Source organism: Rhizobium sp. BR 250, from assembly GCF_047445855.1.
Lineage (GTDB): Bacteria > Pseudomonadota > Alphaproteobacteria > Rhizobiales > Rhizobiaceae > Agrobacterium > Agrobacterium tumefaciens_I.
On the sequence record NZ_JARWKW010000012.1, the window covers coordinates 115,344 to 173,014 of the forward strand.

Consider the following 57,671-nt stretch of genomic DNA (forward strand, 5'->3'; position numbering starts at 1 on the left):
GTACAGCCCGCTGAAAACAAGCAAAGTCAACGGCATCAGCGGGGCATAAATGATCACCGGTTGCGTCGGGCCGAAGGCCATCGAAGCGAAATTCGCCAGAATGGTGACGGTCAGCAGAATGCCCAGCCATCGATGGCCCTGCCTTATCCAGTTTCGCGAGATCAAAGTTGCCCCCAAGAAAAAGCATCCATGATGGAATGTGACACATCGGCGCTTCAACGGGCCTGAACGAGCTTCCAGCCATTGCCGGAAGGGTCGCGGAAGCTCGCATCCACCGAGCCGTAGCGGGCGATGGGTTCCTGGGTGAATTCGACGCCGCGCCTGTGCATGGCGTCAAAGGCTTTCTGGCAATCCTCGACCACCAGAACCAGCGGCGGCATCGCGCCCTTGGCCACGGCTTCGTTCAGGTTTTGCGCCGTCGCCTCGTCAACGGTCGGGGCCTGCGGCTGAAACAGGCCCAGCTGGAAGTCAGGCTGGTCCGGGTGCTGGACGGTCAACCAGCGATAATCGCCATTGCGTGCGTCCGTATGCACTCGAAAGCCAACTTTCTCGACATAGAATTGCAACGCTTCGTCCTGGTCATGAACATAAAGCCCGACGACTTGAACACCATTTTTCATGAGCTATCTCCCTTTTGCTCGTCGTGCCTACCGCTTTTCGTCTCCCGGCGCTTCTCCGAAACTGCCATTTTGAGATGGGGGCGATGGGCGGCGCTGACGAAGCAATGGGGAACATGTTCAAGATCACCCGGCGAAACCCGCATTCGCCGCCGCAATTCACTCGGATTTTCCCCGGTCACATCACGGAAAACGCGGCCAAATGTGCCGATGCTGTTCCAGCCGGTCTGCAAGGCGATGTCGATGATAGGAAGATCCGTGTCACGCAACAGCGCCACGGCGCGCTCGACCCGGCGGGTCAGCAGATAACGGTGTGGGGGTATGCCGAAGGCATCGCGAAACGATCTTGCGAAATGGGCCTGCGAGGCGCCGCTGACGCTCGCAAGGCGTGAAACAGGCCACGCCTCATGCGGTGCCGAGTCCATATGGTCCTTGGCGCGCAGAAGGCGTCGCAGCAGTTTCAGGTCTCTGTTTGCAGAGTTTTTTTCGTTTCCGGACCGGCGCATGCGCCAATCATTGAATGAACCGGACGTTCCTGGCAAGGCTCAGCGCCGGTGCCAAAAACCGCAGTCCGACCCGTCACCGACCCGCGCCGGAAACTCAGATCACCGGATAAAGCGACCAGAAGAACAGTTCATATTCCTGATCGCGGTCGTCATCGTTCGACTCGTCATCCGGTCTGCGCGGAGTCTTGTCCTGAAAATCGGTCTCCACCCGCTCGTTTATGACGGGCATTCTTCGGCCGATGCCAAAGAGGTCAAAGGAGAGCATGTTGAACCCTGCTACCATGGCCGTTTCCCTTCTTCACGCGAGTTAACAGTGCGTTAAGTTTCGCGCCTTGCCATGATTTCGTCAAGATTGGCCGGGGAATTTGTCTACTATTTTTAACAACAATGTTGTGACTGACATTCCACCGCTGACGAATTTCGCGCAATGAACGTTTATTGGCATCGTCAAGCGCCGTTCGCAGCGGTGTCGGAATAGGTTTTTTCGGCGGCTTCCAGCGCGGAATCGGTATCTGCGGCATGGCCGAGGCTTTTCAGGGCGCTCGAGAGGGCGGCGATATTGGCTTTCACCGCATGCGGGTTTGCACGGCGGCCAGTGTGATTGAGCCTTATCAGCCGCTCCGCGCCGGGGCCGACCCCGCCGGAAATATCCGCGCCCTGCTGCCTGGAGGCAGCGGCGAGAAACGCCCTAGCTTCGACCCTATCCGGCAGGATCGCCGTGGAAACCAGCGCTGAAGCATGTGCCTCCTCCACCCATGTCGGGATGCCAAGCGCCCTGATGGCGTTGCGGGTGGCGGCCGCCGCCCGTTCGTGGCGTTCGTTTGCGGATGTGAGACCTTCCGCCTCTATCCGGTCGAGCGCTGCCTCCAGCGCGTAGAATTCCAGCGGTGCCGGCGTTCCGGGCAGCGCGCCGCGACCGGCATCGAGCCAGAGCTTCTTCTGGTCCATGAGCGAGAGCATGGAGTTTGCCGGGGCCTGACCATGCGAAAGAAGCGCCCATGCCCTCTCGCTGACGGAAATGGCGGAGATTCCGGCCGGGCCGGCCAGCGCCTTTTGGGGGCCGATGACGGCGATATCGACGCTCAGCCGGTCGACCTCGAAGGCATGGCCGCCGATGGAGGCTACGGCATCGACGAGGGTGACGACACCCCTTTCCCGGGCGAGCGCTGCAATGGCGGGCAGGGGGTTGAGAATACCGCTTGCCGATTCCGCATGGACGATGGCGAGAAGATCGAAGTCCGGACCCTCGTCCAGTGCTCGCTCGACTTCCTGAAGCGTGATGGGTTTTGCCGGGCTGGCGGTCAGGTTGCGCACCGTCGCGCCGCCCCGTTCCAGCCAGCCGCCGAACCATGCGCCATAGGGGCTGGTGACGATGTTGAGCGCTTTTAGGCCCGGCCGCGCAAGGCTGGTGGCCGCCGCCTCAAGTGCCAGCACGGCTTCCGCCTGTATCAGCAGCACGTCGTTCTCCGTGCCCATCAGTGCGGCCAGCCGGTCGGCCAGCACGGCGTAGCGCTCTGCGGGAAAAGCGGGCGGGTCGAGCAGCAATGCGTAATCCGGGGTGGGCATGTCTTATCCTTGCGTGGTGACGGTCAGCCGCGGCGCGGCCTCGATCAGGGTTCTGGCGGTCGAGGATTGTGGTGCGGCAACGATATTTGCGGTCCTGCCGATTTCGACGATCCGCCCCGCCTCCATGATGGCGACGCGGTGGCAGACGGTGCGGATGACCGCGAGATCATGGGAAACGAAAATACAGGAAACCGCCGTTTCCCGCTGTATTTCCACCAGCAGTTCGAGGATTTGCCGGCGCACCGAAACGTCGAGCGCCGATACGGCTTCATCCAGAATGAGAAGCGACGGTTTGAGCGCGATGGCGCGTGCGATCGCGACACGTTGCCTCTGGCCGCCGGAAAGCTCGAAGACCGAACGGCCGGCATAGGCGGCGGGCAGGCCGACGCGGTCGAGAAGGCGGCGGATTTCCGCTGCGCATTCGCGTCTTTCGACAATGCGATGGATGCGCAGCGGCTCGCTTATGGCGTCCTCGACACTGGCACGCGGATTGAACGCGCCATGCGTATCCTGAAACACCATCTGCATCTGCCGCCGTGCCGCGCGCAACTCAGTGCCGTCAAGCGCCAGCCAGTCGCGGCCATCGAAATGGACGGTTCCCGCATCGGCTGGGATCAGCCGCATCAGAACGCGCGCCAGCGTCGATTTCCCGCAGCCGGAGGGGCCGGCAAGGCCCAGCGTTTCGCCGGGCTGAAGCGAAAAGGAGATTTCGGAAAGCGCCGAAACCGTTCTTGCGCCGGTGCGATAGGTCTTCGACAGTCCGTCAACGTTCAGAAGGGCTTCGTTCATGACGCGGCCTCGCTGATGAGCGGTGGCGTGGAGAGATCGAGATAATCGGCAAGCAGCGCGCGCGTATACTCATGGGCGGGCGCGGAAAGCACACTCCGCGTCGGTCCGTGCTCCACCAGCTGTCCAGCGCGCAGAACCGCGATCTCGTCGGCAAGGCTGGAGGCAAGGCCGATATCATGGGTAATGAAGACCAGCGTTCTGTTTCCCTCGCGCACCAGATTATCCAGCAGCGCGGCGATGGCTGCCTGGGTCACCGTGTCCAGCGCGCTCGTCGCCTCGTCGGCGATCAGGATCGTGGGGTTGGCGGCAATGGCGGCGGCAATCGCCACGCGCTGCCTTTGCCCGCCGGAAAGCTGATGCGGATAGGCGGCAAGCAGATGGGAAGGATGCGACAGCCGCACCCGTTCCAGAAGGTCGCGGGCAAGATCACGCGCCTGCCTCCAGGAAAGGCCGAGATGCCGTACGGCACCTTCCGCCACCTGTTCGCCGATCGTCAGGACCGGGTTCAGCGTCGCGCCGGTGTCCTGAAAGATCGTGCCGATATCGCGCCCTGGCATTGGCCTGCCGGCGAAGATGCCGCTGTCGCGGCTCCAGGAGATATCGCCTGAAACCCGCGCGCTTCCGGGAAGAAGCCCGGCGATTGCCTTGCCGAGCGTGGATTTTCCCGAGCCGCTTTCACCGATGATCGCCAGTCTCTGCCCCTGCCGGATCGTCAGCGAAATATCCCGCAGCGCCGGCGCTTCGCTTGCCGCATAGCGAACGTGGAGATCGTCGATCCGGCAAAGGGCCTTGCCGCTCATTGCGTTTGCCTCCTCGTTGCCATCGCCCGATTGACGCCTTCGCCGAGAAGATAGACGCCGAGAACCGTGACCAGCAGGCCGATACCGGGAATGACGGATAAAAACGCCGCAGAACGCAGGACATTGCGTCCTTCCGCGATCATCGAACCCCAGGTGACGATATTCGGATCACCAAGCCCGAGGAAGGACAATGCGGCTTCGGTGAGGATGGCGGCAGCGACGATGATGGCGGCGAGCGCCAGAACAGGCGGCAGCGCATTGGGCAATATTTGCCGGAACGCGATTTCCAGCGGATGCATGCCGATGGCGCGGGCGGATTGCACATAGTCGCGCTCGCGAATGCTCAAGACCTGCGCCCGCATCAGCCGCGCCGGATCCGCCCATGCGCCAAGCGCAATGGCGAGGATGACGATGGGCATGGAGGGGCCGATGGTGCTGACGAAGGCGAGCGCGAGCAGGAAATTCGGCACGATCTGGAAGGCGTCGGTGACGCGCATCAGCGCCTCGTCCACGAGGCCACCGGCAAATCCGGCAATCGTGCCGATGACGGTGCCGATCATCAGCGCGGCGGCGGCAGCACCCATGCCGACGAGCAAGGATGCCTGCGCGCCATGGGCAAGTTCTGCCAGCACGTCGCGGCCCAGCCGGTCAGTGCCGAGCGGCAGGGCCGCATTCGTAAAGGGTGCAATCAGCGGCTCGCCGACGATGGCGAGCGGGTCGCCCGGAAAAACAAGGGGAGCGGCAAACGCCGTTGCTGCAAGCAGCGCCAGAATGATGACGCCCGCAGTACCTTCGAAACTGCGCAGGAGCCGGAAAAATAAACTCATGCCTCTTGCTCCCCGCTGCCGATGCGCGGATCGAGCACGGCATAGAGAATGTCGACGGCGAGATTGACGAGGATGACGAAGACGGCGCTGGTCAGGATGATGCCCATCAAAAGCGGTGTGTCGCGGCCGCTGACGGCCTCCTGCGCCAGCCGGCCGAAACCGGGAATGGCAAAGACACTTTCAATCACCACGCTGCCGCCCAGCATGGTTGCGGCCTGCAGGCCGAGCACGGTGACGAGCGGCAGCGCGGCATTGCGGGCGACATGGCGCAGCACGATCCGTCGTTTCGAAAGCCCCTTGGCCTTGGCGAAAAGCACGAAATCCAGCGGCCAGATCGCCGCCATAGCGGTGCGCATGACGCGCAGGAAAAGCGCCATATAGATCAGCCCGAGACTGGCGACGGGCAGCACGAGATGGCGGGCAACATCCAGCGCCCTTGCAAATCCCTGCTTGCCCGATGCTATGGTTTCGATGCCGGAGGTGGGCAGCCACTTCAGTTGTACGGCAAAGACGATGGCGAGAACGAGGCCGAGCCAGAAGCCCGGCGTAGCATAAAGCGTGAGCGACAGCGTGGAGAGCACACGGTCCGTCAGCCCGCCGGGGCGCGCGCCGGCGATGATGCCGAGCGCGGTGCCGAGGATGAAGGCGAGCGCCGTGGCGCTGCCCATCAGGAGAAGCGTGTTCGGCAGCCGCTCGAGGATCAGCCCCAGCACCGGCCGGTCGAAGGCGAGTGACCAGCCAAGATCGAGCCGTAGCACCGAGCTGGCATAGAGCCAGAAACGGGCAAACATCGAACCGTTCAGGCCATATTGCTCGCGCAACACATCCCTGAGCCCGGCATCGCCGCCGCCGATGGAGACCAGATAGGCATCCACGGCGTCTCCAGATGCATTTTCAAGCAGCACGAAGGTGAAGATGAGAACGATCAGCAGCACCGGAATGGCGCTGACTGCCCTTCGCTTCAGCAATGTCGCTGCGCGTTTCACGACGTGTCCTCAGGTGTCGACCGCCGTATCCGCCCAGTTGGAAACGGCCCAGCGGGGATTGCTGGCGACATGTTTGACCGTATCGCGCGCCACCGTGATGAAGCCCCATTCGGCGACATTGATCAGCGGCAGATCGGCGGCGACCTGTTTCTGGAAATCCCTGTAGAGCGCCGTGCGCGCCGCCGTGTCCACCGTCACTGCCGCCTTGTCGATCAAGTCGTCCAGCGCCTTGTTTTCGTAACCGCCCTGATTGGAGAAGCCGACACCGGCCGGAATACCGGAACGCACGAGAATGGTGGTGGAAATCGCCGGATCGCCGCGGAAGACCGGCGGCGCGATGGCAAGATCGAAGGCATGATCGGTATAAACGGCCTTCTGGTGCGCGGCGGAGTCATTATTGACCAGCTCGGCTTCGATGCCGATCTGCTGAAGCGCCTGACGAAGATAGGAACCGAACTGCTTGGTTTCGTTGAAATAGGGCGCCGGCAGAAGCTTCAGCGAAAAACGCGTTGCGTTCGCGCCGCGCGGATAACCCGCCTCGTCCAGCAGGGCGTTGGCCTTGGCCACATCGAAATCATAGGTCTCGACATCGTCGGTGTAAAATTCCGGCGCGTTCTTCGGCACCGGACCGGTGGATGCCGTGGCATAACCGAGGAAAACCTTGTCGATGACGAATTTTTTGTCGATGGCGTGGGCGATGGCTTTTCTCACCTTGAGATCGGCCAGTTCCTTGCGGCGATGGTTGATTTCCACGACGAGCTGATAGGTCAGCGCCTCGTAACCATCGGCAATCACCTTGATGCCCGGAACCTTGGAGATACGGTCAAGATCGGCCAGCGGCACGGCGGAAAAGGCGGCCAGCTGGATTTCCTCCGCTTCGAGCGCGGAGGCCGCGCCCGCCCGGTCCGGCAATACACGATAGATGATCTCTTCGAGCTGCGGCTCATCCTTCTTCCAGTAATTCGCATAGCGGGTCAGGCGATAATATTCACCGGGCTTATATTCGGCAAAGACGAAAGGCCCGGTGCCGACCGGTTTGGTATTGGCCGGATTGGTGGCGATATCGGTGCCTTCATAAAGATGTTTCGGCACGACGCTGGTGACGACCGGCAGCGCATTGCGGATGAGCTGGAACGGCGTGGGCTTGGAAAAGCGGAAGATGGCCGTGTGGTCATCAGGCGTTTCCACCTTTTCGAGATTGGCGAAGACCAGCCGGCCGAGATTTTGCAGTGGTTTCCAGACGGAAAGCGCCGAAAAGGCCACATCTGCCGAGGTGAATGGCTTGCCGTCATGCCAGGTCACGCCTTCGCGCAGCTTGAATGTGGCGCTCAAGCCGTCATCCGATCCCTGCCATTCGGTGGCAAGCCGTGGCTCCAGCCCGTCCTTGCCATTGAAGGAGGCTTCCGCCAGCGGCTCGATGATCTTGCTTGCGATGTAAAACACGCCGTTGGAGGCGACGATGGCCGGATTGAGGTTCTTCGGTTCCGAATCGGCTGCGACGATCAACCGTCCGCCCGGTGCCGCCTGCTGGGCGGCCGCGATGCCCGCCAGTCCCGTGGTTGCGGCAAGAGCGAGCGTGGTCTTGAGAAGCGAACGGCGGGACAAGTGGACAGGCGACATGAATTCACTCCGGAAACGAGGGTGGGCGGGCCTTTCCGCGGGGCCGCGGCCTGCCCGATCTTAAGACTGCAACCTCGGCAGTGTCCACGTTAAATCACTGGCTTTACAGCAATGTTTTTACGTTGCGGGGCTGTTTGGAGAAACAGTATGCTTTACGCACAATCACCTCGCAGATTGCCGACAGCCATCCACGGCACGTGGCACCATCCTCTGCCTGTCCCGGGGAGAGCCAATCATGTATCGTAAAATCAATACGTTGCAGATGCTCTGGACAGGCTCGAGCATGACGGAGGAAGGTTTTCGGGCGTTGTCCTCAGGCTCGCGATCGGTTGGACCGCTTTCTTTCGGCGCACCGGTAAATATTCCGTCTCGAAAAATGGAATTAATAAAATAAAACAATTGCTTGATTTGATATCGCGCCGTTCGGTCGCAGGAAAATATGCCCCGGCGCCACGGTTTGGAAAGGGGTAATTAACCTTTATTTTCTATTTCAAAGGGACCGAAATATGTACGTTTATGATGAGTGTGCACGCTGCCATGAGCTTCTCCCGATCCAGATTCCAGAATTCGTCCAATAGCGTAGGGGAGGGGAGCGAGAAGGCTCGTCATGCCGGCGGCCACACCGCTGCCGGCCAGCAGACGGCGGCGATGAAGGCGGGTGTCGCACCCCGGCCGAATGCCGATATCAGCGCAGCCGACGCCATTGAAGGCCGCGCTGAGATGCCCGGTTGGCAGAATGCTTTCGTACTCGGTCCGAATGTCCGTTTCACCCGCACGCCGGAAAGCGCCTTTGCCCGCCGCATGCCGGTTGAGACGCCCCACATACCGGAAGAGGACATCACCACGGTCGCTCTGCCTGAAACGGCGGAGCCGGAGGCGATGATGCAGCAGCAGACTGTGCCGCAGGACGCCGTTTCCGTCTCCCAGCCAGCGGTGAAGCCGGCGGAGCAGCGCGTAGCGCCGCCGCGCATGCCATTTCTGCCGCAGCCGCCGGATGCGCGGGGTGCACGGGCACTGACCTATAAATTGCGGCTGGAGCTTGCCCGCAAGCAGGCGGAAGAGGCCGCCGCCGCTGCACAAATGCCGGCGCGGGCGGAAACTGCGATTGCCGTGGAGGCAGCTCCCCATCAGGTGTATTCGCCGGTTCAACCGCAAACCATCGTGCCGCTTGTTGATGCGGTTCAGGCCGTCATACCGCAGGCGACCATTCCCGCTTTCGCCGCCCATCTGCCGGATGAGCTGTTCTGGGAAGTGATGACGCTCGATCTGCCTGAAAGCGCTGGCGAAGGCGTGTCGGAGTCCGCGCGCGCCGTGCCTGCAAATTCCGTCGTTACCGCGCCTGTGGCTGTCGCGCCGGTTGCCCCCACGCAGCTCGCAGCCCCTGCCATCGTGCTTTCGGCCGAGCCGCCGGTCGTCACCGTGCCGGGCGGTTCCGCGATCAGGCTTTATCGTGAGATCGGTGTGCGTCATGCCGTTCTTCCTGCCGCCATGACGGTTCCCGAACAGGAAGTCGTGCCGCAGCCCGTGGCGGAAACGCCTGTGGTTGCCGAACTGCAGCAACCTGTGGAACAGGTTCAACCGGTGGAGAGAATTGCGGCCGAGCCGCGTTTCACCGCCCGCGCCCCCATTCAGGCCTCGCAGCCGATGTTCCGCGAAGCGCCCGTCTTTGCGGACGGGGAATATGAGTATCCCTCCATTGATCTTCTGCAGGAAGCCCGTGTCCAGCAGACCACGACCATGACGCCCGAAGCGCTGGAACAGAGTGCCGGGCTTCTCGAAAGCGTGCTGGAAGATTTCGGCATCAAGGGCGAAATCATCGATGTCCGTCCCGGTCCGGTGGTGACGCTTTACGAATTCGAACCTGCCCCCGGTGTGAAGTCTTCGCGCGTCATTGGTCTTTCGGATGATATCGCTCGCTCCATGTCGGCGCTGTCGGCGCGTGTCGCTGTCGTGCCCGGCCGCAATGTCATCGGCATCGAGCTGCCGAACCCGGTGCGCGAAACGGTCTATCTGCGCGAACTGATCGAAGCGACGGATTACAGCGAAACCCGCCAGAAACTCGCGCTCTGCCTCGGCAAGACCATCGGCGGCGAACCGGTTATCGCCGAACTGGCAAAGATGCCGCATCTGCTCGTCGCCGGCACCACCGGTTCCGGTAAGTCGGTCGCCATCAATACCATGATCCTGTCGCTGCTCTATCGTCTGAAGCCGGAAGAGTGCCGCCTCATCATGGTCGATCCGAAGATGCTCGAGCTTTCGGTCTATGACGGCATCCCGCATCTTCTGACGCCTGTGGTCACCGATCCGAAAAAGGCGGTCATGGCGCTGAAATGGGCCGTGCGCGAAATGGAAGACCGTTATCGCAAGATGTCGCGTCTCGGCGTGCGCAATATCGACGGTTATAATGCAAGGGCGGCAGCAGCCCGCGCCAAGGGCGAGACCGTATTCTGCAACGTGCAGACCGGCTTTGATCGCGCCACTGGCGAAGCGGTCTACGAGCAGGAGGAAATGGACCTCACGGCGATGCCTTACATCGTCGTCATCGTCGACGAGATGGCCGACCTGATGATGGTCGCCGGCAAGGAGATCGAAGGGGCGATCCAGCGTCTGGCGCAGATGGCGCGCGCCGCCGGCATCCACCTCATCATGGCTACCCAGCGTCCCTCGGTCGATGTCATCACCGGCACGATCAAGGCGAATTTCCCGACCCGCATCTCCTTCCAGGTGACCTCGAAGATCGACAGCCGTACCATCCTCGGCGAACAGGGCGCAGAGCATCTGCTCGGCCAGGGCGACATGCTGCACATGATGGGCGGCGGCCGCATCGCCCGTGTCCACGGCCCCTTCGTTTCCGATGAGGAAGTGGAAAAGGTTGTGGCGCATCTGAAGACGCAGGGTCGTCCGGAATATCTCGGCACCGTGACGGAAGACGCCGACGAGGGCGAAGAAGAGGCGGAAGAGGAAGCCGCCGTCTTCGACAAGACCGCCATGGGCGAGGATGACAGTGACGATCTTTATGAAAAGGCCGTCAAGGTGGTGATGCGCGACAAGAAGTGCTCCACCTCCTATATCCAGCGCCGCCTGTCCGTTGGTTATAACCGCGCTGCCTCGCTGGTCGAGCGCATGGAGCAGGAAGGCATCGTCGGTCCGGCCAACCATGTCGGCAAGCGCGCCATCATCGCCGGCGAGCGTGGTGCATACGACACCATGGCTGCGGACGATTGATCGTCGCATTGGCTTAAGGATGTTCGGAGTAACTAAGCTTCGAACATAGGGGCGCCGCCAGATGAATGGCGACATTTGCCAAATACGCCTCCGTGATCCTCGGGCTTACCCCGGGGATCTGCGATCGGCTGACGGTGTTGACGTGTTCGCAAGAACGCCCCGCATCTCGGAAATCTTCCCCCAAGCCCGGAATGACGGATGTGAGCGCGTGCCGTATCCCGTTGCGTTTATCCGGGTTTTTCGCACGAACTCCATTGCAAAAACGCGCCCCGTGACTAGCCTGTGCCACACGGATTCTGGAATTGGGAGGATTTCCCCCTCATGTCACACAGCAATGAAAACATCACCGTTCTGGCAAGGCTTTCTGAGCTGGAGCGGTTTTGCCGCGCCGTTTTCCTGGCCGTCGGTACCGATGAGGAAACCGCCGAGGCGGCGACCCGGGCGATGATTCACGGCACAAGGCTCGGTGTAGACAGCCACGGCGTTCGCCTGCTCGCCCATTATGTCACCGCACTTGAAGGCGGGCGCCTCAATCGGCGGCCGCGGATCAACCGCGTGTCCGGCTTCGGCGCGGTGGAAACGCTCGATGCCGACCACGCCCATGGCGCCCGCGCCACCTATGCGGCCATGGAGAATGCCATGGCGCTTGCCGGGAAATTCGGTATCGGCGCGGTGGCGATCCGCAACTCCTCGCATTTCGGCCCCGCCGGTGCCTATGCGCTGGAAGCGGCCAGGCAGGGCTATATCGGCCTCGCCTTCTGCAATTCGGACAGTTTCGTGCGTCTGCATGATGGTGCCATGCGGTTCCATGGCACCAACCCCATCGCGGTCGGTGTGCCGGCGGTGGACGACATGCCCTGGCTTCTCGATATGGCCACCAGCGCCGTGCCCTATAATCGCGTCCTGCTTTACCGGAGCCTTGGCCAGCAACTGCCGCAGGGTGTTGCCTCGAATGGCGATGGCGTGGATACGCGCGATCCCAATGCCGTTGAGATGCTTGCCCCGGTCGGTGGCGAATTTGGTTTCAAGGGGGCGGCGCTGGCGGGCGTGGTCGAGATTTTCAGCGCGGTTCTCTCCGGCATGAAGCTCAGCTTCGATCTCGCCCCCATGGGCGGGCCGGATTTTTCGACGCCGCGCGGGCTCGGAGCCTTCGTCCTGGCGCTGAAGCCGGAGGCCTTCCTGGAACGCGACGTGTTCGATGAAGGGATGAAACGTTATCTCGAAGTGCTGCGGGGATCGCCGGCCCGGGACGATTGCAAGGTCATGGCGCCGGGCGACAGGGAATGGGCCGTGGCGGCAAAACGGGAGAGGGAAGGTGCGCCTGTCGATCCCGTTACACGGGCAGCCTTCTCGGAGCTTGCGGCGAAATTCTCGATCACGCCACCCGCCTATCATTAAGGCGGCCGGCGGCTGGCCGCCATCGCGAGATCAGGCGGGGCGCAGCAGCATGTTGGGGCGCGGATAGGGCGTTGCCGCCGCGCCCAGCCTTTCGGCGAGGACGGGACGGCCGATATAATAGCCCTGTGCGTAATCGATCTCCATCTGGCGCACGAGCCTCAATTGCTCCTCCGTCTCCACGCCTTCGATGAGGATCTTGTGGCCGCGATTGCGGATGAGGCGGATCATGTCCTGCAGCATTGCCCGGCCGCGCGGCGTGTTGCTGTCCTGCAGGAAGGAGCGGTCGATCTTGACGGTATCGAAATCCGTCATGCGCAGCCATGAAAGGCCGGCGAAACCGGTTCCGAAATCATCGAGCCAGATATTGATGCCAAGCGTCTTCAGGTCGTTCAGGCAACGCAGCACGTCGGAATGCATTTCCATGTCGACGCCTTCGGTGATTTCGAAGGCGAGCCGGTTGCCGGCAATGCCTGCCTCCACGAGGATGGCGGCCACCGAGGTGGAGAAACCGGGGTTTTTCAGCTGCATGGGCGAGACGTTGACGCTGACGACAGCCACCCGGTCATCGGCCAGCAGCTGCTTGCAGACGGTCTTGATGGTCCACAGGCCCAGTTCCATGATCGTGCCGGTGCGCTCGGCAATCGGAATGAAGATGCCGGGTGAAACAGGGCTGCCGTCCAGCAGGCGAAGCCGCATCAGCGCTTCAACACCCGCCGTCTCGTTGGTCGAGATGTTGAGGATCGGCTGATAGACGAGGGAGACGAGGTTTTCCGCAATGGCGATCTTCAGCAGCGCGGCAATGTTCTCCGTCTCGTCGCTGGTCTGCGGGTCGTCGGGATCGAACAGCTTCATGCAATTGCGGCCGTTGCCCTTGGCGATATAGAGCGCCCGGTCGGCTTCGTTGATGATCTTCTCCAGCTTGCCGTCCGGATTGGGGCGGGTGAAGGAGGCGCCGATGCTGACCGTGACGATGAAGGTGCCGTCCCGGCGCTGGTCATGGGCGAGCGACAGGTCTTCGACGGTGCGGCGGATCGTTTCGGCAAGCTCGCCCACCTGCTGCTTGGACTTGAACGGCGCCAGCACGATGAATTCCTCCCCGCCATAACGGCCGATGGAGGCACCGTGGTCGGTGATCGCATCCTGCAGGGCGTTGCCCACCGTCACCAGGCATTTGTCGCCTTCCTGATGGCCGTAGCGGTCGTTGTATTTCTTGAAGAAATCGACGTCGATCAGAAAGACGGCGAAACCCTCTTCCTTCCTGCTCCAGTTGTCCCACAGGAGGCGCAGATGATGGTCAATCGCGCGGCGGTTCTGCAGGCCGGTCAGGGAATCGGTGTTGGAAAGCCGCAGCAGCGCCTGGCCCCGCTCATCCGCCGCCTTCTGCTGGGCCTTGGCCTCCAGCCCGTTGACGAAGACGTGGTAGCGTTCGCGGTTCAGGTTCCAGTTCACGTAAGACGTGAAGACGAAACAGGATATGTAGAAGGTGCCGAAAGCGAACTTATAGAAGGCATCCTCGGGAAACTGCGTCGCCGCCAGAAAATAGGTGACGAGAATGATGCCCGAAGACACCAGCGACAGATGGAAGCGGAACGTGAAGAACAGGTTGGCGCCCATCATGAAGATCGCCCCGAAAACCATGTAATAGGACATGTTTTCGATATTGTCGGTCAGCAGCGAAGGCAAAAGCCAGCCGATATATCCCATGACGAGAGCGGTCGCGCAGGTAAGATCGAGCGCTGCGGTGCTGGCGCCCCTGCGCAGCTGGATTTCCAGTGTCAGCAGCGATGACAGGACGACCGAGAAGCGTGCGAGAATGGTATAAAAAGCGACGTCGGGTATCAGAATGATGTCGGTCGCGGCAAACAGCAGATAGATGACAACAGCGGTCCACAGGCCCCGCCGGATTGAACCACGGCGGCTGCGCTCACCTTCCTGCTGGTAAAGGGCAAGAAGTTCATCAGAAAACCGGGAATCCGGCTGCCGATAGTCTTGCTGTCCACTCACCTCTCCCAATGTGTGCTTCATGCACTTTCCCATAGTGTTGCGTATACTTAATCAAGTAACTGCTTATTCCACTTTTCCGTGTGCTCTCGCACCCGGCGCGGGTTCCTGTCGACCTCTTCCATTGCGAGCGGAAAGCACAGAGAGGAAGAACGCATCATACGTTCGCAACATTAAGTTTCACTAAATCGCGTAGCCGCTTTTCCTCTGCCCACGAGTGTGACCAAAAAAATACGCTAATTCACTAATGTATCCCTACACCGCTGAAAAATCGAAAGCGAGTGGCCATCCGCCTCCCAGAAACGTATAGTTAACAATGTGTTAATACTGGAGGCTGAAGTGAGGCGGGTAAAGAAGAGAATTCTGGACGGCGCAAGTTTGATCACCCCGGATACTGTCGCAAAAGAGATTTTTGCACGCAGAACGGAAACATTCGATGAGCAGTTCGCGGTTGCGAAAGCAGAAATCGCGCTCATTCTCGAATTGGCACAGCAGCAGTTCGACAATGGTGTTTCAGCACATGATGTAATACACAGAACGGCGGGCGCGCTGCATGCTCTGCGCGAAAAGCTCCACTCCAGCGTGTGGGCTGAACTGATCCCCCTGGTGCAGAATCACTCCGTGTCGCACTATTTTCTGGAGGATCCGTTCACGCGCTGGTCCTTCGAAAAGCCACGCGGTTATTCCGGCGACGCGCAACTGCTCGACTTCATCTACGGCCACAACAGCGTCGCCGAACTGGTGAACAGGGCCACGCCGCTTGGTGCGGCCCTTTACGATTATACGAAGGATGCCAGTTCGTCGGTCGCGGTGCGCGAGCGGCGGGATCTGCTGACGCGCTTCGTTGACGAGGCTGCGGTCCGGCATGGCGAGGAGACGGAAATCCTCACCATCGCCTCCGGCCATTTGCGCGAGGCGGATGCGTCCGTGGCGCTGAAAGAGGGCAGGATCAAGCGCTGGGTGGCGCTCGATCAGGATCCGCTCAGCGTCGGTTCCGTTGCCCGGGATTTCGCCGGCAGCGGCGTCGAGGCGATCGATGGGTCCGTGCGCGATATCGTCCTGCGCACACAGGAGCTCGGCACCTTCGATCTCATCTATGCGGCGGGCCTCTATGATTATCTGAACGACCGCGTGGCGATCAAGCTGACGCGGCGCTGCATGGAGATGCTGAAACCCGGCGGCATGTTCCTCTTCGCCAATTTCTCCGAAGATATCGTCGTCGACGGCTACATGGAAACCTTCATGAACTGGGCGCTGCTCCTGCGCTCCAAGGCGGACATGTGGCGGATCGTCAATGCCAGCGCCGATCCTTCCAGCATCGAGGCGGAAGTGTTTTTCGGCGAGAACCACAATATCGTCTACGCGACGATGCGGAAAAAGGGCTGAGACAGAAAGTTTCGCCTGATATTCGTTCACAGGGAGCGAGTGGGTGCCTCTTTCGCCTTCTCCCCGCCGGGGAGAGGGTCGCGGCAGCGGGATGAGGGGGCTCGCTCCCCGCATACCTCTGCCGTAGTCCCCCTCATCCGACCCTTCGGGCCACCTTTTCTCCGGCGGGAAGAAGAAATACGCTGGGATGTCGCGCCCGATGTCGTTGTCGTCGCGACTTCCCATCAGAACGCGTCTGCCTCTCCCCAATAACCATTTGATTAAACCCCGCCTCAGCCTTAAGAATCCGCGCCGAATGCGTTGCAGAATGGAATGGCTGAGATGAAGAGATATTATTCGGATATGGGCGGTCTGCCGGGACAGACGGAACTGCTGTCGAGCAAGGCGGTGTTCAAGACCGCCTATGCGGTCATCCCCAAGACCGTCATGTCCGATATCGTGACGAGCGTGCTGCCGCACTGGACCGGCACGCGGGCCTGGATCATCGCCCGGCCGATGACCGGTTTTTCCGAGACCTTCGCGCAATATATCGTTGAAGTGCAGCCGGGCGGCGGCAGTGAGCGGCCGGAGCCGGACGAAAGGGCGCAAGCGGCGATCTTCGTCGTGGAAGGCGAGATGACGGTGATATTCGAAGGCGCGCAGCATGCCCTGCGGGAAGGGTCCTTTGCTTTCCTGCCGGCCGGTGCGCGCTGGCAGGTCAGGAATTCCGGCAAGGCGCCCGTCAAGTTCCATTGGGTCCGCAAGGTGTTTCAGGCAGTCGATGGTCTGGAGCCGCCGCCGGCAATCTTCACGCATGAGGACGAGAACACCCTGTCACCCATGCCGGATACGGATGGCAAATGGGCGACGACCCGGTTCATCGATCCGGAAGACGTGCGTTACGACATGCATCTCAACATCGTTACCTTCGAGCCCGGCGCGACCATTCCCTTCATGGAAACCCATGTGATGGAACACGGTCTTTATGTGCTGGAAGGCAAGGCCGTCTACCGGCTCAACGAAGACTGGGTGGAAGTGCAGGCGGGCGATTTCATGTGGCTGCGCGCCTATTGCCCGCAGGCCTGTTATGCGGGCGGGCCCGGCCGGTTCCGTTACCTACTCTACAAGGATGTGAACCGGCACGTGAAGCTCTGGTAAGGGGCCTCCACGCTTCAAACCCGTGAATTATCGCGCAATCCGGCGGTTTGCGCGATAAATGCTTGCGTTAAATCGAATATCCCTAATAAATCCGGTTATGCGGACGGCTGTCGCCGTTCCGTACCATTCCGGCATCCGCCTGCAGCTACCCCGAAAAGAATGCCCGTATGAATGAGACGATCGACACCAATGTCTTCAATCTTGCACCCGTGGCGATGTGGATCGAGGATTTCAGCGATGTGAAAAACCAGTTCGATATCTGGCGGGCTGACGGTGTCGAGGATATCAGGGCCTTTCTTCTGGAGGATTTGTCGCGGGTGGCGACCTGTTCGCAGAAAATCCGCGTCATCCAGGTCAATGCCAAGACGCTGGAACTGTTCGAAGCGCGCGACCAGGCGCATCTCATTGACAATCTGCACCGGATTTTCCGCGACGACATGCTGGAAAGCCATGTGAACGAGCTTTCCGAACTCTGGGCGGGCAGGACGGAATTCACCAGCAACGCAGTGAATTATTCGCTCGGCGGCAGCCGGCTCGATATCCAGCTGCGCGGTGCGGTCATACCCGGCTATGAAGACACGCTCGGCCGGCTGCTTTTGACCACGGAGGATGTGACGGAGCGCGAAGAGGCCCGCCGCAAGGAGCTTCTCAACCGCCGTTATGCCGAGGGCATGTTCAAACATTCGCCGGTCTCCCTCTGGGTGGAGGATTTCAGCCGGGTGCGGCGACTGATCGAGGAGGTGAGGGATCGAGGCATCGTCGATTTTCGGGTGTTCATGGATGTGCATCCGGAATTCGTGCGGCAATGCATGAGCGAAATCCGGGTGATCGACGTCAACCGGGCGACGCTCGACCTGTTCTGCGCGCCGGATCGGCAAGTCCTGTTGCAGCGGCTTGGCGATATCTTCCGTGGCGAGATGGAAAAGCCGTTCCGGGAACAGCTGATCGAGCTTTGGAACAGCAATCTCACCCACCACCGCGAGGTGGTGAATTATGCGCTCGACGGTTCGGAACGGCACCTTCTCCTGCATTTTTCCGTCTTCCCCGGCCATGAGCGGGATTGGTCGCTGGTGCAGGTGGCGCTGACCGATATTACCGCGCGCAAGAAGGCCGAGGCCTATCTCGAATATCTCGGCAAGCACGATGTGCTGACCAAGCTGCATAACCGCGCCTTCTATTCGGACGAGCTGAACCGGCTGGAGCGCAGCGCGCTTCGTCCGGTTTCGGCCATCGTCATCGATCTCAATGGCCTGAAGGACGCTAATGACAGGCTCGGCCACGATGCCGGCGACGCGTTGCTGCGGCGGGTGGGCGAGGTGTTGAACGGCGTGGTGACCGCGCCGAACCATGCCGCGCGCATCGGCGGCGATGAATTCGCCATCCTTCTTCCCGGCGCCGACAGGCAGGTGGCCGCCGCCATGGTCGATACGGTTTATGAACTGCTGAAGATCAACAACCAGTTCTATTCCAGCGCGCCGCTCAGCCTGTCGCTGGGCGTGGCGACCAGCGAGGCCGGCGAGACGATGGAATCGCTGGTGCGCCGGGCCGACATGAACATGTACGAGCAGAAGAACGCCTATTATGCGGCTCTCCGCAACAGGTCAGCCGACAATAGCGATACGACGAAGAGCGGCCCGCAACCGGAAGCCACTTCGATGAAACGCCTGTCCTGAACCGGCAGGTGAAGGCAGCCAGGATGTTGGGCTGGCACCCGCCGCCTTGAGAACCAGTGCAATGCTGTTGCGTGCGATAAGCTCGAGCTCCGCCCGTGTGGTGCGCGCGCGTTGTGCAAGCTGTGCTGCAGGTCGCCAGCATGTCGGCAACGGCAGCAATATCGGTTTCGGCCGGCAATTATCTATTTCATCCCCTTTCGAATAGATCGCGACGAGCATCATTGAAATGGTCGTTAAGCGCCTTTGCGAGCGAAGGGGCGGCGAAGAACGCCTGGCTGCGGCGTTCGCTTCCTGATTTCTTTTCCCGGTCACAACGTCGTTTCCACCCCGTCGCACACCCCTTCACAAGCGCGTGAGTGCGCTTTTGCGCTGCAACAATTCCATTGCCAAGTTTTTACATACGTCTTAGTATGTATGTAAATGTGACCTATTTTGTGGATTCGGAGCGCAGTATGGCGAAGAGATTTGGGCAGATCGTAGCGGTGTTGTTGACTGGCATCGTTCTGGTCGGATGTAGCGATGAGCAGGCCGCTGCGCCCGGTGCACCGCCGCCCGGCGCGGTCAAGGTCGTGGCCGTGAAGCCGGAAGAACTGCCTATCACCAACGAATTGCCGGGACGCATCGCGCCGACGCGGCTTGCCGAAGTGCGGCCGCGCGTCTCGGGCATCATCGTCGAGCGGGTATTCGAGCAGGGCTCGCTGGTGAAGGAAGGCGATGTCTTGTACCGCATCGATCCCGCGCCGTTCCAGGTGCGTGTCGATAGCGCCGAAGGCACGTTGCGCCGGGCGCAGGCCGCCCAACTGCAGGCGCGGCAGACGGCCGACCGTCAGCAGCAGCTGCGCCGCTCCAATGTCGGCTCGCAGCAGGAATTCGACAATGCCGTTGCCCAGCTGGCGCAGGCCGATGCCGAAGTGGCGGTGGCCGAAGCCGGTGTCGCGGAAGCAAAGCTCAACCTGCAATATGCCGATGTGAAGGCCCCGATCAGCGGCGTCATCGGCCGGGCGCGCATCACCGAAGGTGCGCTGGTCAGCGCCACCGGTTCGGAAAGCCTGGCGACGATCCAGCAGCTTGATCCGATCTATGCCGACTTTACCCAGCCGGCCGCCGATCTCATCCGCCTGCGCAAGGCGCTGCAGGACGGCCAGCTGATGACCGGCAAGAACGAGGCCGAAGTCAACCTTTTGTTTGATGACGGCAGCCGTTATCCGGTTCCCGGTCGCCTGCTGTTCTCCGAAGCGGCGGTGGATGAAACCACCGGCCAGGTGACGCTGCGCGGTGAATTCCCCAACCCCAATGGCGATCTGCTGCCGGGCATGTATGTCCGCGTTCAGATCCAGCAGGGCATTGAGAAGGCGGCCTTTGCCGTGCCGCAGCAGGCGGTGCAGCGCGATGCGGGCGGGCAGGCGAGTGTTCTCGTTGTTAATGCCGAAGACACGGTCGAGCAGCGGCGCGTCAGCGTCGGTCGCTCCATCGGTGACCGCTGGGTGATTTCCGAAGGCCTGAAGGATGGCGACCGGGTTGTTGCCGAAGGTTTCCAGAAGACCGCGCCGGGCGCCAAGGTGAAGCCTGAACCATGGTCTGCGGAGCCCGATGTCGCCGCCGCCGGTAGCGAGGGTGCTGCCCCGGCCGCCGCAAAGCAATAAGGACCGATTTCAATGGCACGTTTTTTCATCGATCGGCCCATTTTTGCCTGGGTCGTCGCCATCTTCATCATGCTGGCGGGCCTGCTCGCCATTCCCATGCTGCCGATTGCACAATATCCGAATGTGGCGCCGCCGCAGATTTCGATCGGCACCAACTATCCGGGTGCCGCGCCCGAAGACATCTATCAGAGCGTCACGCGTCCCATCGAGGAAGAGTTGAACGGGGTTCCGGGTCTTCTCTATTTTGAATCGACCTCTGAATCCTCAGGCAGCATCTCCATCAACGTCACCTTTGCGCCGGGCACCAATATCGGTGAAGCGCAGGTGGAGGTGCAGAACCGCATCGCCCGCGTTCAGCCGCGGCTACCGCAGGCGGTCACGCAGCAGGGCCTGCGCGTTGAGCAGGCGGGCACCTCGTTCCTGATGATGGTGGCGCTCACCTCCGTCGACGGCAATACCGACGCCATCGGCCTCGGTGACTATCTCAGCCGCAACGTGGTCGGTGAATTGCGCCGTGTGCCGGGCGTCGGCAGCGCGCAGCTGTTTGCCACGCAGCGCTCCATGCGCATCTGGATGGACCCGGACAAGATGCTCGGCCTCAGCCTCACCTCGTCCGACGTGATCGGCGCCATTCAGGCGCAGAACTCGCAGGTTGCGGCGGGCCGCATCGGCGCGTCACCAAATCCTATCGGCCAGCAGATTTCGGCCACCGTCAATGTGCAGGGTCAACTGACGACACCGGAGGAATTCGGCTCCATCGTGCTGCGCGCCAATCCGGATGGTTCCTCCGTGCGGCTGCGTGATGTGGCGCGGGTGGAAGTGGGCGGCGAAAGCTACGCCTTTTCCAGCCGCCTGAACGGCAAGCCCAGTGCGGCCATCGGCGTGCAGCTGTCGCCCACCGGCAATGCGCTGCAGACCTCCGAGGGCGTGCGCGCCACCATGGAGGAGCTGTCGCGGTATTTCCCGGCGGGTCTGGAATATGAAATTCCCTACGACACCAGCCCCTTCGTGAAAATCTCGATCCAGAAGGTGATCAACACGCTGGTGGAGGCGATCATCCTCGTCTTCGTGGTGATGTTCGTCTTCCTCCAGAACATTCGCTACACCATCATCCCGACACTGGTGGTGCCCGTGGCGCTGCTCGGCACCTGCGCCATCATGTATGTCTCGGGTTTCTCCATCAACGTGCTCACCATGTTCGCCATGGTTCTCGCCATCGGCATTCTCGTCGATGACGCGATCGTCGTGGTGGAAAATGTCGAGCGCATCATGGCGGAAGAGCATCTGTCGCCCAAGGAGGCGACCCGCAAGGCGATGGGACAGATTTCCGGCGCCATCATCGGCATCACGCTGGTTCTGACGGCGGTGTTCGTGCCCATGGCCTTCTTCCCCGGTGCCGTCGGCATCATCTACCAGCAGTTCAGCCTGACCATGGTGGTCTCCATCCTGTTCTCTGGCTTCCTCGCGCTGTCGCTCACGCCAGCGCTCTGCGCGACGTTCCTGAAGCCGATCAAGGCCGGCCATCATGAGAAAAGGGGTTTCTTCGGCTGGTTCAACCGCGGCTTTGACAAGGCATCGCATAAATACTCTTCCACGGTCGGCAGCATCATCAAGCGTTCCGGCCGTTTCATGATCATCTATGCGGCGCTGCTTGCCGGTCTCGGCTGGGCCTATATGCAATTGCCGAGCTCCTTCCTGCCCAACGAGGACCAGGGTTACCTGATCGTCGACATCCAGGCGCCGGCGGAAGCCAGCAGCGAACGCACGCTGCAATCCATCCAGCAGATCGAAAAGATCTTCCTGGCAGAACCGGCGGTCGATCGCGTGATCGCGGTGTCGGGCTTCTCTTTCTCCGGTTCCGGCCAGAATGCCGGTCTCGCCTTCGCGACGCTGAAGGACTGGAGCGAGCGCGGGCCGGAGGATTCCGCCTCCGCCATTGCACAACGCATCAATGGCAAGCTGTGGGGCCTGCCGGGTTCCATGTCCTTCACGCTGTCGCCGCCGCCCATTCAGGGTCTCGGTAATTCCAGCGGCTTCACCTTCCGCCTGCAGGACCGTGCGGGTGCGGGACAGGCAGCGCTGAGCGCTGCCGGGGCACAGCTGATGGCGGCCGCGCAGCAAAGCCCGGTTCTCGCCGGCCTGCGTGTCGAAGGCATGCCGGATTCGCCGCAGGTCAATCTCATCATCGACCGTGAAAAGGCCAATACCTTCGGTGTGACCTTCAGCGACATCAACGCCACCATCTCGGCCAATATGGGATCGTCCTACGTCAACGACTTCCCCAATGCCGGCCGCATGCAGCGTGTGACCGTGCAGGCGGAACAGGGCCAGCGCATGAAGACCGAGGATCTTTTGAACCTCAACGTCCGCAACGCCAATGGCGGCATGGTGCCGGTCAGCTCATTCGCTACCGTGGAATGGGTGCGCGGCCCCTCGCAGGTGGTCGGTTATAACGGCTATCCGGCGATCCGTATCGGCGGCCAGTCCGCACCGGGCTATTCGTCCGGCGATGCGATTGCCGAGATGGAACGTCTGGCGCGCGAATTGCCGAGCGGTTTCGGTTTCGAATGGACCGGCCAGTCGTTGCAGGAAATCCAGTCCGGCTCGCAGGCGCCGGCACTTATCGGCCTCAGCGTACTCTTCGTCTTCCTGCTGCTCGCAGCACTTTACGAAAGCTGGTCCATCCCGCTCTCGGTCATGCTGGTGGTGCCGCTCGGCGTCATTGGCTCCGTGGCGGCGGTGATGTTGCGCGGCATGCCGAACGACGTTTACTTCCTGGTGGGTCTCGTCGCCATCATCGGTCTCTCGGCCAAGAATGCGATCCTCATCATCGAATTCGCCAAGGATTTGCGGGCGGAGGGAAAATCCACCTATGATGCGACGGTGGAAGCGGCGCACCTACGCTTCCGGCCGATCCTGATGACCTCGCTCGCCTTCTCGCTCGGCGTGTTGCCGATGGCAATTGCATCGGGCGCCAGCGCGGCGAGCCAGAACGCCATCGGCACCGGCGTTCTCGGCGGCATGATCTCGGCGACGATCCTCGCGATCTTCTTCGTTCCCGTCTTCTTCGTCTTTGTCATGAAGATTTTCGGGGATCGGAAGAAGGGCGGCGAGATTGCTGCTGACGCCGTGTCGCCGGCCGAATAAAACGAATGGGAAGGCTAGGTTGATATCCGATGAAAGCATTCATCTGATTGACAGCCAGGCACCGCAAAGAGGCACGGTGCGAAAGCACCGTGCCGTGATTGGAAGGAGACATCAGCATGCGCCGAACCAAGGCCGAGGCAGAAGAGACGCGTCAGGCGATCCTTGCCGCTGCCGAGCGGGTGTTCTTCAAAAAGGGCGTGGCCAATAGTTCACTGGACGAAGTGGCGGCCGCGGCCGGGGTGACCCGAGGGGCAATATACTGGCACTTCTCCAGCAAGACCGACCTATTTATCGGTCTTTACGAATCTGTGGCGTTGCCGGAATCGGATCTGCTGGATTTTGGCGATCCGGACCTCAAGGGAACTGCGCTGCTGGCCAAGATCGAGGAAGCGACCTGCAAGTGGCTTGCGCTTCTGGCGGAAGACGAACAACGCCAGCGCATCATGACGATCAGTCTGCGTACCAATTATTCCGACGAATTCGCCCCGGTCCTGCATGCACAGGAAGAGCTGGACCGTCACCACAAAGATGTGCTGGAGGCCGCTTTTCAGCGTGTACAGTCAGAGGGTGTCTTTAATGATAATTGGACGGCGGAATCGGCGCTCGGTGCGCTTTACTGGATGCTGAAAGGCATTGTTTACGACTGGTTGCTGTTCGGTCAACGTTTCGATCTGGTCAAGGAAGGGGCCGAGGCCATGCATCGCCTCATGAAGGGGTTCCAGCGTCCTCCGGCACCGTGACCGGAGCGCTGCATCATCCTGCCGCGCCGGTCAAATTTGAGTGTATTCTAAAAGACCAGCGAAAATTGCTTTACGTACCTCAAAACGGACGCTAGCTTCTTTCTCGAGCTTTGGGAGGAGTTCGCGGATGGTCATTTCAGGTAAAATCAAGGGGCAAGCGCCGTTCGTTCGTGCCGGATACCGGTGACGACAGATGGCTTTTGCTGAAGAAACTCCAGACCCGGCCCTGATCCGGACGGTCGGGCTGTCGAAGTCTTTCGGTCCGGTACAGGTTCTGAAGGATATCGAGATTGCGGTGCGGGCCGGCGAGGTCCACGCGATCATCGGCGAGAACGGCGCCGGCAAGTCGACGCTGATGAAGCTGCTTGCGGGCAATGAAAAACCATCTGGCGGCGAAATCCTGATTGACGGCACGGCGGCTGCGTTGAGCGGCCCGGTGGATGCGGAACATCGTGGCATCGTTCTCGTGCATCAGGAAATATTGCTGGCGCCTGATCTGACGGTAGCGCAGAACATCTATCTCGGCCGCGAATTGCGCAAAGGCCCGATGGTGGATGACCGCGCCATGCGCGACGGCGCGCGCAAGGCGGTCAGCGAACTTGGCGGCATGATCGATCCCGACGCCATCGTCGGCAACCTGTCGATTGCCCAGCGGCAATTGGTGCAGATCGCTCGCGTTCTGCTGGTGCCGCATCGCGTCGTGATTTTCGACGAGCCGACCGCGAGCCTCACGCCCATCGAAACCGACGCGCTTTTGAACGTCATCCGCGACATCAGGGCAAAGGGCGTCGCCGTCCTTTATATTTCTCACCGTCTGCCGGAAGTGAAGGAGATTGCCGACCGGGTGACGGTTTTGCGCGATGGCAGGCTGGTCGCATCCCATCCGGCGTCGGCGCTGGAGCCGGCGGATATGGCCCGGCTGATGGTGGGGCGCGATGTCGCCAAGCTCTATCCGGACCGGCACGCCGGCGGCGAGCGCGAACCGGTTCTCCAGGTGGAGCATTTCACCGTTCCCGGTTATGCCCAGGATGCCGGTTTCAGCCTGCGCAAGGGCGAAATTCTCGGTTTCGCCGGCCTGGTCGGGGCGGGCAGAACCGAGCTTATGGAAGGGATACTCGGCCTGCGGGCCGGGCGCGGAACGATCCGCCATCTGGGTCATCAAGTGCACTTCGCAAAGGCGGAAGACAGCCTGAAGGCCGGCATCGTTTATCTGAGCGAAGACCGCAAGGGCAAGGGCCTGCTGCTCTCCAAGGACTTGCGGGTCAATCTGACGCTTGCCTCGCTTAAAAAATTCAGCCGGCTGTTCCAGATCGACACCCGCCGGGAGACGGCGGCGCTCGACGATGCGATCCATGATTTCGACATCCGCACCGGTCGCAAGGATCTGCTTGCTGGCCAGCTTTCCGGCGGAAACCAGCAGAAGCTGCTGCTGGCCAAGATGATGCTGCTCGATCCGTCCATCGTCATCATCGATGAACCGACGCGTGGCATCGATATCGGCACCAAGGAGCAGATCTACCGCTTCATCGCGAGGCTTGCGGAGGAGGGCCGGTCGATCATCGTGGTCTCCTCGGAAATGCCGGAACTGATCGGCATTTGCGACCGTATTCTGGTGATGCGTTCGGGCAGGATCGTCGGAGAGGTGACGGGCGAGCGCATGACCGAAAACGACATCGTGGCGCTGGCGACGGGCGTTCATACGCAGGAAGTCGCCTGAGATTCCGTGTCCTTTAAAATATGGCCTGAAGAAAAGACAATTGAGGGAAAACATGACTGAGGCCGCACTTGATAACGGCAAAACGCCGAAGACCTCGAAGGACTGGGACCTGCGCGCCGTCGCGCCTTTCGTGGCGCTGGCCCTGCTCTTGGTGCTCGGCACCATTGCCAATCCGAATTTCATCGGTATCGACAATCTTTTGAATGTTGTGACCCGCAGCGCCTTCATTGCCATCATCGCGCTTGGCGCAACTTACGTCATCACGTCGGGCGGGCTCGATCTTTCCGTCGGCGCCATGGTCGCTTTCGTCGCCAGCCTGATGATCCTGTTCATGAACAGCGGCGCCATCGCCAGCCCGCTTCTGATGCTGCTCACCGCCATGGCGCTGGCGCTCGCCATTGGCGCGGCCTGCGGACTGGCGAACGGCCTCATCACCACCATCGGCCGTATCGAACCCTTCATCGCCACGCTCGGCACCATGGGCATTTATCGCGGCCTGACCACCTGGCTGTCGCAGGGCGGGGCGATCACGCTGCGCAACCCGGAAATCCAGACGCTTTATCGCCCGGTCTATTTCGGTAATGTCCTCGGCGTGCCGGTGCCGGTCATCGTCATCTTCGTGACGGCCGCCATCGCGGCCTTCGTGCTTTACCGCACCCGTTACGGCCGGCATCTGACAGCCGTCGGTTCCAGTGAAGACGTGGCGCGTTATTCCGGCATTTCGGTCGCCCGGGTCCGCACGATAGCCTATGTGGTGCAGGGGCTCTGTGTCGCCGTTGCCGTGCTGCTTTACGTGCCGCGCCTTGCCTCCACATCCGCCACGACGGGCATGTTGTGGGAATTGCAGGCCATCACCGCCGTCGTCGTCGGCGGCACGGCGCTGCGCGGCGGGGTAGGGCGCATCTGGGGCACGATCTGCGGCGCCTTCATTCTGGAGATCGTCGGCAACATCATGATCCTGTCGAACTTCGTCAGCGAATATCTGATCGGTGCCATTCAGGGCGCGATCATCATCATCGCTATGCTGGTGCAGCGCTCTTTGAGCCGCAGATAGCGGGAGGATGGGGAGTTTGGCCGCGCCATGTGGGGCAGGCGCGGTTGTAAGAGGAGGAACGCCCCGGTCTTGGGAGGAAAGAGACTATGCGTAGAAAATTCATCGGCGTGGCATTTGTCGCGCTGGCTGCCGTCCTTGCGGGTTCTGCTCATGCGCAGGACAAGAAGGTTACGATCGGCGTGTCCATTCCGGCGGCCGACCATGGCTGGACGGCGGGCGTCGTTTATCACGCCGAGCGCGTGGCCAAGCTCCTGATGAAGGAGCATCCGGGGCTCAATGTGATCGTGAAGACCTCGCCGGATGCCGCCAACCAGGCAAACGCGCTTCAGGATCTTGCGGTGCAGGGGCTGGACGCACTGGTCGTGCTGCCGTCCGATCCCGATCCGCTCGTCAACGCCATCAAGGAAATCAAGGACAAGGGCACCTTCGTCGCGCTCGTCGACCGCGCGCCGAGCGTTAACGACAATTCCATCCGCGATCTCTATGTCGCGGGTAACAACCCCGCGCTCGGACAGGTGGCGGGCGAATATATCAAGAAGACCACGCCTGACGCGGAAGTGGTGGTCATTCGCGGCCTGCCGATCCCGATCGACCAGCAGCGCCAGGATGGTTTTGACAAGGGTATCGCCGGCTCGAACGTCAAGGTTCTCGACCGCCAGTACGGCAACTGGAACCGCGACGACGCCTTCCGCGTGATGCAGGACTATCTGACCAAATACAAGAAGATCGACGTGGTCTGGTGTCAGGACGACGACATGGCGATCGGCGTGCTGGAAGCGATCCAGCAGGCGAAACGCACCGATATCAAGTATATCGTCGCGGGTGCCGGTTCCAAGGACATGATCAAGAAGGTCATGGACGGCGACAAGCTGGTGCCGGTCGATGTGCTTTATCCGCCGGCGATGGTGGCGACTGCCATGCAGCTGACGGCCGGTCATTTCTACGATCAGGTGCCGGTTGCCGGCGAGTATATTCTCGACGCTACGCTCATCACCAAGGACAATGCCAAGCAGTTCCACTTCCCGGATTCGCCGTTCTGACACGGTGAGTTCACGCAACGTGACGTCCGCCGGAAGGCGGGCGTTACGGGGTGTGACGGAGGTTTGCCCGCAAGCGACGTCATCCTCGGGCCTGTCCCGAGGATCTGTCAATGTTTCATAAAACAGAGAGGTTGCAGATGCTCGGGACAGGCCCGGGCATGACGGCGGAGATGCTCTCAGCCGTTCTTGCGAAACCACGCCGAGAGATAGTCCACGAAGCTGCGCACCTTGGCGGGCAGGTAACGGCGGTGCGGGTAGACCGCGTAGATGCCCCTGTCCTTGGAAATATAATCGTCAAACAGCGTCACCAGCTCGCCGGACTGGATATAGGGCCGGGCGATGAAATCCGGCACCATGGCAATGCCAAGCCCGGCACGCGCGGCGCGTAGCGTCGCCTGCGGGCTGTTGACCTCGATCGGGCCGCTGATGGCGACCGAATTCGAACCGCCATCCGGTTCGAAATAGCGCACGGAATTATGGAAGCGCGTATTGGTGTCGATGATGAAGGGAACCCGGCCGAAATCCTGCGGCCCGTCGAGCGGCCCGTGCTGCGCCACGAAATCCGCCGTCGCCACGGCATAGACCCGGAAATCGGAAAGCTTGCGGGCGATGAGGCCCGAATCTTCGAGCCGGGTGATTCGAACCGCGAGGTCGAAACCTTCTTCGATCAGGTCGACGAATCGATCCTCGGCGACGATTTCGAGCGACAGTTCCGGATTTTCCTTGGCGAAATCGATCAGGCTCTGGCCGACATCGGCATCGATGAAGGTGCGGGGAACCGAAATCCGGAGCTTGCCCTTGAGGTCGGCATTCTTCTCACGCACCAGATCGGCGAGGTTGTCGATCTCCTTCAAAATATCGGAAGCGGTACGGTAATAGGTATGTCCGGCCTCTGTCAGCGAAAATTGCCGGGTGGTGCGATTGAGGAGCAATGCACCGAGATCATCTTCCAGTTCCCGCACATATTTGGACAAAAGCGCCTTGGAACGCCCCGTCTTGCGCGCGGCTGCGGAAAAACCCTCCGCCTCGACGACATCGATAAAGGCGCGGATGCGGGTGAGCGTGTCCATGAAAATCCTCCGGTTCGTTCCATATAATTGAACGCCGGGGAGCGACTGTTCAACCCTAAATTCGCTGCCGAAAAAATCCGCTATTTGATGAAAAAATCCTCTTGATTATGACTGCGAATATTCTTATTTCACGGGCTGCCCAAAGTCGCACGTGCCCATGTGTGTCCGCCGAGTCCTCGATGTGGTGAGGATTTAGGTAAGGTACCTGGAACTAACCCCTCCAGTCGCTATTCCGGCCAACCGGGAAATGCGAGGACATATGAAGCAACGACGGTGCGGGCCTTTCTGGTTCTCTGCCGGCTTTCCATCAGCCGGGGTACTGAAGAGGCACACCATCATTGCCTGAAGTGCGGTCGGGTCAATCCCTCCAATCGATGGCAGACAAAGCCGAATGATGCTCTGGCAGGGCGTCGTTCATATTCGCGCCTTGAGCGTATGCTATCGATTCTGCGCCTCCACCGGCTGATTCGAATGCATATCTCGAGCGTCCTTTGTCCTCCGGATTTTTCCGGAGCCGGTTTTATAGGGAATATATCGATGACGACTGCACGCATTCTCGACTTCATCAAGACCCGACGTCCCGAAGGCCCTTGCCTCGTGGTTGATCTCGACGTCGTGCGCGACAATTTCAACGCGTTCCGGCATTCCCTGCCGAACAGCGCGATCTACTACGCCGTGAAGGCAAACCCGGCTCCCGAAATCCTGAAGCTGCTCGCTTCTCTTGGCTCCAACTTCGATTGCGCCTCCGTGGCTGAAATCCAGATGGCGCTCGATGCGGGTGCAACGGCCGACCGTATCTCCTTCGGCAACACCATCAAGAAGGAACGCGATGTTGCACGCGCTTATGCGCTCGGCATCGATCTCTTCGCCGTGGACAGTCATGAGGAAGTCGAGAAGGTTGCCCGTGCCGCTCCCGGCGCGCGCGTCTTCTGCCGCGTGCTGACGGATGGCGAAGGTGCGGAATGGCCGCTGTCGCGCAAGTTCGGTTGCGTGCCGCAGATGGCCGTCGACGTTCTGGTCTATGCGCATCAGCTCGGTCTTGAGTCCTACGGTGTGTCCTTCCACGTCGGTTCGCAGATGATGAACCTCGACGCATGGGATGCGGCGCTGGCCGATGCCAAGCGCGTCTTCGCATCGCTTGCCAAGCAGGGCATCCACCTGCAGATGGTCAATATGGGTGGCGGTTTTCCGACCAAGTACCTGCGCGACGTTCCGGCTGCCGAAGAATACGGCCAGGCGATCGACGCGGCGCTGCGCAAGCACTTCGGCAACCAGATCCCGAAGACGATCATCGAGCCGGGCCGCGGCATGGTCGGCAATGCAGGCGTCATCAAGGCGGAAGTCGTTCTTGTCTCGCGCAAGTCCGACAATGACAATCACCGCTGGGTGTTCCTCGACATCGGCAAGTTCGGCGGTCTCGCCGAGACGATGGATGAGGCGATCCGTTACCCGATCCGCACCGAGCGCGATCAGGACGAGATGGAGCCCTGCGTTCTGGCCGGTCCGACCTGCGACAGCGCCGACGTGCTGTATGAAAAGAACATGTATCCGCTGCCGGTCTCTCTGACCATCGGCGACGAAGTTCTGATCGAAGGCACGGGCGCCTATACGACGACCTATTCGGCGGTTGCCTTCAATGGCTTCGAACCGCTGAAGGCCTACGTCATCTGATTCGAACGCCGCCCGCTGAACAGGGCGGCGTCTCGACCAAGCTTCCGTTCCGGCCCTGCCGATTGTGCTGTTGCGCAAATCCCTGCTTGCTGCACCTCTTCCAGCCGAGGAAAGCGTGTCGGCGGGCCGGAACGGTTTCACCATTTTTCATCAAGGGCCGCGTGTGGGCGGTTGTGTGACGGAGGGCCGAGAGATGGCCGCTCTTCTGAATTCGGTACGTGCATTTTTCACACCGCAGACATTTCATGTCGATCAGGAAAATCCGGGCGATGTTGTCGCCCGTGAGAACCTGCTGGACCGCGCCATGGGCGTCGGCCGTCGCCGCAAGTCTTCCGAAAAGTTGCGCGCCGGCCGCGTTCCGGCCGAAGGCCTGGCGCTCGTCGCCCGCGATGAGGACGGCCATGTCATCGGCACGGTGCGCCTGTGGAATGTCGAAGCCGGCATTTCGCGCGAAGGCCGCGCGGTTGACGCGCTGCTGCTTGGCCCGCTCGCCGTTGACGCCGCCCATGAAGGCAAGGGCATCGGCTCGGCGCTGATGCGCGCGGCGATTGCCGAAGCGACCAAGCGCGGCCACGGCGCCATTCTTCTGGTGGGCGATGCGCTTTATTACGAGCGCTTCGGCTTTTTCGCCGACAAGGCCCAGCACCTGATCATGCCCGGCCCGTTCGAGCGCAGCCGTTTCCTGGCGCTGGAACTGAAAGCCGGTTGGCTGGAAGGTGCCGCCGGTCTTCTGGTCGCGAACGGCCGCAGGCTTTCGGCCTGAGCGATATCCGTTGATATCATGCCCCGGCTGAATGGCCGGGGTTGCTCTTCCGCGAGAGCAGATATTGCTCTCATGTTCGATCTGTTCGCAGATCGGCATTTCTGTAGCGAAAAATGTATGGTCGCCCGAAGGCGACTTGCGAAGCATAGGGCACACCATGAGACCGACCCTAAGGGCGAAGGCCATCTCAGTCTGCGACGACAGAATCGTAAAAAAGGGTAAGGGTGTTGGCCTGTCATTCTATGCGTTCTTTGCAAACAGGAACGACGACCCCGACCTTCTTATGGAAGCCGCTGAGTGGTGGATCAAAACCCATGCACTCGATCATTTCGAGAAGGCGACTAAAATTCGTGAGATGATTAGATCTGGGCAGTAGGCGCTATGAACCTCATAGACCGCAAACTTCCTCACTCTGGCTCCACTCTCCCCAGTGCGGTGTTGGCCCCGGGCTTATGAGTTTACGGTCTAGGGCGACGTGCGTGGCCTTTCCGTCGAGAATTTTCCGAACGCATATTGCCTCCGGCAATTTGCGGGTATATACCCGAGACAAATGCCAAACGATAGCTGCCACTGCATCCTGTTGCGCAAAGCATCCCGCAAGGTCTCGTCCTATTATGACGAGGCGCTGGCGCCGCTTGGCGTCAATATCGGCCAGTTCAGCCTGCTGCGGAACATCAACCGGACGGCCCCTGTTTCGCTGACCGACCTTGCCGCGCGGGTGGAGCTGGATCGCTCCACCGTTGGCCGTAATGCCAAGGTGCTGGCCCGTATGGGGCTGGTAGCCATCGGCCACGGCGAGGACCAGCGGGAGGCGGTGCTGACGGTGACGGAGGAGGGGCAGGCGATCCTGAAAACGGGCGCGCCGCTCTGGGATGGGGTACAGGACGAAATCGAAGCCCGGCTGGGTCCGGAAAAGACCGCGCAATTGCAGGAACTGCTCGCAGCCCTGTAATTTTTTGATCATAAAGCGGGTACCTGCCCGCAAAATCAGGTATATACCCGCAGGACTCGGCCAAAGGCCATGGGAAAGGGATTTTGAACATGCTCTCCACAAGCCTTGCCAGCTGGATGGCCGGCAGAAACCTGCATTACGGTTGGGTCGTTGCGCTCACCACCTTTCTGACCATGCTGGCCACCGCCGGCGCGATGGGATCGGCGGGGGTGATGATCCAGCCGCTGCATCAGGAATTCGGCTGGGACATCGCCGATATTTCCTCCGCAATGGCGGTGCGTCTGGTGCTTTTTGGCCTCCTCGGGCCTTTCGCCGCCGCCTTTATGAACCATTTCGGCATCCGGCAGGTGGTGTCGACGGCGCTTGCCCTCATCATGGGCGGCATCGTGGCTTCCTTTTTCATGACTGAGGTGTGGCAATTACTGCTTCTATGGGGCGTGGTGATCGGTGTTGGCACCGGCATGACGGCGCTGGTGTTGGGTGCGACGGTGGCGGCACGCTGGTTTTCCAAACGCCGGGGCCTCGTGATCGGCCTGATGACGGCCAGCAACGCCACCGGTCAGCTGGTGTTTCTGCCGTTGCTGGCGGCATTGACCGAAGCCTATGGCTGGCGAACAGCCCTGACGCTCTCCGTTGCGGTGATTGCGACCGCCATGATCCTCGTGCTTCTTCTGATGCGCGACCACCCTGCCGATGTCGGCCTGCCGGCCTATGGCGAGACGGCGGTGATAAAGCCGCCGAAGCAGGACCACAATCTTCTCGCCACGCTGGTTTCACCGCTGGTGACGCTCAAAAGCGTGTCTGGAAACGCGGTCTTCTGGGTCCTGTTCGGCACATTTTTCGTCTGCGGCCTTTCGACCAACGGTCTTATCCAGACTCACTGGATTTCGATCTGCGGTGATTTCGGCATGGCCGCGGTCACGGCGGCCGGCACGCTGGCAGTGATCGGTATCTTCGATTTCTTCGGCACGATCTTCGCCGGCTGGCTTTCCGACCGTTTCGACAACCGCTTCCTGCTGTTCTGGTTCTACGGTCTGCGCGGCCTCTCCCTGCTTTATCTCTCCTTCTCCGGGTTCAGTTTCGTCGAGCTTTCGGTCTTCGCCGTGTTCTACGGGCTGGACTGGGTGGCGACCGTGCCGCCGACGGTGAAGCTGGCTGCCGAGAATTTCGGCCGCGAAAAGGCGGGTCTGGTTTTCGGCTGGGTCTTCGCCGGCCATCAGCTCGGGGCGGCCACCGCCGCCTTCGGCGCCGGTTTCTTCAAGAGCGATTTCGATACCTATATGCCCGCGCTGCAGATCGCCGGCCTGATGTGCATGATCGCCGCTGTCTCGGTATTGCTTCTGAGGAAGCCGGGTTCCGCCACCCTGACGCCGCAGACGGCCTGAGGGTAAAGAGAGGGCGCCAGAGCGGCGCCCTTTTTGCTTTTCGGCTGTGTGAAAGCAGCCTCGCGGTACAGCGTCTGTGGCGCAATTGTCACTATGCCGCCTGCTTCGCCGGTCTGAAAGGCGATCGTCATTCCCATTTGATCCATCTCAATCGGCCCACCCCGTCCATCGCCATAGTGGCTGCGATCCGGTTTGGCAGGCGAAGAGTCGCCGGTCCGCCGTCATCAGCCGGTTCCGGGCCTCCCGGCCGCGCTGCGCTATAGGAGAGATGGAATGACGAAGATGAACAAGAAGACTGCCCTGCTGGCTGGCGTTGCGGCAATGATGATGGCGAGCGGTACGCTGGCCGCCGATCTGGCCCCGGTAGCACCGGCGCCCACCGCCGAAGAGGCGATTGCCGCGGCAAGCCCGTGGATGCTGCGCGTGCGCGGCCTCGGCGTCATCACCCATGACAGCGGCAGCGTCGACGGCGTGCCGGGTGCTGGCCTGTCCTATTCGGATACGGTGATCCCCGAACTCGACATCAGCTATTTCTTCACCGAAAACTTCGCCGCCGAACTCATCCTCGGTACCACCTATGCCAGGATCAATGGCGAGGGCGTGCTGGCCGGCACACCGGTGGGCAAGACCTGGCTACTGCCGCCGACGCTGACGCTGCAGTATCACTTCACCGATTTCGGCGCCTTCAAGCCCTATATCGGCGCGGGCGTGAACTACTCGCTGTTCTACAACCAGTCGGAAAAGCCCGGTTTCAGCAATCTGGACGTCAAGAACAAGCTCGGTGCGGCTGTGCAGGTCGGTTTCGACTATATGCTGGATGAGCATTGGGGCGTGAACTTCGACGTGAAGAAGATCTTCCTGAAGACGGACTGGACCGCCGAACTGGGCGGCACGCCGATCAGCGGCAAGGCTAAGCTCGATCCGTGGCTGATCGGCGCCGGTATCACCTACCGCTTCTGATCAGGGCCTGGTGACGCGCCGCCTTTGACTGGCGGCGCTTTCTGGACTATAGGACGGCCACGGGCAGAAGAGCCCCGGCCGTCCGCAGGCGTTATCGCCCCTGGTGAAGCTCTTTCCTGAATAACGGTCATCCCCATGTTTTGCATGTCGTCGATGGCAACGCGGACCCCCTTCGGAAAATTCGGCATGCGCATGTTGGAGAACCGTTATGAACGTGTCCAAACCACTTCCCGCGCTTGAGGGACTGAAAGAACAGGCAAAACGGCTGCGCGCCGCTCTTGAGGAGCAGGGGCAGGCAATCACCCACTCGAAAGCGCTGGAACTCATCGCCGCGCAATATGGCTTCCGCGACTGGAACACCCTCCACGCGGCTGCCGGCAACCGACCCGCCTTCAATCCCTATCTTTTGGGCTCAAGGGTGGAAGGTTTTTATCTCGGCCAGCCCTTCGTGGCCTCCGTGCTCGGCGTTCAGGCGCTCGGCGGCGATCCCGAACGCTACCGGCTGACGCTTCATCTTGATGATCCCGTCGATGTCGTGACTTTCGAAAGCTTCTCCGCCTTTCGCCAGCGTGTTCACTGCAATGTCGACACGTCCGGACGCACGATGGAGAAAACCTCCAATGGCCGGCCGCAGGTGGAACTGGTCTGGTAGAAACCTGCGATCGCGCCTCACTGTGGGCTTCTAAGATCCCGTTGCAACCACCGCACTGCATTCCGGCTTCGCTCCGGGATGCAGTTTTCTATTTGGGAATACAAAATGGTGTATCAGGTTGCAATTTGCGCCCCGGCGACATTATAGTTCGTTGAGAAGTACTAATATTACATTTTTATAAATAATTTTGGATGAGGCATTGATGAGCGCGGATCGCAATCCCGGGCGTTGGATTTACGTCGATTCCATTCGAGGTATGGCGGCTTTGGCGGTGATCTACTTTCACATCGCGGAAGTAGCGTATAAAGGCAGATTTATCTCGAATTCGGCAGAGTATTATCTGTTTTACGTCTTCACCGAATATGTCGACCTCGGAAAGATCGCCGTCGTCATGTTCTTTGCGGTTTCCGGCTTTGTCATTCCATTCTCCTTGCTGAAAGCGGGCAATGCGCCCTTGCGTGGTTTCGCAATTTCACGGTTTTTCAGGCTCTATCCCGCTTATTGGGTGTCGATGATGCTGGCTCTGGCGATTATTCCGCTGGTGCGGGGAGATGTGTTCACGCTGAAGCAGATCATCGCCAATGTGACGATGCTGCAGCAATTCCTGGGGCAGCAGAATATTCTCGGCGTTTACTGGACGCTGCAGATAGAGATCGTCTTCTATGTCGTCAGTGGCGTGCTGTTTTATGTCAGGCTTCTGCATAAACCGGAGGGAGCGGCGGGGGCCGTGGTGTTTTTCCTGTTGTGCGCAGTTGGGATGGCTGCAACCCGCTACGCCGTGGGCATCAAATTGCCCGTCGCGATACCGCTTGGGCTGACTGTCATGTTCTGGGGGCTGTTGTGGCGTCACGGGGCCAGCGACCAGGCCGGGGCGAAGCTGCGAAAGCTTATCCTCGCCACATCCCTTCTCGTGGTCGTTACCGTGCCTGTCATAAGTATAATGTGGATATGGGTTTCGGCGAGACCTGGTATCGCTATACGATTGCCTATTATGCGGGAATGGCGCTTTTTGCGCTGTTCACGACCAGGCTCCGCATCACGCATCCGGTTTTTGTCTGGCTGGGCGCGATAAGCTATTCCGTCTATCTGCTTGGCCCGGTGGCCCAACCGATCGTGGAATATATTCTGCCCTACCGGCAACTCGCTCCTTATCCCATCCATGTCACCATCGTGTTGACCTGCGTCCTGACGGTGATCATGGCCTATCTGAGCTACCGTTTCATCGAGCTGCCGTTCCAGACATTGGGTAAGAAGCTCGCCTTCCGCCAGTCTTCCCTTCCGGCCGTGTCATCTCCGTGAAATTGGCCCGGCGCGACCGCAACAGGCGGCCGTGCCGGGATGTCATCGGTCCCTTACTAGCGCCTAAATCCGTTTGCCCGCCGCATCGAACAGGTGGAAATCCTTTGCCTGCGCGGCGATCTTCAGCGTCGCGCCGATGCGCAGCTGCGAGCGGCCGTGAACGCGGAAGACGATGGTGGTGCCATCGGCGAAGGAGCCGTGCACATAACTTTCCGCGCCCACCAGTTCCACGGCATCCACCTGCACGGTGCCGGTGAATGCGGCGTCGGCCGGGGCTTCATCGGCAAGTGTGATGTCTTCCGGGCGGATGCCGAGCGTGGCGACACCCTGCGGCAAGGCTGTGGTTCCCTGCACCGACCATCCGGCCGAGCCATTGGCCGGTGCCGCACCATGGTTCAGCAGGTTCATGGAAGGCGAACCGATGAAGGTGGCAACGAAGGTGGTGGCAGGTTTTTCGTAAAGCTCGATCGGCGTGCCCATCTGCTCGATACGGCCGGCATTCAGCACCACCAGCCGGTCGGCCAAGGTCATGGCCTCCATCTGGTCATGGGTCACATAAACGCTGGTTGTGGCGAGCGAGCGTTGCAGGCGGCGGATTTCCACGCGCATCTGCACGCGCAGCTTGGCGTCGAGGTTGGAGAGCGGTTCATCGAAGAGGAAGGCCGCCGGCTTGCGCACGATGGCGCGGCCCATGGCCACACGCTGGCGCTGGCCACCGGAAAGCTGGCGCGGCTTGCGCTCCAGGAACTGTTCGATCTCCAGTGCCTTGGCGGCCTCGGTGATCCGCCGCTCGATCTCCTCCTTCGGCGTGTTGCGGTTCTTCAGGCCATAGGCAAGGTTCTGGCGCACAGTCATATGCGGATAAAGCGCATAGTTCTGGAACACCATGGCGATGTCGCGGTCGGAGGGCTCGAGATCGTTGACGACACGATCGCCAATGACGATCTGGCCGCCTGAAATGCCTTCCAGCCCGGCGATCATGCGCAGCAGCGTGGATTTTCCGCAGCCGGAGGGACCGACGAGCACGATCATTTCGCCGTCGGCGATGTCCATGGACACGCCCTTGATGGCCTCGACATTGCCGCCATAAACCTTGCGGACGTCTTTCAGCGCAATTTTTGCCATTACTTCTCGGTCTCCACCAAACCTTTGACGAACCAGCGCTGCATCAGCACCACAACCAAAACAGGGGGGATGATGGCGAGGATCGCCGTCACCATCACATAATTCCACGGCGTCGAAGCATCGGTGAAATCCACCATGCGCTTCAGGCCGATGATGATCGTGTTCATCTTGGCATCGTTGGTGACGAGCAGCGGCCAGAGATATTGGGTCCAGCCATAGATGAACAGGATCACGAACAGGGCAGCGATATTTGTTCTCGACAGCGGCAGCAGGATATCCCGCATGAAGCGGAACGGCCCGGCATTGTCGATGCGCGCCGCCTCGACCAACTCACCGGGAATGGTCAGGAAGAACTGCCGGAACAGGAAGGTCGCGGTCGCAGATGCCATCAGCGGCAGCGTGAGCCCCGCATAGGTGTCGATCAGTCCGAGATCGACGATGACCTTGTAGGTCGGCAGGATACGCACTTCCACCGGCAGCATGAGCGTGATGAAGATCATCCAGAAGAAGCCCATGCGGAAGGGAAAGCGGAAAAAGACGATGGCGAAGGCCGACAGGAACGAAATGACGATCTTACCGATGGCGATGGCGAGCGCGACAACGAAGCTGTTGAACAGCAGCCGTTCGAGGCTGACGCCCACGACCCTTTCGACACCGCCGGCCATGGCCTCGCTGTAGTTTTCGCCGAGATGGCCGCCGGGCAGAAGCGACATGGGCGGGCGGATAATGTCGTTCGACGTCATGGAGGACGCGATGAAGGTATAATAGATCGGGAAGGCCACAATGATGATGCCAAGCACCAGCATCAGATGGGCAACCACGCGTGCGACGGGGCGGTTTTCAATCATGGGAAATCCTCAGCCGTAATGCACGCGCTTCTCGACGAAGCGGAACTGGAAGGCGGTGAGCGCGATGACGATCACCATCAGGATCACGGATTGCGCGGCGGAAGAGCCGAGGTTCAGGTTCACGAAGCCATCATTATAGACCTTGTAGACCAGCGTTTCGGTGGCCTTGGCAGGCCCGCCGCCGGTGACGGCATGGATGATGCCGAAGGTGTCGAAGAAGGCATAGACCGTGTTGACGACCAGAAGGAAGAAGGTGGTCGGTGCAAGCAGCGGGAAAACGATGGTCCAGAAGCGCCGCGAACCGCGTGCGCCGTCAATGGAGGCCGCTTCCAGCAGTGATTTCGGAATTGCCTGCAAGCCTGCGACAAAAAACAGGAAATTGTAACTGATCTGCTTCCATGCGGCGGCTGCGACGACGAGCAGCATGGCCTGATTGCCGTTAAGCAGCGGATCCCACATGATGCCGTTGCGGCGCAGGATGTAGGAGAAGGTGCCCATGGCCGGGTTGAACATGAACAGCCACAACATGCCGGCCACGGCGGGCGCGACGGCATAGGGCATGATCATCATGGTGCGGTAAAAACCCTTGCCGCGCACCACACGGTCGGCCGCGGTCGCCAGAAGCAGCGCCAGCCCCATGGAAACGAGCGCGGTCAGAATGCTGAAGATGACCGTGACCTGCAGCGAGTTGAGATAACTCTCATCCGACAGAACGGCGGAAAAATTGGCCAGCCCGACAAAATTGCTGTTCAGCCCGAAGGCATCCTCGCGCATGGTCGACTGGTAAAGCGCCTGGCTTGCTGGCCAGAAAAAGAAGATCACCGTGAGGATGATCTGCGGCGCGACCAGCAGATAGGGCAGGATCTTGTTGGGGAATACGACGCTTTGCACGGCGATCTCCTGATGACATGGGAATGCCGCCCGCACCTGAAAGGGATGCGGGCGGGGCAGGGGATCGCTTAGTTGCCGGCAGCCTGCTTGATGGCCGCATCACCACGCTGGACGATCTTGTCCAGAGCCGTCTTGGCATCCTGCTTGCCGGCCAGCATCGCCTCGAACTCCTCGTTCATGATGTCGCGCACCTGCGGCAGGTTCACGAGACGAACGCCCTTGGAGTTTTCTGTCGGCGGCTTGCCCATCATCTGCAAAAGCGGCGTTTCGCGGGCAGGGTTCTTGTCGTAGAAGCCGGATTTCTTGGTTTCCTCATAGGCCGCGATCGTCACCGGCATATAGCCGGAGACCTGATGCAGGCGAGACTGGATCTTGGTCTGCGAGAGGAAATGGAAGAATTCCGCCACGCCCTTATATTCGGCGTCGCTCTTGCCGCCGAATACCCAGAGGCTGGCGCCGCCGGGAATGGTGTTCTGCGGGCCGTGGCCTTCATAATAGGGCAACTGGCCGATGCCGTAATTCATGCCGGTCTTGACGATATCGCCAAGGCCGCCGGAGGATTCGGTCAAGATGCCGCATTCACCGGACATGAAGAGCTGCTTGGCTTCCGAGGTACGGCCGCCATAACGGAAGGTGCCGTCCTTGGCGAGATCGGCAATCGCCTGGAAATGTTCGACGAAGAGCGGCGCATTGACCGCAAGCTTCACATCCGTGCCACCAAGCCCGTTTTCATTGCTGCCGTAGGAGACGTTGTTCCAGGCGGCGAAGTTTTCGGTCTGGATCCAGGTGAGCCAGGTGGAGGTGAAACCGCATTGTGCGGCACCGCTGGTCTTGATCTTCTTTGCAGCTTCGAAAACTTCCGGCCAGGTCTTCGGCGGGTTTGCGGCGTCAAGCCCGGCCTTCTGGAAGACATCCTTGTTGTAATAAAGGATCGGCGAGGACGAATTATAGGGGAAGGACAGCATGGTGCCATCGGGCTTGGAATAATAAGCGACGATACCGGCCAGATATTCATCCTTGTTGAAGGTGTAGCCACCTTCCTTCAGCACGTCCGCCACCGGCTTGATGGCGCCGGCCGCACCCATCATCACACCCGAGCCGGCATCAAAGACCTGAATGATGGCCGGTGCCTGCTTGGCGCGGAAAGCGGCGATGCCGGCATTCAGCGTTTCGGGATAGGTGCCCTTGAAGACGGGCATGACCTTGTAGTCTTTCTGGCTGTCGTTGAATTCCTTCGCGAGTGAATCCACGACTTCGTTGTTGGCACCGGTCATGGCGTGCCACCACTGGATTTCCGTTACGGCGTATGCGTTCGATGTGACAAAAAACGAAAGCGCGGATGCCGCAGCAAGGCGGTAGCTGAGTTTTTTCAAGGTGATTCCTCCCGTTTTAAAAACAGTAAAAGATACATGCCCTTATTGCAGCCTATCCTCCTCGATCCGGCTGCGGGCGATCTTTTCTGTATTAGCATGCTGATTAAAAGCGAACTCTAACGAAAATGCAAGAGAACGTGGAACGATTAAAACGAAAGTGAAGGGAATGATTTTATTATTCCATTTTGAGGACCTCCCGGTTTTTTCGTGTGTTCATTGGTATGAGGTTGGGTGTGCGGACTAGCGCCTATATGTGCGGAATGTTTAAGTGCTATTGATATGTTATTACATAACATACTATGATGCTGCGAATTTTATGAATCGCAAGGTGCAGACGTGTTCGGAATGAAGCGAAAAAAGGCAGTTGACCGCAACGCTGATCCTGATGTCGCGCCACCCGCCCACACCGTGCCGGTCACCTTGCTCACCGGTTTTCTCGGGGCCGGCAAGACCACGCTGCTGAACGAGCTTCTGGCCGAACCGGCCATGGGGGACGCGGCCGTCATCGTCAATGAATTTGGCTCGGTGCCCATCGATCATGGTCTGGTCCGAACGGGTTCGGAGCGTTATTTCCAGACCACGACGGGCTGCATCTGCTGCACGGCCACGAGCGATATCCGCACTTCGCTGTACGAGTTGCATCAGGCCTTTCTCGAAGGAGTGATGCCGGAAATATCGCGTGTCGTGATCGAGACCACGGGACTTGCCGATCCCGCTCCGATCATCAACAGCCTGATTGCCGGCGGTACGCCGGCGCTTGGGCTGCGCGATCATATCGTTGCACGGCACTTTCATCTTTCGGGCGTTGTCACGGCGTTCGACGTCACTTCTGGCCGGGTGATGCTCGACAGTTTCATCGAGGGATGGAAACAGCTGGCCTTTGCCGATCACATTGTCCTCACCAAAACCGACCTCGCCGACGCAACGACAATCGACCGCGAGAGCCTCGCCGATCTCAATCCCGCCGCCCGCCTGCATGACCGCAATGCGACCGGTTTTGATCTCATGTCGTTATTTGCAGCGAAGAATTATTCGCTGCGTGGCAAGGCGGAGGATGTGCCGGCCTGGCTCGCGGCTGACAGGCTGAACCTCCATGCCGCCCATGACCATGATATCAACCGCCATGGCGCGGGGGTGGAGGCCTTTGATCTCACCTTCGATGGCGCGTTCGATCCGCAGGCGATCGTTACCTTTCTCGAACTCGTCACCAGCAACGTGCATTCCGGCCTGCTGCGGCTCAAGGGAATTTTCGGCGCGACTGACGACCCGGAGCGGCCGGTTGTCGCCCATGCCGTACAGCACCGGCTTTATCCGTTGACCCGGCTGGAAAGCTGGCCGGATGGCAATCGTTCGACCCGCATCGTCCTGATCGGCATGGATATGCCGCAGCAGCCGATCCGCGATCTGTTCGACACATTGGCCGCGCAGGCTGGGCGAAAGGGCAGGGCATGAACAACCCGCTTGCGCGCAGCGGTTCTGCGATCATCTCGCAGGCCCGTCTCCTGAAGCAATGGTCCCGCGATCTGCTGCATCTTCAGTCCGAAGACATCGTCACCGTCAGCGAGCTTTCCTGTGTGCTGCCGGATTGCCCGCCGCGGGAAACGGTGATTGTCGTCCTGTTTACCTCGGGCGAAACCCGGCAAATATCAATCCACAAGGCGCTGCTGGAGGTGGATCATGACGATATCGTGTGTGCCATTGCCCCATTCGGCTTGAGAAACCGCTTGTAAGTGTCTGAGGCGCTTGACCGCCGCCGCCCTCATCCGCCACTTCAGAGGCCGCGGCGGGATTCGCGGATGATGAAGGGCGGGCAATGGCCGATCTGGCGGTATATGCGGGTTTGTTTCTGACGGCGCTCATCGCGGCGACCATCCTGCCCATGCAGTCGGAGGCGGCGCTTGCTGGTCTCATCCTGCTTAAATCCCAGCCTGTCTGGCTGCTGGTCGCCGTGGCAAGCGCCGGCAATGTCGCCGGCTCCTTCGCCAACTGGCTGCTCGGCCGCGGCATCGAGCGTTTTCGGCATGAACGCTGGTTTCCGGTCGGGGAAGCTGCGCTGCAGCGGGCGCAGAACTGGTACAGACGTTACGGCAAATGGTCCCTGCTGCTCAGCTGGGCGCCGTTGATTGGTGATCCTTTGACCGTTGCAGCCGGGATCATGAAAGAGCCGTTGCCGGTGTTTCTGCTGCTGGTCACCATTGCCAAGGTCGGAAGATATGTCGTGCTGGCGCTGGTGACGTTGAATTTTCTATAATTTTTCAATTGCGTATTTTCGCGAGAGGGTGCCCCCCCATTCTTCTCCCCCCGCCGGGGAGATGATTGCTCGAAGGGTCGAATGAGGGGGAACGCTGCCGAATATCTCTTCCCTTGCCCCCTCATCCCGCTGCCGCGACCTTCTCCCCGGTGGGGAGAAGGCGAAGACCGCTGCCGCTCGCTCAAAATACGGGCGGTGAGGACAATCAGGCCGCCTGCCGGTCCCAGCTTGCGAAAGGATCGGGCAGGTGCCGCCATGCATCCGGCGTGAAGGCCTCGGTGTCGATCAGGCAGGCGTCTAGCTGCGCCCGGATACGGGCCTCGCTCATAGGATCGGAGCCGATGAAGACGATTTCCTGCCGGCGGTCGCCGAAGACCGGGTCGAGGTAGGGTTTCATCATATCGAGGAACTGCTTTTCGCGCGGCCACTGCTCCTTCGGCACGGCGGACCACCAGAGCCCCATCTTGCCGGTGCGGACCAAGGCACCCGCCTGGCTGATCTCGCCGACATAACGCGGCCGGGTTGCCAGCCAGAAGAAACCCTTGGCGCGCACCACGCCCGGCCAGGCACGGTCTATGAAACGCTGGAACAGCACGGGGTCGAAGGGTTTTCTGGCGCGGTAGACGAAGGAGCGAATGCCATATTCCTCGGTTTCGGGAATATGGTCCTTGAAACCGTGCAGTTCCTTGAACCAGAGCGGATGTTCTTCGGCTTTCGCGAAATCGAAGCGGCCGGTGCCGAGAACCTCCTTCAGCGCCACCTTGCCGAAATCGGCCTCGATGAGCTTCGCATCCGGGTTCAGCCCGACGATGATCTTGCGGGCCGCATCCCGCTCATCCGGCGTGGCGGTGCCGATCTTGTTGAGAACGACGACATCGGCAAATTCGATCTGTTCCACCAGAAGGTCGACGATGGTGCGGTTGTCACCATCTCCGGCCGTTTCGCCCCGGTCGGCCAGGAAATCGGAAGAGCCGTAATCCCTGAGAAGATTGGCGGCATCCACCACCGTCACCATGGTGTCGAGCCTGGCGACATCGGACAGGCTGCGGCCGTTTTCATCGCGAAAATCAAAGGTCGCTGCCACCGGCAGGGGCTCGGCAATGCCGGTGGATTCGATCAGCAGATAATCGAAACGGCCCTGTTCGGCCAGCGCCCGCACTTCCGTCAGGAGATCGTCGCGCAGCGTGCAACAGATGCAGCCATTGGTCATTTCCACCAGCTGTTCCTCGGTGCGGGAAAGATTGGCGCCGCCATCGCGCACCAGTGCCGCGTCGATATTGATCTCGCTCATGTCGTTGACGATCAGCGCCACGCGCAGCCCGTCGCGATTGGCGAGAATATGGTTGAGAAGCGTCGTCTTGCCAGCGCCGAGAAAGCCGGAAAGCACGGTGACGGGGAGTTTTTTCGACATTGGAACCTCGTTCTGTGGCAGCGGTCAGGCGGCCATCACGACGGCCGCTGCAGGCGGATTGGAGACGATGGAGGATGCTGCATCGTGCTTCGTTTGTAACGTAATAACATTACATAGCCACATCGTGTCAACTGGCGACGGCAAAAACTCTTCTCTGGACGAGGGCAGGTGTGACGGCTCGCATGCGGCGAGTCCGATCATTTCCAATGATTAATGTTATTTCATTACATATTCGTTTGACGAATGTAATAACATTACATATCAAGGGCCATCGAATGACACCTGCCCGGAGGGATCGATGGACGATCCGTGCCTTATCTTCAGAAATCTCACGCTTGGATATGCCGGCCGCGCGGCGGTGCATCATCTCAATGGCGATGTCGCGCGCGGCTCGCTCACGGCGGTCGTCGGCGCCAATGGCTCGGGAAAATCGACGCTGATGAAGGGCATTGCCGGCATTTTGAAGCCGCTCGACGGCGAATGCCGGGTCAGCCCCGGTCTGTCCGTCGCTTATCTGCCTCAACAATCGGAACTCGACCGCTCCTTTCCGGCGCAGGTGCGGGATCTGGTGGCGCTCGGTCTCTGGCCGAAACGCGGCCTGCTCGGCCGCCACCGTCCCGCAGACCGGGCGGCGATGGGCCGCGTGATGGAGGCGGTCGGGCTTTCCGGTTTTGAAAGGCGCAATATCGACTCGCTCTCCGGCGGCCAGATGCAGCGCGCCCTGTTTGCCCGCGCCATGTTGCAGGATGCGCAGCTGATCCTGCTCGACGAACCTTTCAACGCCGTCGACGAACGAACCGTTGCCGACCTTATGGCCCTGATCAAATCATGGGTGGCGGAGGGACGTACGGTTCTCGCCGTCCTTCATGACTTCCAGCTCGTGCGGCAGCATTTTCCGGAGACCCTGTTCCTTGCCCGAAAGCTTGTCGGGCTGGGTCCTACGGCCGATGTCCTGAAGGCGGAAAACATTCGCCAGGCGCGGCATTTTCACGAGGCGTGGGAGGAAAATGCGCCCTGGTGCGAACCGGCCGAAGCGCCTTCACCGCAAACCGTCGGGGCAAGTCCGCAGGCGGCCACCGCCCATTCCCATTCCCATGCCCATGACCACTCCCACGCGAATTCGAATGCCCATGGCTGATATCTTCATCCAACCCTTCGTCCAGTATGTCTTCATGCAGCGGGCGCTTGCCGGTGCGCTGATCCTTGCCATCAGCTGCGGTCCGGTCGGCGTGTTTCTGATGTTGCGCCGCATGAGCCTGACGGGTGACGCCATGGCTCATGCCATTTTGCCGGGAGCGGCGGTCGGGTTTCTATTCTATGGGCTGGAAATCCTGCCCATGACCATCGGCGGGCTGGCCGTCGGCCTTCTGGTCGCGCTCGGGGCGGGTGCCGTGTCGCGCTTCACCATCCAGAAGGAAGACGCCTCACTTGCCGCCCTTTATCTGATTTCACTGGCGCTCGGCGTGCTGCTCGTCTCGTGGCGCGGCTCCAGCGTCGATCTGATGCATGTGCTGTTCGGCACGGTGCTGGCGTTGAACAATGAGGCGCTCGGCCTGATCGGCGGCATCTGCATCGTGACGCTTGTGGTAATGATCACCTTCTGGCGGGCGCTGCTGGCGGAATGCCTCGATCCCCTGTTTCTGCGCTCGGTCAGCACCTGGGGCAGCCCGGTGCATTTCCTCTTCCTTGCCATCGTCGTGCTCAATCTGGTCGGCGGTTTTCAGGCGCTCGGAACGCTGCTTTCCGTCGGGCTGATGATGTTGCCCGCCGCTGCCAGCCGTTTCTGGTCCAACCGCGTGGCGCCCATGTGCTTCATCTCCATCGGCATCGGCATGGTTTCCTGCTTTGCCGGTCTGCTCTTGTCCTATCACGCGTCGCTGCCATCAGGCCCGGCGATCATCCTGTCCGCAGGCGTCATCTATGCGCTTTCCATCCTCGTCGGCACGCGCGGCGTGCTGCGTGATCTTCTCGGTTCCGGTCGTCACAGAACGGCCTGAAAACAGCGTTCGAAAAAGGAGAACCTTCATGTTCAAAACCCTCCGCCTAGCCACCGGCGTCAGCCTTCTTTCCCTCTCTCCGGTCCTGATGGCGCAGGCGTCCGCCGCCGAACTCAAGGTGGTAGCCAGCTTCTCGATCATCGCCGATTTCGCCAAAAATGTCGGTGGTGACCGGGTCGATATCACCACGCTGGTGGGGCCGGATGGCGACGCCCATGTCTATGAGCCGCGCCCGGCCGATGCCGTCGCCGTCAGCAAGGCGGATGTGGTGCTGGTCAATGGCCTGGAATTCGAAGGCTTCCTGAAGCGTCTGATCGACACCAGCGGCACCAAGGCGCCGGTGGTGGAACTGACCAAGGGTGTGGAGCCGCTCAGGCTTTCCGACGAGCCGGCAGGTCACGCCCATCCGGAAGCCGAGGAAGAGGAAGGTCACGACCACAAGGCGGAGGAAGCCGGCCACAAACACGAGACGGCCGAGGCCCATGACCACGATCACGGCCATGAGGGGCATCACCATCACGGTGAGTTCGACCCGCATGCCTGGCAGTCGATCAAGAACGCCGAAATCTACGTCAAGAATATTGCCGGCGCCTTTTGCGAGGTCGACAAGGCCGGTTGCGCCACCTACACCGCCAATTCGGATGCCTATATCGCCAAGCTTGCCGCTCTGAACGAAAAGGTGAAGACCGAGATTGCCGCGATCCCGCCGGAAAAGCGCGTCATCATTACTTCGCACGATGCCTTCGGTTATTTCGAGCATGCCTATGGCCTGAACTTCCTCGCGCCGGAGGGCGTATCGACGGAATCCGAAGCCTCGGCCGCCGATGTCGCCAAGCTGGTGGATCAGGTGAAGCACGACAAGGCCTCGGCCATCTTCGTCGAAAACATCACCGACAAGCGGCTGATCGACCAGATCGCCAGCGAAACCGGCCTGAAGGTTGGCGGCACGCTTTATTCCGACGCGCTTTCGACAGCCGACGGCCCGGCTGCGACCTATATCGACATGGTCAACCACAACATGCAGACGATTACGGCTGCCGTTCTCGGCCAGTAAAACGGGCAGTTTCGCATGAGTTGGGAGAGGGTGGCTTGCGCTGCCCTCTCTGCTTTCGTGGTGGCACCCCTGCCGCTTGCCGAGGAACGCGAGGCGGCATCGGAACGCAAGAATCCCTTTGCAATGGCTGTTCCTTTAGTGGCTTCCATTTCGGTGCTACACACCCTCTCATGTCCGATGCGCTTCACATCTTCACCGACGGCTCCTTCGACGATGCCTCCCGATCTGGAGGATGGGCGTTCGTTGTTCATGAGGCAGGCCACCAAGTCCATTCCGCCTCGGGCAAGACGGTTGGCACATCAAACAATAGTTTCGAGGTGCTCGCCGTCCTGAACGCAATGTCCTGGATCGCCGCCGAGGCGCCAACGCGCGCAGTCACGCTCTGGACGGATGCAGTTCATGTGATTGAGGGCTGCTGCCGTTATAGGGCGATCTGGCGCAACAACGGCTGGAAGCGGATCACGCCCAACCAGCGCGCCCGCCGAAGACCGATCCCCGACAGGGAAATCTGGCAGCAGCTCGACAAGCTGCTCGAGCGGCATCCCCATGTGGTCGTGGAATGGTGCAAAGGGCATTCCGGCACAGCCGGCAATGAACGTGCCGATGCATTGGCGCGTGATGTCGCCCGTAGGGCGGCGACTTAACCGCCGGTCGCCAGTCACCGTCATTCACGCCTAAAATTATTCATTTCAGCCGTCCCCAGTCTCGACCTTTTCCGTATCGAGCGATTGCGCCGGTACTTTTGCCGGACCGTGAACCCACATGACCACGCACGGGGTTGCCTGAATTGTTTCAGGGGTTTGGAGGTCGTTTCGGACCCCGCGCCTGGAGCGTGGCGCGTCACCCCTTCGTTGACGGTTGACAATCGATTTGCCGTTTGAAATGGTAAGATGTCAGACCAATTTAGGGGATGCGTCTTGGACAGACCCAACCGCGAACTCATGCAGCCCATTCCGCCGAGCGACCGTGTGCGCCAGGTCGAGGCCGCATTGTCCGATTATGTCGAGCGGGCCGGACTGAAGGCGGGAGACCGGTTGCCGGCGGAGCGCGAACTGATGGCGGCGCTGGCTGTAGGCCGGTCAACCATTCGCGAAGTCATCCGCAAGTTTCAGGCACTCGGCGTCATCGACAGCCGCAAGGGCAGCGGCAATTATCTGCTGAAGCCGATTTCCGCCGCCACCGTGCATATGCCTATTTCCATCGATGCCGAAAGCCTGCGTGACGCGTTGCTGATGACGCTGGAAGTGCGGCGCGGCATCGAGGTGGAAGCTTCCATGGCCGCCGCCCGCCGCCGCACGGCGGAGGATATCGCCACCATGGAAGCGCGGCTCGATGAGATGGAACGCGTGCATCTGGCCGAAGGCACCTCCGGCAAGGCCGACCTTGCCTTCCATCTTTCGATTTATGACGCCACGCATAATTCGCTGTTCAAGCAGCTGCTGGAGCAGATGCGCGAAGGTTTCGAACGTTTCTGGCTGAAGCCCTTCGACCGGCCGGATTTCGCAAGTCGCTCCTTTCCCTTTCACCGCACCCTGTTCAACGCGATCGCCGCCGGTGATGCGGAGACGGCGCGGGAAGAAACACTGAAAATCCTCGCCGTCGTCGAGGAAGATATCAAGGACATGTCGAAATGAACCATGGCAACGATCTCTTCGATCCCGCCTCCCTGATCGTCGCCCATGACGAAGCTCACGCCTTCGAGGCCGTGGTGCCCCCCATCGTGCAGACCTCGCTTTTCACCTTTTCCAGCTATGATGAAATGGTCTCCACCTATCGGGGCGAGAAGGTGCGACCGGTCTATACGCGCGGGCTGAACCCCACTGTTCGACTGTTTGAAGAAATGCTGGCCAAGCTCGAAGGTGCGGAAGATGCGCTGGGTTTTGCAAGCGGCATGTCGGCCATCTCATCCACCGTGCTTTCCTTCGTCTCGCCGGGTGATCGGATCGTCGCGGTGCGCCACGTCTATCCCGATGCGTTCCGCCTGTTCGGCACCTTTATGCAACGCATGAATATCGAGGTTATCTATGTCGACGGCCGCGACGAGGCGGCGGTTGAAAAGGCGATGCCGGGCGCGAAGCTCTTCTACATGGAAAGCCCGACAAGCTGGGTGATGGAAGCCCATGATGTCGGCGCGCTGGCCGCCATCGGCAAACGGCACGGTGCCGTCACCGTCATTGACAATTCCTGGGCGAGCCCGGTCTTCCAGCAGCCGATTTCGCTCGGCGTCGATCTCGTTCTGCATTCCGCCTCGAAATATCTGGGCGGCCATAGCGACGTGGTCTCCGGCGTGGTGGCCGGTTCCAAGGCGATGATCGACCGTATCCGGGCGGAAACTTATCCCTATCTCGGTGGCAAGATGTCGCCCTTCGATGCCTGGCTGCTTATCCGCGGGCTTCGCACCCTGCCGCTGCGCATGAGGGCGCATCAGGCCTCGGCGCTGGATATCGCAACCCGTCTTCATGCGCTGGATGTGGTGGAAACGGTCTGCCATCCGGGGCTGGCGAACCGCCTGCCGCCGGGCCTCAACGGCACCTCCGGCCTGTTTTCCTTCATCTTCAAGGAAGGGGTGGACGTGCGCGCTTTTGCCGACCGCCTCAAGCTTTTCAAACTGGGTGTTTCCTGGGGCGGGCATGAAAGCCTGATCGTTCCCGGTGAAGTGGTGCTCGAACAGAAGGCGCAGCCAAACTCCGCCCACACCTTCGGCATCAGCGCGCGTTCGGTGCGCCTGCATGTCGGGCTGGAGGGCACGGAAGCGCTCTGGAACGATCTCGAACCCGCGATAAAGGCAGCCACCGCCGCCTGACGTGTTTTTAAACTGACCACAAAAAGGGGAGAACGACATGAAAAAACTGGTAACAGCAGCAATCTTCACCGCCCTGATGACCGGAACGGCGCTGGCGGACACGACCTTGAAACTGGTCGAGGTCATCACCAGCCCGGAGCGCACCGAGACGCTGAAGGGTATCGTCTCGAAATTCGAGGCGGCCAATCCCGGTACCAAGGTGGAGATCATCTCCCTGCCGTGGAGCGAGGCCTTCCAGAAATTCGCCACCATGGTCTCGGCCGGCGATGTGCCTGACGTGATGGAAATGCCCGACACCTGGCTGTCGCTCTATGCCAATAACGGCATGCTCGAAAGCCTTGAGCCTTATCTCGCCAAGTGGGAGCACACCGCGGGCCTGAGCGAGCGCACGCTCGAACTCGGCCGCGATGTCAAGGATACGGCCTATATGCTGCCCTATGGTTTCTACCTGCGCGCCATGTTCTACAACAAGAAACTGCTGGCCGAAGCCGGCGTGAAGGAGCCGCCAAAGACCCTCGAGGAATTTGCCGATGCCTCCAAGAAGGTCGCGGCCCTTCCCGGCAAATCTGGTTACTGCCTGCGCGGCGGGCCGGGCGGCCTCAATGGCTGGGTCATGTTCGGCGCATCCATGGCCGGTTCGAACGAGTTCTTCACCAAGGACGGCACCTCCACCTTCGACAGCCCCGGCTGGGTGAAGGGCCTGACCTATGTGATCGATCTCTACAAGAACGGTTACGCGCCGAAAGACAGCGTCAACTGGGGCTTCAACGAGATTGTCGCCGGCTTTTATTCCGGCACCTGCGCCTTCCTCGATCAGGACCCGGATGCGCTGATCGCCATTGCCCAGCGCATGAAGCCGGAAGATTTCGGCGTCATGACCATGCCGAAGGGCCCCGACGGCAAGACCTTCCCGACGATCGGTTTCGCCGGCTGGTCGATGATGTCGAAATCCGAGAACAAGGACCTTTCCTGGAAGCTGATCGAGACGCTTGAAGGGCCGGAAGGCAATATCGAGTGGAACAAGAAGACGGGCGCGCTGCCGGTGCACAAGTCGGCGGAGAAGGACCCCTTCTATGCCAGCGAGCAGTTCAAGGGCTGGTTCGACGAACTGGCTGACAAGAACGCCGTGCCGACGACGATGCCGACCTATCTTGAGGAATTCGCCTTCTTCAAGGACTCGCTTGTGATCAAGACATCGCAGGAAGCGCTGCTCGGCGACATCACGCCGGAAGACCTTGCCAAGCAATGGGCTGATTACATGACCAAGGCGCAGCAGAAGTTCCTGGCCTCGAAGTAACGACATTGACCGGCTGCGCGGGCGCAAATGCCCGTGCGGCGGTCTTGCCGGCCTTCGCTGCGACAGGCCTTTTCCTCGCAATTTTTCGGATCGGTGAGCCGAGAGGCTGGAAAACCCGTCCGTTCCGTCGTCCGATCAGGGAGCGATACAATGTCCTATGCCCATGGCGCCGGGCCAGTGGCCGCGCGCAAACCGGCTGGCAAGCCTGCGATGCGGCGGTTCGCCGATTGGGCCGAACCCTGGCTCTACAGCGCTCCAGTGCTGGTGCTCATCGTCGCCGTCATGCTGGTGCCGCTGGTGCTTGGCCTTTCCTATGCCTTTCGTGATGTGCAGCTGCTCAATCCCTTCTCCGGTGGTTTCGTTGGCCTGAAACATCTGGAGGCTCTGTCGCAGGATGCGGCCTTCTACCGGGCGCTGAAAAACACGTTGTGGTGGACCGGCGCTTCGGTTTTCCTGCAATTCTTCTTCGGCCTCATTCTGGCGCTGCTGCTCGATAAACCCTTCGCGGGCAGGGGGCTGGCGCAGGCGCTGGTATTCCTGCCATGGGCCGTGCCGACCTTCCTTGCCGGTCTCAACTGGGCGTGGCTGTTCAACCCGGTCATCGGGCCGCTGCCGCACTGGATGGTCTCGCTCGGGCTTTTATCCGCGCCCAACAATATTCTCGCCGATCCGCAGCTGGCCATGTGGGGGCCGATCATCGCCAATGTCTGGTGGGGCATTCCCTTCTTCGCCATCACCCTGCTTGCGGCCCTTCAGGCGATCCCGCGCGATCTTTATGAGGCGGCGGAAATTGACGGGGCAAACCCGCTGCAGCGTTTCACCTCCATCACGCTGCCGTTTCTGGCGCCCACCATCGCCATCACCATTCTGCTGCGCACTGTCTGGATCGCCAATTTCGCCGATCTCATCATTGTCATGACCAATGGCGGACCGGCCGACCGCACCCAGATCGTCGCCAGTTACATCTTCACCCAGGCCTTCCGGCGTCTGGATTTCGGTTATGCCTCGGCCATTGCGCTAGTGCTTCTGGTGCTGCTGCTTGCCTATTCCATGCTGATCGTGCTGTTGCGCCAGCGCCTGATCGAGAAGGACTGACCGATGACATCAAGGATATTTTTGACCCTTGCCCATCGTCTGGCGATCCTCACCTATATCGCCTTTGCGCTCTTCCCGCTGTTCTGGTTGCTCAAGGTGTCCGTCACGCCGAACGATCTGCTTTATAGCGAAGGTGTCAGGATGTGGCCGTCGCGGGCGACATGGGATCATTATCGTTTCGTCATAGAAAACAGTGCCTTCCCGACGTTTTTTAAGAACAGCGTCATCGTCGCGGGCTCCACGGCAATTGCCGTAACGATACTTTCTTCGCTCTCGGGTTACGCGCTGTCACGCTTCCGTTTCAAGGGCAAATACTGGATCGTCGCCCTGATGCTGATCACCCAGATGTTCCCGCTGGTCATGCTGGTCGCGCCGATCTTCAAGATGCTGTCGCCGCTCGGCCTCACCAACAGCCTGACGGGCCTCGTCATCGTCTACACCGCCTTCAACGTTCCCTTCGCCACCTTCCTGATGCAGTCCTTCTTCGATGGCATTCCGAAGGATCTGGAAGAGGCGGCGATGATCGACGGGGCGAGCCGGTTTACGGCCTTCCGCCAGATCATCCTGCCGCTGACGCTGCCGGGCATCGCCGCCACGCTTGGTTTCGTCTTCACCGCCGCGTGGAGCGAGCTTCTGTTTGCGCTGATGCTGATTTCCGGCAACCAGAGCGCCACTTTCCCGGTTGGCCTTCTGACCTTCGTTTCCAAATTCTCCGTCGATTTCGGGCAGATGATGGCGGCGGGCGTTCTGGCGCTCATTCCGGCCTGCCTCTTCTTCCTGCTCATTCAACGTTATCTCGTGCAGGGCCTGACGGCCGGCGCGGTGAAAGGATAATCCCATGGCTTCCATCGAGCTGAAGAATGTCGGCAAGACCTATGGCGATCTCGCCGTGCTGCACGGCGTCGATCTCAAGATCGAGGATGGCGAATTCATCGTCCTCGTCGGCCCCTCAGGCTGCGGGAAATCGACGCTGCTGCGCATGATCGCCGGTCTGGAAGAAATCTCGTCGGGCGACCTGTCCATCGACGGCGAACGTGTCAACGATCGCAGGCCGAAAGACCGGGATATCGCCATGGTATTCCAGTCCTATGCGCTTTATCCGCATATGAGCGTCGCCGACAATATGAGTTACAGCCTGCGCCTGCGCCGCAGCCCGAAAGAAACAATTGCGGCGGCGGTCTCGGGTGCTTCCGCAAAACTCGGCCTTGATCCCTATCTCGCCCGCCGCCCGAAGGCGCTCTCCGGCGGCCAGCGCCAGCGTGTCGCCATGGGCCGCGCCATCGTGCGCCAGCCAAAGGCCTTCCTGTTCGACGAGCCGCTCTCAAACCTCGATGCCCGGCTGCGCGAACAGATGCGCGCCGAAATCAAGCGCATGCATGCCGATCTCGGCGCAACCTCGGTCTACGTCACCCATGACCAGATCGAGGCGATGACGCTTGCCTCGCGTATCGTCGCCATGAATGCCGGGCATGTGCAGCAGATCGGCGCGCCGCTCGATCTTTACGACCGCCCGGCCAATCTTTTCGTCGCCGGTTTCATCGGTTCGCCCGGCATGAATTTTCTCGAAGGACGGCTCGGTCAGGAGAGTGGCGGCAGTTTCGTCGTGCTGGGTGACGGCACGCGCCTTGCTCTCGGCCGCGATGTGAAGCTTGCCGATGGCGAGCCGGTCACGCTCGGCATCCGCCCGGAACATGTGGTCGTTGCGTCGGCTGAAGGCGGTGTGGAAGCGACTGTCGATCTCGTCGAACCGACCGGCCTCGGTGTCATCCTGCATCTCACCGTGCACGGATTGCCCTTCAAGCTGTTTTCATCAGACCGGGCATTGTTGCAGCCGGGCAAGTCCCTGCGGGTCGGCTTCCCGCAGGAAAGGCTGCATGTCTTTGACCGCAATGGGGTAAGGATCGGAGAGGCGTGACGCCCATCCAATCCGTGGGCAGTGAAAATACAATCTGCGACCGAATGATCTTTTGGCGGTTGATAACCGCGGTTGACCGGCTTTTCCATCGAAGGCTGGTCGTTATAAAGTGCCACATGTAATCTTCATGGGGGCAAGCACTTGGCCAAAACTATCAGGACGATGGAAGAGTTTTCTGAATTCGTCGGACTTTCCCGCCCCACGGTCTCGAAATACTTCAATGACCCGGCTTCGGTGCGCAAGAAAACACGGGATGCCATAGAGGAGGCGCTCAAGAAATCGGGATTCCGGCCGAATATTTTTGCGGTCAATCTCAATCGCCGCCGCAGTAATATTATCGGCATCATCATTCCCAACTATGCCGATCCATTCTATATGGCGTTGACAAACCGCATCGAATTGATAGCTAACGAGGCTGGTTTTCTTGCCTTTGTGCTGTCATCCGACGGTAAGCCGGAAATCGAAAACCGCGCCATCCGCACATTCAAGTCAATGAATGTGGCCGGGGCCATCATCGCACCGCTTGGTGTCACATCCCACTGTTCGACGCTCCAAGAGCTCGCCGCCACTATCCCCATCGTTTATGTCGATTCGCCGCTCGATGAGCGGTCGGCCTTTGTCGGCACCGACAATCGCCAGAGCGTTGACTTGATCGTTGACTATCTCTGTCGCTCGGGTGAGCCGCCCAGCTATTTTGATATGCCACAGGTCAACACCAACTCCGTGACGCGCCGTATGGCTTATGTGGGGGCGATGCAGCGTTTGGGCTTCGAGCCAAGGCTGCTTGATGTCGCAAAACCTGCACGTTGGGATTTCGAACGGTTTGCGTTCGACGAAGCCAGTCGGTTATTCGAGAAAGCGGATCTATTGCCGTCGCGCACCGTTTTATGCGCCAATGACCGTATTGCCTTTGGTGTGATCGCCGCCGCCTTCCAGAAGGGCATCAGGGTCGGCCATGGCGCTGGCTATGACCTCCGGGTTGCCGGCCATGACGATCATCCGCTGTCGCGTTACGCCTGCCCACCGATTACCACCGTCGCGCAGAATTATAACGAGATCGGCAGGCTGTCGATCGAGCTTCTGTTGCAGAAGCTGAACGAAGAGGCAGATGACACGACGCGGATGCGTGAACGCATTCTTCTCAGCGCCGATCTGATGCTGCGTAAATCGGCCTGATGGCTTGTTAGAAAAACTAAATAAAAAATCTTTTTTTCTAAATAGAACTAATATTTGAACGCTCCTACTCTGGTCTCAAGGTTGCTTTGGGAGGCGACCGCGAGAGCCGGCGCAAAGGAGTGCCGGGATCCGGGAGGAACGCAGAAACGTCATGTGGCCAGCGCCGCGAGGGGTGAACCTTCGCAGCATGGGTATCGCATGGCCTTCGCCGGGCAGTCTGGACATTCTCGCCAGCAATTTCCCCAGCGAAGGATGTCAAAACATGAATCTCTATTCTCTTCTGTCAGCGCGTGCAGCCGGCGGCAAACCTGTCCGGGTGGGTCTCATCGGTGCTGGTAAGTTCGGCTCCATGGTGCTGGCGCAGGCGCAGCGCATCGCCGGTTTCCATATGGTCGCCGTCGCCGATCTCAATGTCGGCAAAGCTAGGGAATCGTTTGAGCGCGTCGGCTGGCCGAAGGAGCGATATGACGCGACGAGTTGCGCCGATGCGCTGAAGAGCGGCAAGACCTATGTGACCGACGACGTAAACGAGCTTTTCGCCTGCGGCGAGATCGAATGCGTGATCGAAGCGACCGGCCATCCGCTTGCAGGTGCGCGCCACGCGCTCGGCGCTATCGATCACAACAAGCATGTCGTCATGGTCAATGTCGAAGCCGACGTCATGGTCGGCCCGATCCTTGCCGAAAAGGCGCGGGCCAAGGGCCTGATCTATTCCATGGCCTATGGCGACCAGCCGGCGCTGATCTGCGAATTGGTCGACTGGGCGCGCGCCAGCGGCTTCGAGGTGGTTTCCGCCGGTAAGGGCATGAATTTCGAGCCGCGTTACCGTTATTCGACACCGGACACGGTCTGGGGTTATTTCGGCTGGACGGACGAGGAAGTGGCCAAGGGCGACTTCAATCCGAAAATGTACAATTCCTTCACCGACGGTACCAAGGCGGCCATCGAAATGGCGGCCGTCGCCAACGGCACGGGGCTGGATTGCCCGGATGAAGGTCTGGCCTTCCCGCCAGCCGGCCTGCACGATCTTGCCCGCGTCTTCCGCCCCGCTGCCGATGGCGGTCGTATGTCGCGCTCCGGTCTGGTCGATATTGCCGCGAGCCAGGAGCCAGACGGACGCGAGGTGTTCAACAACATCCGTTACGGCGTTTTCGTCACCTTCAAGGCGCATAACGAATATGCCCGCGCCTGCTTCAAGCAATATGGCCTCTTGACCGATCCCTCCGGCTGGTACGCCTCCATGTGGCGTCCGTTTCACATCATCGGGCTGGAAACCTCGATCAGCGTACTTTCCGCCGTGCTGCGCAACGAAGCGACCGGTTGCTCCAAGGAGTTCCGCGGCGATGCCGTGGCCACGGCGAAAAAGGACATGGCGCCGGGCGAGATGCTCGACGGCGAGGGCGGTTACGCGGTCTGGGCAAACGCCATTCCGGCCACTCGCAGCCTCGACATCAAGGCGCTGCCGATCGGCCTTGCCCATAATGTTAAGCTGAAGCGCGCCATCAAGAAGGACCAGATCGTCAGCTTCGACGATGTGGAGCTGGTCAATGATCTCGATGTGGTGAAGCTGCGCCAGGATATGGAAAACCGCTTTCGCCCGCAAAAAGACGCTGCGGCGTGATTGACGGGGGACAAGCGATGTCGAAGGGAGCTTTCGTGGTGATCGCAGAATTTCGGGTGAAGCCCGAATTGATGGACGCCTTTCTAGATGCGGCGCGCGATGATGCTACCCATTCGGTGCAGGACGAACCGGGTTGCCGACAATTCGATGTGGTGCGGCCGGAAACTGGAAACAACGTGGTGTTTTATGA

The 57,671-nt window shown here is 60.3% G+C and carries 52 protein-coding genes (1 of these 52 only partly in view); 36 read left to right on the top strand and 16 right to left on the bottom strand.

The features are described 5' to 3' along the window. Positions 1-215: 215 nt before the first annotated feature. The 9 genes from QD336_RS18945 to QD336_RS18985 form a co-directional block, all read right to left on the bottom strand. Entirely contained in the window at positions 216-620 is a 405-nt protein-coding gene (locus QD336_RS18945) for a VOC family protein (protein ID WP_499171742.1), read from the bottom strand. Beyond that, positions 617-1,123: a helix-turn-helix domain-containing protein gene (locus QD336_RS18950; RefSeq protein ID WP_269343012.1), complete on the bottom strand. Its 507-nt coding sequence runs from the start codon at positions 1,121-1,123 to the stop codon at positions 617-619. The genes QD336_RS18945 and QD336_RS18950 overlap by 4 nt, the downstream gene beginning before the upstream one ends. 94 nt (positions 1,124-1,217) lie before the next feature. Then, entirely contained in the window at positions 1,218-1,406 is a 189-nt protein-coding gene (locus QD336_RS18955) for a hypothetical protein (RefSeq protein WP_269343015.1), read from the bottom strand. 164 nt (positions 1,407-1,570) lie between these two features. Then, positions 1,571-2,689, bottom strand: coding sequence for a pyridoxal-phosphate-dependent aminotransferase family protein (locus tag QD336_RS18960; RefSeq protein WP_499171743.1), 1,119 nt, complete (start codon positions 2,687-2,689; stop codon positions 1,571-1,573). Between the two features lie 3 nt (positions 2,690-2,692). Then, positions 2,693-3,478 carry an ABC transporter ATP-binding protein gene (locus tag QD336_RS18965; RefSeq protein WP_499171744.1) on the bottom strand — a complete coding sequence of 262 codons (786 nt, stop codon included), beginning with the start codon at positions 3,476-3,478 and terminating at the stop codon, positions 2,693-2,695. After that, positions 3,475-4,278 carry an ABC transporter ATP-binding protein gene (locus QD336_RS18970; RefSeq protein WP_499171746.1) on the bottom strand — a complete coding sequence of 268 codons (804 nt, stop codon included), beginning with the start codon at positions 4,276-4,278 and terminating at the stop codon, positions 3,475-3,477. The genes QD336_RS18965 and QD336_RS18970 overlap by 4 nt, the downstream gene beginning before the upstream one ends. Then, positions 4,275-5,105, bottom strand: coding sequence for an ABC transporter permease (locus tag QD336_RS18975; protein WP_499171747.1), 831 nt, complete (start codon positions 5,103-5,105; stop codon positions 4,275-4,277). Before QD336_RS18975 ends, QD336_RS18970 begins: the two co-directional genes overlap by 4 nt. After that, the gene (locus tag QD336_RS18980) at positions 5,102-6,091 is read right to left on the bottom strand and encodes an ABC transporter permease (RefSeq protein ID WP_269343024.1); all 990 of its coding nucleotides are present in this window, start codon (positions 6,089-6,091) and stop codon (positions 5,102-5,104) included. The genes QD336_RS18975 and QD336_RS18980 overlap by 4 nt, the downstream gene beginning before the upstream one ends. A gap of 9 nt (positions 6,092-6,100) precedes the next feature. Continuing rightward, complete coding sequence (locus QD336_RS18985; protein WP_499171748.1) at positions 6,101-7,711, bottom strand: ABC transporter substrate-binding protein; 1,611 nt, start codon at positions 7,709-7,711, stop codon at positions 6,101-6,103. A 516-nt stretch (positions 7,712-8,227) separates the two neighbouring features. On the opposite strand from QD336_RS18985, the gene QD336_RS18990 reads away from it, so the two are divergent. Continuing rightward, on the top strand, positions 8,228-10,936 hold the full coding sequence (locus tag QD336_RS18990; protein ID WP_499171749.1) for a DNA translocase FtsK: 2,709 nt from the start codon (positions 8,228-8,230) through the stop codon (positions 10,934-10,936). Between the two features lie 321 nt (positions 10,937-11,257). Beyond that, positions 11,258-12,334, top strand: coding sequence for an Ldh family oxidoreductase (locus tag QD336_RS18995; protein WP_499171750.1), 1,077 nt, complete (start codon positions 11,258-11,260; stop codon positions 12,332-12,334). A gap of 30 nt (positions 12,335-12,364) precedes the next feature. On the opposite strand, the gene QD336_RS19000 is transcribed toward QD336_RS18995, so the two are convergent. Continuing rightward, the gene (locus QD336_RS19000) at positions 12,365-14,359 is read right to left on the bottom strand and encodes a putative bifunctional diguanylate cyclase/phosphodiesterase (protein WP_499171751.1); all 1,995 of its coding nucleotides are present in this window, start codon (positions 14,357-14,359) and stop codon (positions 12,365-12,367) included. A gap of 315 nt (positions 14,360-14,674) precedes the next feature. On the opposite strand from QD336_RS19000, the gene QD336_RS19005 reads away from it, so the two are divergent. The 9 genes from QD336_RS19005 to QD336_RS19045 all read left to right on the top strand — a co-directional run bounded on the left by QD336_RS19005 (position 14,675) and on the right by QD336_RS19045 (position 27,872). Next, on the top strand, positions 14,675-15,721 hold the full coding sequence (locus tag QD336_RS19005) for a class I SAM-dependent methyltransferase (RefSeq protein ID WP_269343030.1): 1,047 nt from the start codon (positions 14,675-14,677) through the stop codon (positions 15,719-15,721). A gap of 312 nt (positions 15,722-16,033) precedes the next feature. After that, positions 16,034-16,858: a bifunctional allantoicase/(S)-ureidoglycine aminohydrolase gene (locus QD336_RS19010; RefSeq protein WP_269343031.1), complete on the top strand. Its 825-nt coding sequence runs from the start codon at positions 16,034-16,036 to the stop codon at positions 16,856-16,858. 167 nt (positions 16,859-17,025) lie between these two features. Next, positions 17,026-18,531 carry a sensor domain-containing diguanylate cyclase gene (locus QD336_RS19015; RefSeq protein WP_499171752.1) on the top strand — a complete coding sequence of 502 codons (1,506 nt, stop codon included), beginning with the start codon at positions 17,026-17,028 and terminating at the stop codon, positions 18,529-18,531. Between the two features lie 452 nt (positions 18,532-18,983). Next, positions 18,984-20,174, top strand: coding sequence for an efflux RND transporter periplasmic adaptor subunit (locus QD336_RS19020; RefSeq protein WP_499171753.1), 1,191 nt, complete (start codon positions 18,984-18,986; stop codon positions 20,172-20,174). A 12-nt stretch (positions 20,175-20,186) separates the two neighbouring features. After that, positions 20,187-23,321 carry a multidrug efflux RND transporter permease subunit gene (locus tag QD336_RS19025; protein WP_499171754.1) on the top strand — a complete coding sequence of 1,045 codons (3,135 nt, stop codon included), beginning with the start codon at positions 20,187-20,189 and terminating at the stop codon, positions 23,319-23,321. A 116-nt stretch (positions 23,322-23,437) separates the two neighbouring features. Beyond that, positions 23,438-24,061: a TetR family transcriptional regulator gene (locus QD336_RS19030; RefSeq protein WP_269709768.1), complete on the top strand. Its 624-nt coding sequence runs from the start codon at positions 23,438-23,440 to the stop codon at positions 24,059-24,061. Between the two features lie 193 nt (positions 24,062-24,254). Further along, positions 24,255-25,778 carry a sugar ABC transporter ATP-binding protein gene (locus QD336_RS19035; RefSeq protein WP_499171756.1) on the top strand — a complete coding sequence of 508 codons (1,524 nt, stop codon included), beginning with the start codon at positions 24,255-24,257 and terminating at the stop codon, positions 25,776-25,778. Positions 25,779-25,830: 52 nt separating this feature from the next. Continuing rightward, positions 25,831-26,832 carry an ABC transporter permease gene (locus QD336_RS19040; RefSeq protein ID WP_269343040.1) on the top strand — a complete coding sequence of 334 codons (1,002 nt, stop codon included), beginning with the start codon at positions 25,831-25,833 and terminating at the stop codon, positions 26,830-26,832. Positions 26,833-26,918: 86 nt separating this feature from the next. Continuing rightward, a complete protein-coding gene (locus QD336_RS19045) occupies positions 26,919-27,872 on the top strand; it encodes a substrate-binding domain-containing protein (RefSeq protein ID WP_499171758.1) in 954 nt (317 codons plus the stop codon). Between the two features lie 176 nt (positions 27,873-28,048). On the opposite strand, the gene QD336_RS19050 is transcribed toward QD336_RS19045, so the two are convergent. Then, the gene (locus tag QD336_RS19050) at positions 28,049-28,942 is read right to left on the bottom strand and encodes a LysR family transcriptional regulator (protein ID WP_269343042.1); all 894 of its coding nucleotides are present in this window, start codon (positions 28,940-28,942) and stop codon (positions 28,049-28,051) included. 537 nt (positions 28,943-29,479) lie between these two features. Between QD336_RS19050 and odc2 the strand changes: the two genes are divergently transcribed. The 9 genes from odc2 (at position 29,480) to QD336_RS19095 (ending at position 36,624) form a co-directional block, all read left to right on the top strand. Beyond that, positions 29,480-30,613 carry an ornithine/lysine decarboxylase gene (gene odc2 / locus QD336_RS19055; RefSeq protein ID WP_269343044.1) on the top strand — a complete coding sequence of 378 codons (1,134 nt, stop codon included), beginning with the start codon at positions 29,480-29,482 and terminating at the stop codon, positions 30,611-30,613. A 193-nt stretch (positions 30,614-30,806) separates the two neighbouring features. Then, complete coding sequence (locus QD336_RS19060; protein WP_499171759.1) at positions 30,807-31,376, top strand: GNAT family N-acetyltransferase; 570 nt, start codon at positions 30,807-30,809, stop codon at positions 31,374-31,376. Positions 31,377-31,533: 157 nt separating this feature from the next. Continuing rightward, positions 31,534-31,752: a DUF6500 family protein gene (locus QD336_RS19065; RefSeq protein WP_499171760.1), complete on the top strand. Its 219-nt coding sequence runs from the start codon at positions 31,534-31,536 to the stop codon at positions 31,750-31,752. A gap of 174 nt (positions 31,753-31,926) precedes the next feature. Then, the gene (locus tag QD336_RS19070) at positions 31,927-32,328 is read left to right on the top strand and encodes a MarR family winged helix-turn-helix transcriptional regulator (protein ID WP_269343050.1); all 402 of its coding nucleotides are present in this window, start codon (positions 31,927-31,929) and stop codon (positions 32,326-32,328) included. Positions 32,329-32,417: 89 nt separating this feature from the next. Further along, the gene (locus tag QD336_RS19075; protein ID WP_499171761.1) at positions 32,418-33,713 is read left to right on the top strand and encodes an MFS transporter; all 1,296 of its coding nucleotides are present in this window, start codon (positions 32,418-32,420) and stop codon (positions 33,711-33,713) included. Between the two features lie 273 nt (positions 33,714-33,986). Further along, positions 33,987-34,673, top strand: a complete 687-nt coding sequence (locus QD336_RS19080) for an OmpW/AlkL family protein (RefSeq protein WP_499171762.1) — start codon at positions 33,987-33,989, stop codon at positions 34,671-34,673. 208 nt (positions 34,674-34,881) lie between these two features. Further along, positions 34,882-35,325: a glyoxalase superfamily protein gene (locus QD336_RS19085; RefSeq protein WP_499171763.1), complete on the top strand. Its 444-nt coding sequence runs from the start codon at positions 34,882-34,884 to the stop codon at positions 35,323-35,325. Positions 35,326-35,527: 202 nt separating this feature from the next. After that, the gene (locus QD336_RS19090) at positions 35,528-36,397 is read left to right on the top strand and encodes an acyltransferase family protein (RefSeq protein ID WP_499171764.1); all 870 of its coding nucleotides are present in this window, start codon (positions 35,528-35,530) and stop codon (positions 36,395-36,397) included. A gap of 41 nt (positions 36,398-36,438) precedes the next feature. Continuing rightward, positions 36,439-36,624 carry a hypothetical protein gene (locus tag QD336_RS19095; protein WP_499171765.1) on the top strand — a complete coding sequence of 62 codons (186 nt, stop codon included), beginning with the start codon at positions 36,439-36,441 and terminating at the stop codon, positions 36,622-36,624. A gap of 63 nt (positions 36,625-36,687) precedes the next feature. On the opposite strand, the gene QD336_RS19100 is transcribed toward QD336_RS19095, so the two are convergent. From QD336_RS19100 to ugpB, 4 genes are all read right to left on the bottom strand, one after another. Continuing rightward, positions 36,688-37,749, bottom strand: coding sequence for a sn-glycerol-3-phosphate import ATP-binding protein UgpC (locus QD336_RS19100; RefSeq protein ID WP_269343060.1), 1,062 nt, complete (start codon positions 37,747-37,749; stop codon positions 36,688-36,690). Then, positions 37,749-38,597, bottom strand: a complete 849-nt coding sequence (ugpE, locus tag QD336_RS19105) for a sn-glycerol-3-phosphate ABC transporter permease UgpE (RefSeq protein ID WP_269343062.1) — start codon at positions 38,595-38,597, stop codon at positions 37,749-37,751. The genes QD336_RS19100 and ugpE overlap by 1 nt, the downstream gene beginning before the upstream one ends. Before the next feature lie 9 nt (positions 38,598-38,606). Then, positions 38,607-39,488: a sn-glycerol-3-phosphate ABC transporter permease UgpA gene (gene ugpA, locus QD336_RS19110; protein WP_269343063.1), complete on the bottom strand. Its 882-nt coding sequence runs from the start codon at positions 39,486-39,488 to the stop codon at positions 38,607-38,609. 68 nt (positions 39,489-39,556) lie between these two features. Next, a complete protein-coding gene (gene ugpB / locus QD336_RS19115) occupies positions 39,557-40,867 on the bottom strand; it encodes a sn-glycerol-3-phosphate ABC transporter substrate-binding protein UgpB (RefSeq protein WP_269343505.1) in 1,311 nt (436 codons plus the stop codon). A 339-nt stretch (positions 40,868-41,206) separates the two neighbouring features. Here ugpB and QD336_RS19120 point away from each other — a divergent pair, with 339 nt between their 5' ends. The 3 genes from QD336_RS19120 to QD336_RS19130 all read left to right on the top strand — a co-directional run bounded on the left by QD336_RS19120 (position 41,207) and on the right by QD336_RS19130 (position 43,112). Next, positions 41,207-42,313 (top strand): CobW family GTP-binding protein, encoded by a 1,107-nt coding sequence (locus tag QD336_RS19120; protein ID WP_499171766.1) that lies wholly within the window; start codon positions 41,207-41,209, stop codon positions 42,311-42,313. Continuing rightward, the gene (locus tag QD336_RS19125) at positions 42,310-42,591 is read left to right on the top strand and encodes a hypothetical protein (protein WP_499171768.1); all 282 of its coding nucleotides are present in this window, start codon (positions 42,310-42,312) and stop codon (positions 42,589-42,591) included. The genes QD336_RS19120 and QD336_RS19125 overlap by 4 nt, the downstream gene beginning before the upstream one ends. A gap of 83 nt (positions 42,592-42,674) precedes the next feature. Continuing rightward, complete coding sequence (locus QD336_RS19130) at positions 42,675-43,112, top strand: YqaA family protein (protein ID WP_499171770.1); 438 nt, start codon at positions 42,675-42,677, stop codon at positions 43,110-43,112. A 205-nt stretch (positions 43,113-43,317) separates the two neighbouring features. On the opposite strand, the gene zigA is transcribed toward QD336_RS19130, so the two are convergent. Continuing rightward, complete coding sequence (zigA, locus tag QD336_RS19135; RefSeq protein WP_499171771.1) at positions 43,318-44,523, bottom strand: zinc metallochaperone GTPase ZigA; 1,206 nt, start codon at positions 44,521-44,523, stop codon at positions 43,318-43,320. Between the two features lie 298 nt (positions 44,524-44,821). Here zigA and aztA point away from each other — a divergent pair, with 298 nt between their 5' ends. The 13 genes from aztA to QD336_RS19200 form a co-directional block, all read left to right on the top strand. Beyond that, on the top strand, positions 44,822-45,661 hold the full coding sequence (gene aztA / locus QD336_RS19140) for a zinc ABC transporter ATP-binding protein AztA (RefSeq protein ID WP_499171772.1): 840 nt from the start codon (positions 44,822-44,824) through the stop codon (positions 45,659-45,661). Continuing rightward, complete coding sequence (gene aztB / locus QD336_RS19145) at positions 45,654-46,520, top strand: zinc ABC transporter permease AztB (protein WP_499171773.1); 867 nt, start codon at positions 45,654-45,656, stop codon at positions 46,518-46,520. The genes aztA and aztB overlap by 8 nt, the downstream gene beginning before the upstream one ends. Before the next feature lie 28 nt (positions 46,521-46,548). Then, on the top strand, positions 46,549-47,574 hold the full coding sequence (gene aztC / locus QD336_RS19150; RefSeq protein ID WP_499171774.1) for a zinc ABC transporter substrate-binding protein AztC: 1,026 nt from the start codon (positions 46,549-46,551) through the stop codon (positions 47,572-47,574). Between the two features lie 170 nt (positions 47,575-47,744). After that, complete coding sequence (locus tag QD336_RS19155; RefSeq protein ID WP_499171775.1) at positions 47,745-48,218, top strand: ribonuclease H family protein; 474 nt, start codon at positions 47,745-47,747, stop codon at positions 48,216-48,218. A gap of 297 nt (positions 48,219-48,515) precedes the next feature. Then, on the top strand, positions 48,516-49,208 hold the full coding sequence (locus QD336_RS19160; protein ID WP_269343506.1) for a FadR/GntR family transcriptional regulator: 693 nt from the start codon (positions 48,516-48,518) through the stop codon (positions 49,206-49,208). After that, a complete protein-coding gene (locus QD336_RS19165; protein WP_499171776.1) occupies positions 49,205-50,377 on the top strand; it encodes a PLP-dependent transferase in 1,173 nt (390 codons plus the stop codon). The genes QD336_RS19160 and QD336_RS19165 overlap by 4 nt, the downstream gene beginning before the upstream one ends. 37 nt (positions 50,378-50,414) lie before the next feature. Beyond that, positions 50,415-51,674 (top strand): ABC transporter substrate-binding protein, encoded by a 1,260-nt coding sequence (locus tag QD336_RS19170; protein WP_127758036.1) that lies wholly within the window; start codon positions 50,415-50,417, stop codon positions 51,672-51,674. 150 nt (positions 51,675-51,824) lie between these two features. After that, positions 51,825-52,769: a carbohydrate ABC transporter permease gene (locus QD336_RS19175; protein ID WP_003525091.1), complete on the top strand. Its 945-nt coding sequence runs from the start codon at positions 51,825-51,827 to the stop codon at positions 52,767-52,769. A gap of 3 nt (positions 52,770-52,772) precedes the next feature. Beyond that, the gene (locus QD336_RS19180; RefSeq protein WP_003525090.1) at positions 52,773-53,603 is read left to right on the top strand and encodes a carbohydrate ABC transporter permease; all 831 of its coding nucleotides are present in this window, start codon (positions 52,773-52,775) and stop codon (positions 53,601-53,603) included. 4 nt (positions 53,604-53,607) lie between these two features. Continuing rightward, positions 53,608-54,684, top strand: a complete 1,077-nt coding sequence (locus QD336_RS19185) for an ABC transporter ATP-binding protein (protein WP_499171778.1) — start codon at positions 53,608-53,610, stop codon at positions 54,682-54,684. Positions 54,685-54,846: 162 nt separating this feature from the next. Then, entirely contained in the window at positions 54,847-55,860 is a 1,014-nt protein-coding gene (locus QD336_RS19190; RefSeq protein ID WP_269343507.1) for a LacI family DNA-binding transcriptional regulator, read from the top strand. Between the two features lie 262 nt (positions 55,861-56,122). After that, positions 56,123-57,481: an NAD(P)H-dependent oxidoreductase gene (locus tag QD336_RS19195; protein WP_269343081.1), complete on the top strand. Its 1,359-nt coding sequence runs from the start codon at positions 56,123-56,125 to the stop codon at positions 57,479-57,481. A 17-nt stretch (positions 57,482-57,498) separates the two neighbouring features. Further along, positions 57,499-57,671 carry the 5' portion of a putative quinol monooxygenase gene (locus tag QD336_RS19200; RefSeq protein ID WP_269343083.1) on the top strand. The gene runs 130 nt beyond the window's last position, so only the first 173 of its 303 coding nucleotides appear in the window; its start codon is at positions 57,499-57,501; the stop codon falls past the right edge of the window.

Bases quoted from the DNA above. Each gene is read 5' to 3' on its own strand.
- QD336_RS18945 (WP_499171742.1), bottom strand. From the start codon at position 620: ATGAAAAATGGTGTTCAAGTCGTCGGGCTTTATGTTCATGACCAGGAC.
- QD336_RS18950 (WP_269343012.1), bottom strand. From the start codon at position 1,123: ATGCGCCGGTCCGGAAACGAAAAAAACTCTGCAAACAGAGACCTGAAA.
- QD336_RS18955 (WP_269343015.1), bottom strand. From the start codon at position 1,406: ATGGTAGCAGGGTTCAACATGCTCTCCTTTGACCTCTTTGGCATCGGC.
- QD336_RS18960 (WP_499171743.1), bottom strand. From the start codon at position 2,689: ATGCCCACCCCGGATTACGCATTGCTGCTCGACCCGCCCGCTTTTCCC.
- QD336_RS18965 (WP_499171744.1), bottom strand. From the start codon at position 3,478: ATGAACGAAGCCCTTCTGAACGTTGACGGACTGTCGAAGACCTATCGC.
- QD336_RS18970 (WP_499171746.1), bottom strand. From the start codon at position 4,278: ATGAGCGGCAAGGCCCTTTGCCGGATCGACGATCTCCACGTTCGCTAT.
- QD336_RS18975 (WP_499171747.1), bottom strand. From the start codon at position 5,105: ATGAGTTTATTTTTCCGGCTCCTGCGCAGTTTCGAAGGTACTGCGGGC.
- QD336_RS18985 (WP_499171748.1), bottom strand. From the start codon at position 7,711: ATGTCGCCTGTCCACTTGTCCCGCCGTTCGCTTCTCAAGACCACGCTC.
- QD336_RS18990 (WP_499171749.1), top strand. From the start codon at position 8,228: ATGATGAGTGTGCACGCTGCCATGAGCTTCTCCCGATCCAGATTCCAG.
- QD336_RS18995 (WP_499171750.1), top strand. From the start codon at position 11,258: ATGTCACACAGCAATGAAAACATCACCGTTCTGGCAAGGCTTTCTGAG.
- QD336_RS19000 (WP_499171751.1), bottom strand. From the start codon at position 14,359: ATGAAGCACACATTGGGAGAGGTGAGTGGACAGCAAGACTATCGGCAG.
- QD336_RS19010 (WP_269343031.1), top strand. From the start codon at position 16,034: ATGGCTGAGATGAAGAGATATTATTCGGATATGGGCGGTCTGCCGGGA.
- QD336_RS19015 (WP_499171752.1), top strand. From the start codon at position 17,026: ATGAATGAGACGATCGACACCAATGTCTTCAATCTTGCACCCGTGGCG.
- QD336_RS19020 (WP_499171753.1), top strand. From the start codon at position 18,984: ATGGCGAAGAGATTTGGGCAGATCGTAGCGGTGTTGTTGACTGGCATC.
- QD336_RS19025 (WP_499171754.1), top strand. From the start codon at position 20,187: ATGGCACGTTTTTTCATCGATCGGCCCATTTTTGCCTGGGTCGTCGCC.
- QD336_RS19030 (WP_269709768.1), top strand. From the start codon at position 23,438: ATGCGCCGAACCAAGGCCGAGGCAGAAGAGACGCGTCAGGCGATCCTT.
- QD336_RS19035 (WP_499171756.1), top strand. From the start codon at position 24,255: ATGGCTTTTGCTGAAGAAACTCCAGACCCGGCCCTGATCCGGACGGTC.
- QD336_RS19040 (WP_269343040.1), top strand. From the start codon at position 25,831: ATGACTGAGGCCGCACTTGATAACGGCAAAACGCCGAAGACCTCGAAG.
- QD336_RS19045 (WP_499171758.1), top strand. From the start codon at position 26,919: ATGCGTAGAAAATTCATCGGCGTGGCATTTGTCGCGCTGGCTGCCGTC.
- QD336_RS19050 (WP_269343042.1), bottom strand. From the start codon at position 28,942: ATGGACACGCTCACCCGCATCCGCGCCTTTATCGATGTCGTCGAGGCG.
- odc2 (WP_269343044.1), top strand. From the start codon at position 29,480: ATGACGACTGCACGCATTCTCGACTTCATCAAGACCCGACGTCCCGAA.
- QD336_RS19060 (WP_499171759.1), top strand. From the start codon at position 30,807: ATGGCCGCTCTTCTGAATTCGGTACGTGCATTTTTCACACCGCAGACA.
- QD336_RS19065 (WP_499171760.1), top strand. From the start codon at position 31,534: ATGAGACCGACCCTAAGGGCGAAGGCCATCTCAGTCTGCGACGACAGA.
- QD336_RS19070 (WP_269343050.1), top strand. From the start codon at position 31,927: ATGCCAAACGATAGCTGCCACTGCATCCTGTTGCGCAAAGCATCCCGC.
- QD336_RS19075 (WP_499171761.1), top strand. From the start codon at position 32,418: ATGCTCTCCACAAGCCTTGCCAGCTGGATGGCCGGCAGAAACCTGCAT.
- QD336_RS19080 (WP_499171762.1), top strand. From the start codon at position 33,987: ATGACGAAGATGAACAAGAAGACTGCCCTGCTGGCTGGCGTTGCGGCA.
- QD336_RS19085 (WP_499171763.1), top strand. From the start codon at position 34,882: ATGAACGTGTCCAAACCACTTCCCGCGCTTGAGGGACTGAAAGAACAG.
- QD336_RS19090 (WP_499171764.1), top strand. From the start codon at position 35,528: ATGAGCGCGGATCGCAATCCCGGGCGTTGGATTTACGTCGATTCCATT.
- QD336_RS19100 (WP_269343060.1), bottom strand. From the start codon at position 37,749: ATGGCAAAAATTGCGCTGAAAGACGTCCGCAAGGTTTATGGCGGCAAT.
- ugpE (WP_269343062.1), bottom strand. From the start codon at position 38,597: ATGATTGAAAACCGCCCCGTCGCACGCGTGGTTGCCCATCTGATGCTG.
- QD336_RS19120 (WP_499171766.1), top strand. From the start codon at position 41,207: ATGAAGCGAAAAAAGGCAGTTGACCGCAACGCTGATCCTGATGTCGCG.
- QD336_RS19125 (WP_499171768.1), top strand. From the start codon at position 42,310: ATGAACAACCCGCTTGCGCGCAGCGGTTCTGCGATCATCTCGCAGGCC.
- QD336_RS19130 (WP_499171770.1), top strand. From the start codon at position 42,675: ATGGCCGATCTGGCGGTATATGCGGGTTTGTTTCTGACGGCGCTCATC.
- zigA (WP_499171771.1), bottom strand. From the start codon at position 44,523: ATGTCGAAAAAACTCCCCGTCACCGTGCTTTCCGGCTTTCTCGGCGCT.
- aztA (WP_499171772.1), top strand. From the start codon at position 44,822: ATGGACGATCCGTGCCTTATCTTCAGAAATCTCACGCTTGGATATGCC.
- aztB (WP_499171773.1), top strand. From the start codon at position 45,654: ATGGCTGATATCTTCATCCAACCCTTCGTCCAGTATGTCTTCATGCAG.
- aztC (WP_499171774.1), top strand. From the start codon at position 46,549: ATGTTCAAAACCCTCCGCCTAGCCACCGGCGTCAGCCTTCTTTCCCTC.
- QD336_RS19155 (WP_499171775.1), top strand. From the start codon at position 47,745: ATGTCCGATGCGCTTCACATCTTCACCGACGGCTCCTTCGACGATGCC.
- QD336_RS19160 (WP_269343506.1), top strand. From the start codon at position 48,516: ATGCAGCCCATTCCGCCGAGCGACCGTGTGCGCCAGGTCGAGGCCGCA.
- QD336_RS19165 (WP_499171776.1), top strand. From the start codon at position 49,205: ATGAACCATGGCAACGATCTCTTCGATCCCGCCTCCCTGATCGTCGCC.
- QD336_RS19170 (WP_127758036.1), top strand. From the start codon at position 50,415: ATGAAAAAACTGGTAACAGCAGCAATCTTCACCGCCCTGATGACCGGA.
- QD336_RS19175 (WP_003525091.1), top strand. From the start codon at position 51,825: ATGTCCTATGCCCATGGCGCCGGGCCAGTGGCCGCGCGCAAACCGGCT.
- QD336_RS19180 (WP_003525090.1), top strand. From the start codon at position 52,773: ATGACATCAAGGATATTTTTGACCCTTGCCCATCGTCTGGCGATCCTC.
- QD336_RS19185 (WP_499171778.1), top strand. From the start codon at position 53,608: ATGGCTTCCATCGAGCTGAAGAATGTCGGCAAGACCTATGGCGATCTC.
- QD336_RS19190 (WP_269343507.1), top strand. From the start codon at position 54,847: ATGGAAGAGTTTTCTGAATTCGTCGGACTTTCCCGCCCCACGGTCTCG.
- QD336_RS19195 (WP_269343081.1), top strand. From the start codon at position 56,123: ATGAATCTCTATTCTCTTCTGTCAGCGCGTGCAGCCGGCGGCAAACCT.